Genomic DNA, 56,074 nt, shown 5'->3' with positions numbered 1-56,074 from the left:
CCCCGCCGCCTGATGCACCGCCGCTCCGTCGAATGTCTCGGCTATCTCCGTGACGACGGATTGTGGGAAGTCGAGGCGCAGCTGGTCGACACCAAACCCTATGCCCGACAGGACAAGCATCGCGGGCTGCAGCAGCCCGACGATCCCGTGCACGACATCCGCCTGCGGCTCGCGGTCGACGACAGTTTTACGATCCGCGAGACCGGCACCACGATGGCCTCAACGCCCTACCCGTCCTGCCTCGACGTCGAGGGCATCTTGCAGCGCCTGGTCGGCGAACGCATCGGCAAGGGCTGGCGCGAACTGGTCCGTCGCAAGATTGGCAAGCTCGAAACCTGCACCCATCTCGCCGAGCTGCTGGGTCCGGCGGTGACGACGCTGTTCCAGACCGCAACCTCCGGCAAGGACCCGCAGGGCCGCGGCGCGCTCGATCACCAGCGCGATGTCACCGAGCCGCCATTCTTCGTCGGCGGCTGCTATTCATGGCGGCTGGATGGGCCTGTCGTGGCCGAGACCTTTCCGCAGTTCGCGCAGAAGCCTGTCGAGGCGAAGCACAGTTCGTGAGCGGTGCCCCGCCGCTGGCCAAGGCGAGTGCATGGTGCGCCGCTGCTGGAGCTCAAATGCAGCTCCTCGTCGCAGCTCTATCCCATTCACGCAGATGATCGAACGCGGCACTAGCTCTCCGGCACGCCGGCCATGCGCATTCCCTCATAAAAGCGCTTACGCTTGGCGAGCCATACCGGATTGTCGGACAGGAAGACGACATTGACGTCGTATCGACGAATGCTGAAGTTGGGATCGAGTGCCAGTCCGGCTTTGGCACTGGATCGTGCTTCCTCGAGGTCTCCCATCATGGCCAACGCGCCAGCCAAGTGAAAGTGAGCGAGCGCAAAATTGGGATTAGCCTCAATGCTCCGGCGAAGCCAGTCCAGCGCCTCGAGGTCTGCGTTGGTGCAGGACATCAACTTGGCCATCCCGACAACCATGATCCAGAGAAAGGCACGCGTATCGCGAGGGGACAGTCGTAACGCCTCTTGAATATGCCCCTCGACTTCCTCACCACGCCCCAGCGCATGCTTCCCGAGGCCAATGAACCCATGCGCATCGGCCAAATTCCGATCGAGCGCCAGCGCCTGGCGACATTCAGCGATACCCTTTGCAGCGCGGTGCGTCCGAATTTGAACCGCGCCGAGCAACATGTGGGCTCTGGGGTGATTGGGCGCACGCAACAACACGCCATTCAGCGCCTTCTCCGCGGCCCTGAAATATGCCGGTCCGTCATCGGCCATGGAGGAAGAACCGATCGCAAAATCGACCTGAGCCGCGGCAACCGCTGCTTCAATATTGTCGGGATCAAGCGCGAGGGCGCGCATGAAGAAATCCCTTGCTCGCGCCATAACCGCAGGCGCTATTCCTTTGTTCAGGACAGCCCTGCCCTGAAAATAGAGATCCATCGCGTCCGGCTGGGGCAACCGTTCTGCCCGTCGTGCTTCGGCCTTGATAAGCTCGGCGTTCAATGTATTGGCGAGCCGGGATACGATCTCATCCTGCATGTCCAGCAAGTCGGCAGCGGGCTTGTCGAAGCGCTCGGCCCACACATGGGCTCCGGTTTCCGTGTCAGTCAACTGAACGTTCAGGCGAAAGCGGTTGCCGCCGCGTTGCACCGCCCCTTCCAGCGCGTAACGGACATTCAATTCGTGACCGATCTCCCTCACGTCCACCGCCTTTCCCTTGAAGGTGAACGCGGTGCCCCGGCCGATGACGAACGCGCCGGCGATCCGCGACAGGTCGGTAGTCAGACTGTGAGTCACGCCATCGACAAAATATTCCTGCTCCAGATCGCCGCCAATATTTGTGAATGGTAGAACAACAATGGACAGGTGTGGGATCGAAGATGAACCCGCTGGCCTTCCGGCGTTGTCCGGCATCGACGAGGTCGTGACACTGGCAGAAGCCGGGCGGTCGGCCTGCTCGCCATCCACGACCAGCATGTAGCCGCGGCGAGGCAAGGTTCTCAGGGCCAATCGGCCCGCCCCTCCCAAGGCGTGCCTGATGTCGCCGATGGCCTGGACAAGCGAGTCTTCCGTGACCTCGCAGTCCGACCAGACCTCATCCAATATCTCGTCCTTATGCACCAGGCGCCCGACGCGTTGCGCGAGGAGCCGCAGCACCGCCCAGGCTTGAGGACGCAACGGCACGATGTCGCCGCGCCCGTCGAGCAGCAATTCGCGGGCCAGGTCCAAGGTCCGGTCGCCGATCACAATCGAAGGCTGCGATGACTTAAGCAAGAACGCCTCGTTGGGCCATTTCGGAAAATATCGGCAGAATATCGGCGAGGTTTCGGGACCTGGCGGCAATTGTACAGCATCATCTTGCGGCGCGGGATAGCAAAACCGTCCCGAGCAGCGATCCACCAAAAGCGGTCAGCGCCAGGCAGGCCTCCATGATCAGTTCTGTCATCCATACTGCGCTAAGTATTTCAGGTTTCAACCCTTCCCCAGTTGCGGGGACGGACCGGCGATGCGGTCCCGGCGTCACCGACACCGAGATCAGGATCGGCCAATCAATGCCGCGCAGCGCGCCGCTTTCGAGCCTGAGCAGGTTTGCCCGGGAGCGCTGGACCAGCACCAACGAGCAACATGAGGGGGAATGATCGATGGCCTCTGTCCAAGCATCCGCAAGATTGCTGCACCTTATTCAGTCGCAGCGCGTGACCGCGGTCATCTACGTCGCCGCGAAGCTGGGGATCGCCGAGCTCCTGCGCGATGGATCGCGGCCCCTTGGCGAACTCGTCGAGGCGACCGGTGCGAACAAGCAGGCGCTCCGCCGCCTGCTGACCGCGCTTTCGACCATAGGCATTTGCACGGTCGCTGAAGAGCGATACGCATTGACCGAACTGGGGGCTTGCCTTGACGGGGCCGCAACCCAGTCCCTCAAGAACTGGACGATCTTTGAAGGCCAATTTCTGACCGAATCGTGGACCGGGTTGCTGGACTCGATCATGACCGGCAAGACCGCCGCGCAACTGCTTGACCATGAAAACAGCTTTGATCTGATGGCGCGCGATCCGGAGATGGTCAGCATATTTAATGCGGCTATGACGGAGGGGACCCGTCTGGCGATTCCGGATATCCTGGGGGCCTACGACTTCGGTGCGTTCGCTCATCTCATGGATGTCGGCGGCGGCTCCGGCGAACTCGTTGGCGCCATAGCCGGGCAGCATCCGCATATCCGAGGGACTATTTTCGACCTTCCGCGCTGCGCCGAATCCGCGACTGGCCACCTGAGGCGCAGCGGGCTCAGTGATCGCATCGAATTCATGGCCGGCGATTTCTTCCAGACGATTCCATCGATCGCGGATGCCATCGTCATGAAGAACATTATTCACGATTGGAGCGATGAGCGCAGTATGGTCATCCTCGCAAACTGTCGAAGGGCGTTCCCCGGAGGGGGCGTGCTCCTGCTTGTCGAACGGATCATGCCGGAATTCCCGAGCGTAAGCGATGCGCACAGGGAACAGACGCTGACCGATCTGCTCATGCTTCGCGGGCCTGGCGGTCTCGAAAGAACGGAAAAGCAGTACGCTTGGCTGTTTCGCGAATCCGGCTTTACTCACACCGCGACCTATCCGGCCGGGCGTCTCAGCGTCATCGAGGCAAAGGTCACCTGAGCTTTCGAGGTCAGACCATTACTCCCGCGCAATGGAGCAGCGACTGGTTCGAAGGACATCATAGGCAAAAGCATACTTTGGAAGGAACAAGAATGCATCTGCCTGCTGCAAGCAAGTCGTCGTCGCCGATATTGGAGAACCCGGCGTACAAGGCCGTGTTCGCCAAGGTCGACTGGGCCCTTGTACCTTTGCTACTGATCGCCAGCATGGTCGCCTTTCTCGACCGCATCAACATCGGCTTCGCACAGCTTCAGATGAAGCAGACACTACCGTTTGATGATGCAGTCTACGGGCTCGGCGCTGGCATCTTCTTCGTCGGATATTTCCTGTTTGAGGTGCCCAGCAATCTTCTTCTGGAAAGGATCGGCGCGCGCAAGACCCTGTTGCGGATCATGGTGCTCTGGGGATTGGCGGCGACCGCCATGATGTTCGTATCGACGCCGCTCCAGTTCTATGCGGCGAGGTTCTTCCTTGGTGTCTTTGAGGCCGGCTTCGCCCCGGGCGTGCTGCTGTACTTGACGTACTGGTACCCGTCGGTGAGGCGCGGGCAGGTCATCGCGATCCTCGCGTCGGCGCCACCCATTGTGATGTTCATCGCTGGTCCGCTGTGTGGTTCGATCCTGAAGTATTTCGACGGCGTCAGCGGTCTTTACGGCTGGCAATGGCTGTTTCTGATCCAGGGGCTGCCCGCGCCAATCCTCGGCGTTCTCGTGTATTACCTGCTCAAGGACAAACCGTTCCAGGCCGCGTGGCTCTCGAAGGGGGAGAAGGCGCTGCTGGACGATGCTTTACAGCATGACGAAGAGAACATCGTTAAGGCGACCTCGGGGACGTTCCGGCAGCTGCTGCGAGACCCGAAGGTCTACCTGTTGTCGCTGGCCTGTTTTTGTCTGCTGGGCGCCAACTACACGATGGTATTCTGGATGCCGACCCTGATCCATAGCTGGGGAGTAAAGGATCCGCTACTGGTCGGCGTCTATCACGCAGTAGCCAACGCTGCGGGTATCGTCTGCATGATCCTGATCGGTCGTCATTCGGACAAGCGGCATGAGCGCCGCTGGCACTATGCGACCTGCGTCACGATTGCCGCCGGCGGCTTGTTCTTTCTCATGTTACTCCACGGCACTTTTGTTGGTTCGATCCTGGCTCTCTCCTTCGCCGTCATCGGGTTTGTATCAGCGCCGCCGCTCTTCTATGCATTGACCAGTGAGTATCTCTCAGCGGGCGCGGCGGCCGGCGGCCTTGCCCTCGTCACCAGCCTCGGAAATCTCGGTCCGGCGGTAAGCCCGTCGATCACCGGGTTCATCGTGCGGAACACCGGCGACAACATCTATGGCATGTACTTCGTCATGGCGCTGTACTTGCTCTCCGGCGCACTCCTGCTGCTGAGCATGCGGCCCGCAACGAATGAGTTGCTTCCGTCCAGGAGTTGACCCATTCCTGCCAAGATCAAGCCGCCGCAGCGGAATGCTCGACCACGGCCTGCGGCGGGTTGCGGAAGCCGATTGCGATGCGGTTGTAGGTATTCATCAGGCCGATCGCGATGGTCAGGTCGACCAGCTGCTTCTCGTTGAACACCTCGCGGGCCACCTGGTAATCGGCATCCGGGATCGCGGTCTCGGCCACGCGGGTGACGGTTTCGGCCCAGGCCAGCGCGGCGCGCTCCTCGGCGTCGAACAGCGCCTCGGCCTCGCGCCAGACCTGCAGCACCGCAAGCTTCTCGACCTTGACGCCCATCTTCAACAGGCTGCGGGTATGCGAGTCCAGGCAATAGGCGCAGCCGTTGATTTGCGATATCCGCAGATAGACCAGTTCGACGAGCTGCGCGGAAAGCCCGCTTTGCGTGATGTAGCCATAGACGCCGCCGAGCGCCTTGATGCCCGCTGGCGCGACCTTGTTGTAGTCGATCCGCATGCTCATTGCTTGTGTCCTTCCTTGTCGAACACAGTCAGCGCCTTGTCGTTGCTGTCGACGACGAACACCGCAAGCAGCTTCGCCGGTTCGGTCGCGCTGGCGTTGCGCCCGAGCACGTGATGCGCGCCGGGCGGCTCGAAGAAGCTGTCGCCGGCCCGATAGACATGCGCGACCTCGCCTTCCAGCTGGCTCTCGATCGCGCCCTGGAGCACGTAGACATAGAGAAACGCCGATTTGGCGTGATGATGCGGCGCCGACGGCTCGCCGGGCGGAAAGTTGACCTCGACCGCGATCAGCGACTTGCCGGGAATGTTCGTGATCATGTGCTCGAACTTCGGCGTCACCGATTGCGCCATCACCGGGGTCGCAAGCGCCGCGCAGGCCAGCAGCGTCGTCATCAAGGTCTTCATCTCGTGCCTCCATTGCTACCGGATAGATGCGGGCACGCATGGCCAAAAAGAAGCACCAAGAATGAACCGAATTGGTGTACCACGGGCCATGTCCAACCCGCTTCCCATCGCGCTCGACCGGTCGGCCAGGACGCCGCTCTCCGAGCAGATCCGCAAGGCGATCGCGGCGGCGATCGACAACGGCGTGCTGGTGCCGGGCGCCCGGCTGCCATCGTGGCTCGACCTTGCCGCGCAGCTCGGCGTTGCGCGCGGCACCGTGCGGGCGGCCTATGACAAGCTGTCGGACGCCCAGCACATCGTGTCGTCGAAGGCGGGCGGCACCACCGTCGCGAGGCGGCCCAGGAAGGCCGCCAAGCCCGATGCGCCGGTCGCTCACGGATCGGTCGTGGAGATGTTTCGCGATCTGAGCGGTCAGGGACACTTCCGGATGGGCGTCCCCGCGCAGGATAGCCTCCCCGCCAAGCTGCTGGCGCGAATCCGCGCGCGCGCCGTCCGGGCGGAATTGAGCGCGGTGATGCGCTATGTCGATCCACGCGGCGAGCTCGAATTGAGACGCGAGATCGCGGCGCATCTCGCGATCGCGCGCGGGCTCGAATGCTCGCCCGCGCAGATCGTCATCACCTCGGGATTCAGCGGAGGACTCGGCCTCGCGATGCGCGTGCTCGGCCTCGAAGGCCGCCGCGCGTGGATGGAAGACCCGGGATTTCCATTGACGCGAAAGGGCCTCGAGCTCGGCCGGCTGGAGGTCGTCCCGATCCCCGTCGATGCCAACGGCATCGATGTCGAGCACGGTCTCAAGCACGCCCCCGACGCGGCGCTCGCGGTCGTGACCCCGGGCCAGCAGGCGCCGCTCGGCCCGCCGCTGTCGCCGCAACGTCGCGCGCAGCTGCTCGACTGGGCCGCCCAAACCGGAGCCTTCATCATCGAGGACGACTATCTCGGCGAATTGCAGCTCGATGGCCGTGCCGCGCCGGCGCTCGCCTCGCTCGATCGCGCCGGCCGGGTGATCCATCTCGGCTCCTTCAGCAAGACGATCTCGCCGACGCTGCGCCTCGGCTTCCTGGTTGCGCCAGAGCCATTGGCGGCGCAGTTCGCCGATGTCGCGACGTGCCTGGTCCCCGCTCCCGGCCCAGCGGTGCAGCTGTCCACCGCGGAGTTCATGCGCGACGGTCACTACATCCGCCATCTCAGGCGAACCAAGCGGGCCTATTGCGACAACCGCGATGCGCTAACGACGGCGCTAAGGAGCTGGAGCAACGACGTGCGGATTGCCGGCCTCGCCGTCATGCTGACGCTGCCGGACAAGACCGCCGATGTCGAGATCGTCAGGGCACTGCTCGCGCACGGGCTGGCGCCCGCCCCGCTCTCGCCCTGGTATTTCTCACCGAAGCGCGCGCAGCCGGGTCTCTTGCTCGGCATTGCGACGGTGCCGGATCGCGGCGTTGCGGCCGCATGCAAGCGCCTGTTCGAGGCGATCCGCGCCCAAGGTCGCGTCCAAAGTGCGCCGGTCTCGCGCCGGATCAGGAAGCCCGCAGCCCGGTGAGCGTCAGGCTCAACGCCTTGAGCCGCTCGCGCGCCTCGGCGTCATAGGCCTGGGCATGGGCGCGCGCCTCGCGCTTGCCGTCGAAGAACAGCCCGCTCCGGCCTGCCACATCGTCGTCCTGGACCAGACGCAGGATGGCATCACCGCCCTGCTCGACGGTCGAGATCGGCGTCGCGCCGCTGGCGCGCACCATCGTGGTGTTCATGTAGGTCGCGGGGTGAAGCGAGTTGACGGTCACGCCGGAGCCTTCCAGCTCCGCGGCCAGGTCGATGGTGAACATGATCTGCGACAGCTTGCTCTGCGCATAGGCGCGCGCACCGCTGTAGTTCTTCGTGATCATCACGTCGCCGAAATCGATCGGGTGCTGGCCGAGCGACGCGACATTGACGATGCGCGCCGGCGCGCTCGCCTTGAGCCGCGGCAGCAACAGATGCGCGAGCAGGAAGCCGGCGAGATAGTTGACCGCGAAGCGCAGCTCGTGGCCGTCCTTGCTGGTCTGCCGCGCCGGCCCCTCGTTTTGCGAACCGATGCCCGCGTTGCTGACGAACACATCAAGGCGTTCCTGGTCGTCGAGCACCAGCTGGGCGAACTCGCGGACCTCGGCGAGCGAGGACAGATCGGCCTGGTAGAACATCGGCTCGCGGCCGCTGAGGCGCTTGATCTCGTCGGCGAGCGTCTGCGCCCGCTTGGTATCGCGGCCGTGGATCAGGACCCGGGCGCCAGCAGACGCCAGCTTCATCGCGACGTAGCGGCCGACGCCGTCGGTGGAACCGGTGATCAGCACCGTCTTGCCTGCCATATTCATCGAAATTGCCTTTCGATCGTTCGCCCAGCGCTGTCAGCAAAGATAAAGGCGCCGCGCGGACTTTGCCATGGCATGCCACCGCGCTGGCGGCGCCAAAATGGCGTCCAAGATCACCCCCCGGGGGCTCGGGCCTTCTCCGGAACCGCATACGTACATCTTGTCGCGCGGCCGGCGGTCGCGCGGCGCCGCGTCGCGCGTCAAAGAGATCGCGTTCTGATATCCTCGACGTGAACGACAAGTCAGGATCGGTAAAGGACCGGAATGTCCTCGATCATTCCAGACACGATGCTGCGAAAGACTCCCTCTCTGGAGCCGTTCGGCATGCTGCTGTTGTTCGGCGCGCTGACCGCGCTGCCGATCGTCCTGACGCTCCGTCTGGTTGAGCCTGCACTCGTGCTGCCCGTTCTCAGCCTGTTGTTGTTCGTCCAGGCAGCCATTGCTGCGATTGCGGCGCGCGTGATCCACGCGCGCTCAACCGTGGCGAACCTCACGCTGTGGGATTTTGCCGGCGCGTTCACCTTCATGGGGTGCGCAGCGGCGATCCTCGGCGAACCGGATCAGGCGGCGCTGTTCTTCGAGGAAGAAGCAGCAATGCGTCCGGTGTCACGACCGTAATCCCAGGCCGGGCCCCTCTGGCAGCCACAAGCTGCGATGTCGGACTGGAACTCAGTTGGAGTGGCCCTGCTTCGACCCGTGACGCGATAAGTGTCGCGGTGGATTTGCCGTCCGCATGACGGCAAGAGCCGGTTTCGTCGAAAGGGTCCGCTCCCCGACCTCAAGGGGAACATGACCCATGTCCGAACTATTTTCGCCCGAGTTGTTTTCACTCGACGCCCTCAGCGCATTGCTGCAGGTCGTCGTCATCGACCTCGTGCTGGCCGGTGACAACGCCGTCGTGATCGGCCTTGCCGCGGCCGGCCTGCCGGAGAAGCAGCGCGGCAAGGCGATCCTGATCGGCATCGGTGCCGCGACACTGCTGCGCATCCTGTTCGCCCTGGTCACCACGCAATTGATGCAGATCGTCGGCCTGCTGCTGGCCGGCGGCATCCTGCTATTGTGGGTGTGCTGGAAGATGTGGCGCGAGCTGCGCGCCGACGCCCACGAGACCACGGCCGAACACGCCGATGGCGCAAAGGGCCAGCGCAAGACGCTGTGGCAGGCCACCACGCAGATCATCGTTGCCGACGTCTCGATGTCGCTCGACAACGTGCTGGCGGTCGCGGGTGCGGCGCGGGAGCAGCCGATCGTGCTGGTGTTCGGCCTCGCGCTCTCGATCGCGATGATGGGCGCGGCGGCCTCCGTCATCGCGCGGCTGCTGCAGAACCACCGCTGGATCGCCTATGTCGGACTCGCCGTGATCCTCTATGTCGCCATCGACATGACGGTTCGCGGGGCGAACGAGATCGCGAAGGTGGCTCCGGCCTGACACCGAAAGCAAAACGGCGGGCCCTCCGGCCCGCCGCTCTGCAAATCGACAACGCGTGCTGCATCAGTGGATCTCCGCCGAACGCTTCAGCGCGTCCTTGAGCTTCTCGAGCGAAAAATCCTTGCTGCGTGCGATGTCCAGGATCGGGGTCTCGCGCCGGCCGCAGAGTTCCGCGGCCTCGGGCAGCTTCGCCGCAACCTCATAAGGGATCACGATCGCGCCGTGGCTGTCGGCGTGGATCAGATCGTCGGAACGCACGGTCATGCCGGCGACGCGGACCTCGCCGCCGAAGCTCTCCGCATGCACCCAGGCGTGCGACGGGCCGATCGAGCCGGCCAGCGCCTGGAAGCCCGGCGCCCATTGCGGAATGTCGCGGATCGAGCCGTCGGTGATGACGCCGAGGCAACCGAGCGCCTTGTGCACGTTGCTCTGCACCTCGCCCCAGAACGCGCCATAGCCGACGTCCGGGCCGTCGATGTCCTGGATGACAGAGATGCGCGGGCCGAAGCCGGTGCCGACATATTCGTAGTATTCGATGCGGCGCTTCGACTGCTCCTCGGCCGAGAGGCCGGATTTCAGCACCGAGCGGATCGTCGTGGTGCGGGCGTAGCCGACCATCGGCGGCAGCGTCGGGAACGGGCAGACCAGCGGTTTCACGGTGTAGCCGATCAGACGGCGCTCCGGCGCGACGATCTCCATCGCGTTGCAGATCGTCGGCGTATCGTAGCGCGCCAACGCTTCAAGGACGGAAGCAGGAAGCGGGGCGGAAGCGGATGTCGTCACGGCGTTTCTCTCCTGATTTTTGGCGTCAGATCATGATGCGTTTCCAGGGAAACGCATCATGATCTCATTTCTTTGTTTGAGCATGATCTTTTCGGAAAACCGGTCTCCACTTTTCCGGATCATGCTCGAGCGGGCCGTCTCAGCCTATAGCCGAGATCGCAGGCGAACCCAACCGAGGCACGCTCATGGCTGATATTTGCTGGAATGAAACCACTCTATCACCGTCACCCTGAGGTGGCCGCTTCTTCAGCGGCCCTCGAAGGGTCGACGGCCCCAATCTCGGAGCCGGGCCGTACATCCTTCGAGGCTCGCCCGGCGGCGCAATTGCGCCGCAAGGCTCGCACCTCAGGATGACGGTCGACTACCGAGGGCGCACTCAGTGCAGATGCGTCGGACGATCGTCGTGGTCACTCTCCGCGACCGGCGCCGTATAGGGAGCAGCGGCCTGCGCGGCCACCGGCGCGCTTGCAGCCTGCGTCTGCGCTGCAAGCTGGCGCTCCTGGTCGCGGTAGGACTTCCAGCCCCAGGGCAGGCTGATCAGATAGAGCACCGAGCCCGCCGACAGGATGTGCCAGGGATAGCCGATCAGCAGCGCGACGATGAACACCACCGACACGAACACCGGCAGCACCATTTCCGGCGGCACGCGCATCTTCACGGTCTTGCCGGAGAACACCGGCAGCCGCGACACCATCAGGAAGGCGATCAACAGCGTGTAGAACGCCGTCAGCGTCGCCGGCGGCATCGGCACGCCGAGGAAGGCGAGATAGATCGGCAGCAGCACGGTGATCGCACCGGCCGGCGCCGGCACGCCAGTGAAATAGTTGGCGGCAAACGCCGGCTTGTTCGGATCGTCGATCGAGGCATTGAAGCGCGCAAGCCGCAGGCCGCCGGAGATCGCGAACACCATCGCGGCGATCCAGCCGCCATTGTTCAATTCATGCAGCTGCCAGAAATACAGGATCAGGCCCGGCGCGACGCCGAAATTGACGAAGTCGGCGAGGCTGTCGAGTTCGGCGCCGAATTTCGACTGGCCCTTGATCATGCGCGCGACGCGGCCGTCGATGCCGTCGAGGATCGCGGCGAACACGATGGCGGCGACCGCCAGCTCCATCCGCCCTTCCGTCGACAGCCGGATCGCGGTGAGGCCGGCGCAGATCGCCAGCAGCGTGATCATGTTCGGCACCAGCATCCGCACTGGGATCGGGCGGAACCGGCGGCGGCGATACTCGGTGGAATTCGGATCGAATGGCGTCATGGCCTGATGAATATAGCAAGCGCCGCCCGGCTCCGCCATTGCGGCGGGAACCGGCTGATGGGGCTGGCGAAACAGAGTTAATCGGCGCGGTAGGTCCGGCCCGGATCGGCGTTGCGGAAATCCGCCAGAATCGTCTCGCCGGCAACCGCGGTCTGCCCCTCCGAGACCAGCGCCTTGGTGCCCTCGGGCAGATAGACGTCGAGCCGCGAGCCGAAGCGGATCAGGCCGAAGCGCTCGCCGGCGCCGATCGACTGGCCTTCCTTGACGAAGCAGACGATGCGCCGCGCCACGAGGCCCGCGATCTGGACCACGCCGATGCGCCCGTTGGAGGTCGAGATGACGAGCGAATTGCGCTCATTGTCCTCGCTCGCCTTATCGAGCTCGGCATTGATGAAGGCGCCGGGCCGGTAGGCGATGCGGTCGATGCGGCCGACCACCGGGCTGCGGTTCACATGGCAGTTGAACACGCTCATGAACACCGAGACCCGCGGCAGCGGCTTGTCGCCGAGCCCGAGCTCGGCCGGCGGCAGCGCCTGCACCACCATCGAGACGCGGCCGTCGGCCGGCGATACCACGATGCCGTCGCGCAGCGGCGTCACGCGAACCGGATCGCGGAAGAACAGCGCGCACCAGACGGTCAGCAGCGTCCCGATCCAGCCCAGCGGGGTCCAGATCCAGAACAGGATCAGGCTCGCCAGAGCGAAGCCGCCGATAAAGGGATAGCCCTCGGGGTGGATCGACGGGATCTGCGCGCGGATGGAGTTGGCGATCGACATCAGAGCTCGCTTGCGTTTCCCCGCCCCATTTGGCGGGAGAGGCCCTAAATCGACTATTCCGCGGCGGTCGGCAAGGGTTTCTCACCCGCATCAGGGCTGGAATCCTCCGACGTTTCGGTGACCGCCGGCGGCAGCCGATTCGGCGCGGTGCCGTCGTCATCGACCTGGGCGAGCCGTTCGCGGGCCTCCTCGGCCTCGCGTTGCCGGTTCCACATGCTGGCATAGAGGCCGTCGGCGGCCAAAAGCCGCGCGTGGGTGCCGCGCTCGGCGATCCGGCCCTGGTCCAGCACGATGATCTCGTCGGCGCCGACGATGGTCGACAGCCGGTGCGCGATCACCAGCGAGGTGCGATTGCGCGAGACCCGCTCCAGCGCGCCCTGGATCTCATGCTCGGTGTGGCTGTCGAGCGCGGAGGTCGCCTCGTCCAGCACCAGGATCGGCGGCGCCTTCAGCACCGTGCGCGCGATCGCGACGCGCTGCTTCTCGCCGCCGGAGAGTTTCAGGCCGCGCTCGCCGACCTGCGTCTCATAGCCCTGCGGCGACATCCGGATGAAGCCGTCGATCTGCGCAAGGCGCGCCGCCTCCTCCACCTCGTCGTCGCCGGCGTCCCAGCGGCCGTAGCGGATGTTGTAGCGGATGGTGTCGTTGAACAGCACGGTGTCCTGCGGCACCATGCCGATCGCCGAGCGCAGCGAGGCTTGCGTCACGGTCTTGATGTCCTGGCCGTCGATCAGGATGCGGCCGCTCGAGACGTCGTAGAGACGGAACAGCAGCCGCGAGATCGTCGACTTGCCGGCGCCGGAGGGGCCGACGATCGCAACCGTCTTGCCGGCCGGCACCTCGAAGCTCAGGCCCTTGAGGATCGGCCGGTCCGCCTCGTAGGAGAAGCGGACATCCTCGAACCGCACGCTGCCGGACGACACCGCAAGCGGCTCGGCACCCGGAATGTCCTTCACCTCGGGATCGCGCGCCAGCACGTCGAACATCTTCTCGATGTCGATGATCGCCTGCTTGATCTCGCGATAGACCATGCCCATGAAATTCAGCGGCTGGTAGAGCTGGATCATCATCGAATTGATCAGCACGAAATCGCCGACGGTGTGGGTGCCGTTGCGGATGCCGAACGCGCACATCAGCATGGTCGCGGTCAGGCCCGCGGTGAAGATGATCGCCTGCCCGGTGTTGAGCACCGCAAGCGAGGTGTAGGTCTTCACGCTGGCCTGCTCGTAGCGCTCCATCGAACGGTCGTAGCGCCGCGCCTCGCGCTCCTCGGCGCCGAAATATTTCACTGTCTCGTAGTTGAGCAGCGAGTCGATCGCCTTGGTGTTCGCCTCGGTGTCGGAATCGTTCATCCTGCGGCGGATCTCAATCCGCCACTCGGTCGCGATATAGGTGAAGTACATGAACACGACGACCGTGAGCAGCACCGCGAGCACGTAGCGCCAGTCGAACTGCCAGAGCAGCACCGCCGCCAGCAGCGCGACCTCGACGATGGTCGGGATCAGCTGCAGGATCACCATCCGCACGATGGTCTCGATGCCGGAGCGGCCGCGCTCCAGCACGCGGGTCAGGCCGCCGGTCTTGCGCTCGAGATGGAAGCGCAGCGACAGCTCGTGCATGTGCACGAAAGTGATGTAGGCGAGCCGCCGCACCGCATGCATGGCGACGCGGGCGAAGATGCCGTCGCGCCACTGCGTCAGCACCGCCATGATGATGCGCACCGCGCCGTAGCTGATCGTCATCAGCACCGGCGAGGCGATCAGCCAGACCACCCAGTTCGAGGCCGCAACCGGCGCAGAGCCGGTGCCGTTCAGCGCATCGATCGCCCATTTGAAGGTGAACGGCACCGACAGCGTGGCAAGCTTGGCGAACAGCAGCAGCACCACCGACCAGATCACGCGCGTCTTCAAATCGGCGCGATCGCCGGGCCAGATATAGGGCCAGAGATGAACGAGGGTGCCGAGCAGCGTCCCCTTCTCGGCGGCCGGCGACGTGGCCGTGGGCTGTGCGGCGCCGGTCACACTCTGTTGCGGCGGCACCATCAGGCGCCCGCCCGCGCGGTCACGGCGCGGCGGTCCGCTGCCACATCTTTTCCACGGTTTGCCATTGTGCCCGTCATATAGATCGTTTGAACGCGGCGTACAGGCTTATGACGAAAATTGTTCGCGATTCGCGGGAATTTACGGGATTTTTTGGCTCTCCATCCCCATATGGGAGTCTTGACCCTGTTTACGCTGCAGTGCCACAAGGAACGTATGAACCAAATCAAGACTGTCTGTGTTTATTGCGGCTCCGGCCCCGGTAACAATCCCCGTTTCGTTGAAGCTGCCGTCGCACTCGGCAAGAGCTTTGCCGAAAGCAACGTGCGCCTGGTCTATGGCGGCGGCTCGATCGGCCTGATGGGTGCAGTCGCGAAATCGACGCTCGATCATGGCGGCTCCGTCACCGGCATCATTCCCGAATTCCTGCGCGCGCGCGAGAACGCGCTGACCTCGGTTCAGGAGATGATCGTCACGCCCGATATGCATGAGCGCAAGCGCCTGATGTTCGAGCGCTCGGATGCGTTCGTCGCGCTGCCCGGCGGCATCGGCACGCTCGAAGAGCTGGTCGAGCAATTGACCTGGCAGCAGCTCGGCCGTCACCACAAGCCGATCCTGCTCGCCAACATCGACAATTTCTGGGAGCCCCTGCTCTCGCTGCTCAACCACATGCGCATGACCGAGTTCATCCGCCCGACGCTGCCGATCAACGTCCTGATGGCCGATCGCGTCGATGAGATCCTGCCACGGCTGCGTTCGGCGGTGGCACGCATGCCCGAGGCCGCGAAGGAACTCGCGCCCGAAGTGGCGCGGCGGCTGTAACTGTTCGCCGCACTTTCGGCTCCATGACCGTCATGCTGAGGAGGCCGCAGAGCGGCCGTCTCGAAGCACGACGGCCCCGCTGGTGGCCGTCGATCCTTCGAGGCTCGCTTCGCGAGCGCCTCAGGATGACGGGTCTAACCAAGCGTCCGTTTGAAGTCACCCTACTCGCTCGGAAACGTCACGGCCTCGATGCGGTTGCCGTCGGGATCGAGGACGAAGGCCGCATAGTAGCGCACGCGGTCGTGCGGGCGCAGGCCCGGAGGGCCATCGGAGAGGCCGCCGGACGCCAGCGCGGCGACGTGAAAGGCATCGACCTCCGCGGTGGTCTTCGCGCGCAGGCAGATATGGGTGCCGCTCGCATGCGGCACCTGCGCCATCATGGCGCGCAGATTGATCCAGAATTCGGGATAGGCCTTGCCGAAGCCGATCGTCGCCGGCCGCGTGACGAGGCGGCTCAGGCCAAGCGCGGCCAGCGTCGGCTCGTAAAACCGCGCGGCCCGTTCCAGATCGCGGACGCTGACGGAGACGTGGTCGATCATGGATACTCCCTCCCCGTTGTCATTCCGGGATGGTCCGAAGGACCAGACCCGGAATCTCGAGATTCCGGGTTCGCTGCTTCGCATCGCCCCGGAATGACGGCTCAATCACTCACGCCTGCGCGCCTGACTTCACCAGCTTATAGAACACCGAATCCATCAGCGCCTGGAACGAGGCGTCGATGATGTTGGGCGAGACGCCGACCGTGGTCCAGCTCTCGCCGGTCTCGTCCTCGCTTTCGATCAAGACGCGCGTGACCGCCTCGGTGCCGCCATTGAGGATACGCACGCGGTAGTCGATCAGCTTCAGGCCATCAATATATTTCTGGTACTTGCCGAGGTCCTTGCGCAGCGCGACGTCGAGCGCGTTGACCGGGCCGTTGCCTTCGGCGGCCGAGATCAGCCGCTCGCCGTCGACATCGACCTTCACCACCGCGAGCGCCACGGTGACGCGCTGGCCGTTAGCGTTGTAGCGCTGCTCGACATTAACGTCGAACTGCTCGACCTTGAAATATTCCGGCACCTTGCCGAGCGTGCGGCGCGCCAAGAGATCGAACGACGCGTTGGCTGATTCATAGGCGAAGCCCGCGGCCTCGCGCTCCTTCAATTCCTCGACCAGCCGCGTCAGCCGCGGATCGCTCTTGTCATAGGCGATGCCGGCACGGTCGAGCTCGGCCATCACGTTGGAGCGGCCGGCCTGATCGGACACCAGCACCTTGCGGTGGTTGCCGACGGAATCCGGCAGCACGTGCTCATAGGTCTGCGGATCCTTCATGACAGCCGAGGCATGGATGCCGGTCTTGGTGACGAATGCGCTTTCGCCGACATAGGCCGCATGGCGGTTGGGCGCGCGGTTCAGCATGTCGTCGAGCGTGCGCGACACCTTCATCAGCGTCGCCAGCTTCTCCGTGGTGACGCCGATCTCGAACTTGTCGGCAAACTCCTGCTTCAGCTTCAAGGTCGGGATCAGTGAGCAGAGGTTGGCGTTGCCGCAGCGCTCGCCGAGGCCGTTGAGCGTGCCCTGGATCTGCCGCGCGCCGGCCCGCACCGCGGCGAGCGAATTCGCCACCGCCTGCTCGGTGTCGTTATGGGCGTGGATGCCGAGATGGGCGCCGGGCACCTGCTTGATGACTTCGCCGACGATGGTCTCGATCTCATGCGGCATGGTGCCGCCATTGGTGTCGCACAGCACCACCCAGCGGGCGCCGGCCTGATAGGCCGCCTTGGCGCAGGCGAGCGCGTAGTCGCGGTTCTCCTTGTAGCCGTCGAAGAAATGCTCGCAGTCGACCATCACCTCGCGGCCGAGCGCCTTCGCGGCCGCGACGCTATCGCGGATCGAGGCGAGGTTCTCCTCATTCGTGGTCTCGAGCGCGACGCGGACCTGGTAGGCGGAGGATTTCGCGACGAAGCAGATCGCGTCCGCCTTGGCCTCGAGGATGCCGGCAAGCCCGGGATCGTTCGACGCCGAGCGGCCCGGCCGCCGCGTCATGCCGAAGGCGGTGAAGCGTGCGTGGTCGAACGCAGGCTTCTTGCTGAAGAACTCGGTGTCGGTCGGATTGGCGCCGGGATAGCCGCCCTCGACATAGTCGATGCCGAGCGCGTCGAGCATGCCTGATATCACCTGCTTGTCCTGCAAGGTGAAGTCGACGCCGTTGGTCTGCGCGCCATCGCGCAGCGTGGTGTCGAACAGATAGATGCGCTCGCGGCTCACGCGTGGCCTCCCGGGGTCGCTACACCATCGAGCTGCTTCTGCATCGTGGTGTTGGCGAGCCACTCATCGTTGATAGTGACAGAGTTGCGCTGCTGAGCGACGTAGCCGCGCTTGCGGAAGAATTCCAGCGCGGTGTCGCTGGCATCGACCTTCAGGGTCTTGGTGCCGCGGGCACTCGCGATCTTCTCAAGCGCATCGCACAGCGCGCTGCCGACACCCTGCCCGACCGCGCTCGGATGCACATAGAGCATGTCGATGAGATCGGCGCCCTTCAGCGAGGCGAAACCGACCGGGGCGCCCTGCAAGGTCGCGATCAGCGTGAGCTGGCCGGCGAGCTTCTTGCCGAAGGCCGCCTCGTCGTCGGCGGCCATCGCCCAGGCTTCCTGCTGCGCCTCGCTGTAGTCGTCGCCGGTCAGGTCCATGATCGAGGCCGCGAAGATCGCCGCCAGCAGCGGCGCGTCGTCGGGCAGATACGGGCGCAAGGCGGGCGCGGAGCGGCTCATCGCGCGACCTCCCAGGTGGTGATCGGCTTTCCTTCGGCATCCTTTCCGTCCTTGATCGCCACGCCCATCGCGGCGAGCTGATCGCGGATCCGATCCGACTCCTTGAAGTCCTTGCGGGCCCGCGCCGCGGTGCGCTCGGTGATCAGTGCTTCCACCGCGGCGGCATCGACACCGCTCGCCTGCTGCTTGCGGGCCTCCCACGCGGCCGCGCTCTCCGACAGGAAGCCGAGCAGCCGGAGCGAGCCGGCAAACTCCCTGCGGCTCTGTTCGCTGCTCGACGCAGCACCGCGCAGGCCGTGCAGCACGGCCATCGCCTGCGCCGTATTGAGGTCGTCGTAGAGCGCCTCGACCATCGCCGGCGACGGCGCGCCGGGATCGGCGTCGGCCGCGACCGCGTACCAGTCGTCGAGTGTCTTCGCGGCCTCCTCGGTGGCCTTGGCGGTCCAGTCGAGCGGCGAACGATAATGCGTCTTCAGCATGGCAAGCCGCAGCACCTCGCCGGGCCAATCGGCCAACAGATCGCGGATCGTGAAGAAGTTGCCGAGCGACTTCGACATCTTCTCGCTTTCGATCTGCAGGAAACCGTTGTGCATCCAGACATTGGCCATGCGGTCGGAGTGGAACGCGCAGCAGGTCTGGGCGAGCTCGTTCTCATGGTGCGGGAACACCAGGTCGATGCCGCCGCCATGAATGTCGAACTTCTCGCCGAGATGCTTCCAAGCCATTGCCGAGCACTCGATGTGCCAGCCGGGGCGGCCCTCGACCTTGATGCCTGCGGGCGACGGCCATGACGGCTCGCCCGGCTTCGACGGCTTCCACAGCACGAAATCGGTGTTGTCGCGCTTGTAGGGCGCGACATCGACGCGGGCGCCGGCGATCATCTCGTCGAGCGAACGCTTCGACAGCGCGCCGTAACGCGGCAACATCGAATTGGCCGCGTTCATCGCCTGCGGCGAGAACAGCACGTGATCCTCGGCGACATAGGCAAAGCCGCCGGCAACCAGCTTCTCGATGATGGCGCGCATCTCCGGGATGTGCTCGGTCGCGCGCGGCTGCACGGTCGGCGGCAAGCAGCCGAGCGCCGTGACGTCGTCCTGATACTGCTGATAGGTCTGCTCGGTGACCTTGCGGATCGCCTCGTTCAGCGGCACGCCGGGATAATCCCGCGCGGCGCGGACGTTGATCTTGTCGTCGACGTCGGTGACGTTGCGGACATAGGTCACGTGATCGGCGCCATAGCGATGGCGCAGCACGCGAAACAGCACGTCGAAAACGATGGCGGCGCGGCCGTTGCCGATATGGGCGAAGTCGTAGACCGTCGGTCCGCAGGCATACATGCGGACGTTGTCGGCATCGAGCGGCACAAACGGCCGCTTCTCCCGGGTCAGCGTATCGTAGAGGCGCAAATCCATGGAAACCGTTCCCTTGCGGCCGGGCGGTCCAATGCTCTCATGTGTTGAGAAAAGACGGCCTCAGCCAGCGAATCGCTAGCTCATAATCTCGCGGCAAATGCTGCAGATGGCGAGGTGGCCGTTCATGGTTCCACCATGTCTCACGGCCCCATTATTGCGTCAAGGGGCTGTTTTCGGGCGGTTAGCCACCCGCTTCGCACCGAAATCACGTCAACGCCCTCATGGTTAATCATTATTAAGGATTTGGGCGTATCCGGTCGCTTGCGGATTCCCCGCCATTTTCACTGGTGCACCATGCGGCCTGTTTCAGCATTGATTGCCTGCACGCTCTTTGTTGCTCCGTCCTTCCTTGTTTCCTCGGCCGCGCTGGCCGACAGCCGCGTCTTCATCGTCGCCAACCAGGCCGACGGCTACGGCATCGACCAGTGCCTCGCCCGCGGCGATCGCTGCGGTGCCTCCGCCGCCCGCGCCTATTGCCGGTCACGCGATTTTGCGCAGGCCACCAATTACCGCCGCGTCGATCCCGACGAGATCACCGGTGCGGTTCCGCACGCCGCGAATGAAAAATGCAACGGCAACAGCTGTGGTGAATTCGTCGCCATCACCTGCCAGCGCTGAGCCAAGCCGCTGGCCAGACGGGGTTATTGCCACACCGGCGCCCCGGAAACGACGTGACGCTGCCCCGAGAAACGGCTATTGCAGCGGCCTTGCCCGCGCGCTTTGGCGTTGATCGCCGCGCGGCGTCGTTTTAATGGCCGGATATGCCCAATAGCTCCCGTTCTCGCTTCTCCCGCTGGTTTCTGAGTTGCGCCGTGCTGGCCGGCATGTCCCTGCCCGCCATGCATGCCCTGGCGCAAGTGCCGCCCGGCCCGCCCGGTCCGGCTCCGCAAGGCGCGCCACAGCCCAATCCGCAGGCCAATCCGATGTGCGGCCGGCTCGAAGGCCAGCTGGCGGCGATCGACCGCGGCGGCGGCTCCGGCGACCCGGCCAAGGACGAGCAGATCCGCCGCTATCAGGACGCGGCAACCCGCCAGCAGGGCGAGCTCGATCGCGTGACGGCGCAGGCCCGGCGCATGGGCTGCGACAGCTCCGGATTCTTCTCGCTCTTCAACAACAATTCGGCGCAGTGCGGTCCGGTCAACACCCAGATCCAGCAGATGCGCGCCAATCTCGACCAGATCACCGCCAATCTCGAGCGGCTGCGCTCGGGCGGGCTCGGCGGCGCCGACCGCGAGAACCAGCGCCGTTCGGTCCTGACCGCTCTGGCGCAGAATAATTGCGGCCCGCAATATGCCGCGGCCGCGCGTGGCCCCGGCAACTTCCTCGAGAACCTGTTCGGCGGCGGTGGCGGCGGCAATCCCAACAATCCGCTGCCCCCGCCCGATGCGCAGTATGGCGCCCAGTCCGGCACCTTCCGCACCGTCTGCGTCCGCACCTGCGACGGCGCCTATTTCCCGATCTCGTTCGCGACCGTGCAGGCGCGCTTCGCCGCCGACGAGCAGATCTGCAAGGCGCAGTGCCCTGCCGCGGATGCCAGCCTGTTCACCTACCGAAATCCCGGCGAGGACATCAACCAGGCGGTCTCGATCAGCGGCGTGTCCTACTCGTCGCTGCCGAACGCCTTCAAGTACCGCACCGAGTTCAATCCGTCCTGCTCCTGCAAGCCGGCCGGCCAGAGCTGGGCCGAGGCGCTGAAGGCGGTCGACGACAAGGCGTCCGCCGAGCAGCAGGGTGACATCATCGTCACCGAGGAGAGCGCGCGGAAGATGCAGCAGCGCGCCCAGACCAAGGCCGCCGCCGGCAAGAAGGGCGCGCCCGCAGCCGCAGCTCAACAGCAGCCCGCCGCCGCTGACGCCGCGGCACCGGCCGCGCCGGCGAGCGACGGCCAGATCCGCACCGTCGGCCCGACCTTCATTCCCAAGCGGTAAGAAGAGTTCAGCCCTCGAACGCTTCCGCCGACGCGCGCGAGGTGCGCGCCACCAGCGTCTCGTCGGGCGCCGGCAGCGCCTTGCCGAAATCGCGGAAGCGGTTGGTGATGGGATAGCGGCGGTCGCGGCCGAAGTTCTTCCGCGTCACCTTCACCCCCGGCGCCGCCTGCCGCCGCTTGTATTCGGCGATGTTGAGCAGGCGATCGACCCGGGCCACCACGTCGCGGTCGAAGCCGGCTTCGATGATGGTCGCCAGCGGCTCCTCGCGCTCCACCAGCCGCTCGAGGATCGCGTCCAGCACGTCGTAGGGCGGCAGCGAATCCTGGTCGGTCTGGTTCTCGCGCAACTCGGCGGTCGGCGGCCGGATGATGATGTTGACCGGGATCACCTCGCCTGACGGCCCGAGCGCGCCGTCCGGCTTCCAGCCGTTGCGCAGGCTCGACAGGCGAAACACCTCGGTCTTGTAGATGTCCTTGATCGGATTGAAGCCGCCGTTCATGTCGCCGTACAGCGTGGCGTAGCCGACCGACATCTCCGACTTGTTGCCGGTGGTCACCACCATGGCGCCGGTCTTGTTGGAGATCGCCATCAACAGCGTGCCGCGGGCGCGCGCCTGCAAATTCTCCTCGGTGATGTCGCGCTCCAGCTCCTTAAACACCGGCGCCAGAATCGTCTCGAAGCCGTTCACGGCATCGGCGATCGGCAGGATCTCGTAGCGGATGCCGAGCGCCGCGGCGAGCTTGGCGGCATCGTCGAGCGACACCTGCGCGGTGTAGCGGAACGGCAGCATCACGCCGCGCACCTTGTCGGCGCCGAGCGCATCGACCGCGATCGCCGCGCACAGCGCCGAGTCGATGCCGCCGGAGACGCCGAGCAGCACGCCGGGAAAACCGTTCTTGCGGACATAGTCGCGCAGACCGAGCACGCAGGCCGCGTAATCGGCCTTGTCGCCCTCGAGCTGCGCCGTGATCGGCCCGTTGCAGCGCCAGCCGTCGGCGGTCTTGCGCCAGGTCAGCGTCGTGATGTTCTCCTCGAACGCCGGAAGCTGCGCCGCGACGGAAAGATCGGCATTCAGCGCGAACGAGGCGCCGTCGAAGATCAGCTCGTCCTGGCCGCCGACCTCGTTGAGATAGACCAGCGGCAGCCCGCTCTCGGTGACGCGCGCCACGACGATCGACAGCCTGAGGTCGGCCTTGTCGCGGGCATAGGGCGAGCCGTTCGGCACCACGAGAATCTCGGCGCCGGTCTCGGCGAGACATTCGACGACGTTCTCGTATTCTTCGGACTCCTCGAGCCAGATGTCCTCGCAGATCGGCACGCCGATACGCACGCCGCGCACCGTCACCGGGCCCGGCGCCGGGCCGCGCGCGAACAGCCGCTTCTCGTCGAACACGCCGTAATTCGGCAGATTGGCCTTGAAGCGCAGCGCGGCGATGCGGCCGCCGTCGAGCAGCGCGCAGGCATTGTAGAGCTTGCCGTCCTCGACCCACGGCGTGCCGATCAGCATCGCTGGGCCACCATCCCTGGTCTCGCGCGCCAGTTCCTCGATCGCGGCGCGGCAGGCCGACTGGAACGCCGGCTTGAGCACCAGATCCTCCGGCGGGTAGCCGGCGATGAACAGTTCCGACAGCACCACGAGGTCGGCGCCGTCGGCCTTGGCTTTCTCGCGCGCGGCGCGCGCCCTCGCGGCGTTGCCGGTGACGTCACCGACCGTCGGATTGAGTTGCGCCAGGGTAATCTTGATCTGTTGTTCGCTCATACGCTTAAGTTGTCCTGCACAACAGCAAACTTCAATCACCTTCCAGTCATGGTGCGATTGCAGAAATCGCGCCATGACCGGCGGGAGCTTCTTTTGAGCATGATCTGATCGGAAAACCGGTCCCACGTTTCCGGATCATGCTCGGGAATCAGAACGCGCCCATGCGTTCAGCGAGGGCGAACAGCCAGAACAGCCCGGCCATGACGAGCGCGACGCCGACCGCGGCCGAGCCCATGTCCTTGACCCGCCCGATCTGCGGATCGTGATCCATGGTCAGGCGATCGGCTAGCTTCTCGATCGCGGTGTTGAGCAGCTCGATGACGAGCACCAGCACCACGGTCGCGACCAATTCGACCCGGCGCATCACGGTGGCGCCGACCAGCCAGGCCAGCGGCAGCGACAGCGCCAGCGCCACCACCTCCTCGCGAATCGCCTGCTCCGAGCGAATGGCGAATGCCAGCCCGTTGCGCGAGTTGATGGTGGCTCGCCAGAACCTCAACAAGTCACGGCCCCCAAGTCCAAGTCACTGCCTGCCCAAGCCACAGCCCCAATCACAACCCCGCAGCGGCCGGCATCGGCTTGACCTTGCCGGCGCGCTCCTGCTTCAGGAGTTCGGCGATCAGGAAGGCCATGTCGATCGACTGTTCGGCATTAAGACGGGGATCGCAGACCGTGTGGTAGCGGTCGTTGAGGTCCTCATCGGTGATGGCGCGCGCGCCGCCGATGCATTCGGTGACGTCCTGTCCGGTCATCTCCAGGTGCACGCCGCCGGCATGGGTGCCTTCAGCAGCGTGGATCTGGAAGAACGACCTCACCTCCGATAGCACGCGGTCGAACGGCCGCGTCTTGTAGCCCGAGGTCGAGGTGATGGTGTTGCCGTGCATCGGATCGCACGACCACACCACCTTGCGCCCTTCCCGCTGCACGGCGCGGATCAGGCCTGGCAGATGGTCGCCGACCTTGTCGGCGCCGAACCGGTTGATCAGGGTGAGGCGCCCCGGCTCATCGTCGGGATTGAGGATGTCGATCAGCTTCAACAGTTCGTCCGGCTTCAGCGACGGGCCGCATTTCAGGCCGATCGGGTTCTTGATGCCGCGGAAATATTCGACATGGCCGTGATCGAGCTGACGGGTTCGGTCGCCGATCCAGATCATGTGGCCGGAGGTCGCGTACCAGTCGCCGGTGGTGGAATCGACCCGCGTCATCGCCTGCTCGTAGCCGAGCAGCAGCGCCTCGTGGCTGGTGTAGAAATCGGTGGCGCGCAGCTCGGGATGGCTCTCGAGATCGAGGCCGCAGGCGCGCATGAAGTTCAGCGCATCCGAGATGCGGTCGGCCAGCTCCTTGTAGCGGCGTGATTGCGGCGAATCCTTCAGGAAGCCGAGCATCCACTGGTGCACGCTGCCGAGATTGGCGAAACCACCGGTGGCGAACGCGCGCAGCAGGTTCAGCGTCGCGGCGGATTGCCGATAAGCCATCAGCTGGCGCTGCGGATCGGGAATGCGCGCTTCCGGGGTGAAGGCGATGTCGTTGACGATGTCGCCGCGATAGCTCGGCAGCTCGACGTCGCCCTGCTTCTCGGTCGGCGACGAGCGCGGCTTGGCGAACTGGCCGGCGATCCGGCCGACCTTCACCACCGGCAGCGCGCCGGCATAGGTCAGCACGACCGCCATCTGCAACAGGACGCGGAAGAAGTCGCGGATGTTGTTGGCGCCGTGCTCGGCAAAGCTCTCGGCGCAGTCGCCGCCCTGCAGCAGGAAGGCCTCGCCGGCGGCGACCCGCCCCAGCGCCTTCTTCAGGCTGCGCGCCTCGCCCGCGAACACCAGCGGCGGAAAAGTCGCCAGCTGGGCCTCGACATCGGCCAATGCCTTGGCATCGGGATAATCGGGCACCTGCAGCACCTTCTTGGCGCGCCAGCTATCGGGTGTCCACCGCTCGGACATGAGGTCAACTCCTGAGCAAAAACCGCGACTTAATCACGGCATGAGGAAAGCCCGGCTTATACACAGGCCCCCGCTTTCCCGCTAGAAGGATTCCTGCAATCTGGTCAAGCCCTTGCAGGGAAATCCGAATTCGCATTTGGTAGAGCATAGCATGAATGCCGGGGAAATCGCCGTGGCCTCCGCCGCGCTGGACGACGTTTTTAGCGACGACATCGTCGTGCCGGCCGCGGACGGCTATCCGCTCGCCGCGACGTTGTTCCTGCCCGCGCGGCACGCGGCGCCAGGCCGTGCTAATCAATTCGGCGACCGCCGTGCCCCGCAAGGTCTATCGTGGTTTCGCCGGCTACCTCGCCCGCCGCGGCGCCGCGGTACTGACCTACGACTACCGCGGCACCGGCGATAGCCGGCCGATGGCGGCGACCGGCCTCAACAAGCCGAAATCGCTGGCCGGCTTCAAGGCCACCATGGCCGACTGGGCCTCGCTCGATGCCACCGCGGCGGTGAGCTGGATGCGCGAGCGATACCGCAACCTCCCCTTCGCCTATGTCGGCCACTCCTTCGGCGGCCAGGCGCTCGGGCTGCTTGCCAACAATGCCGAGATCCCGCGCGCGCTCCTGATCGCATCGCAGGCTGCCTATTGGAAGCTGATGGCCTCGCCCGAACGCTACCGCGTCATCGCCTTCATGAACGGCGTCGGCCTGCCGCTGGCGCGCACGCTCGGCTACCTCCCCGCCTGGGCCGGCGTCGGCATGGACCTGCCGAGGGGCGCGTTCGAGCAATGGCGGAGCTGGGTGATGCGGGAGCGCTATCTGCTCGATGATGCCACGCTGACAGCGCGCGAGAATTTTCCGAAGTTCAAGGGCAAGCTCCGCGCGCTTGTCATGACCGACGACACCTGGGCAACGCGGCCGGCGGTCGAATTGCTGTGCTCCGCCTTCACGTCGATCACGCCGGAGATCATCTCGATCCGTCCCGCCGACGCCGGCGCAAAAGCGATCGGCCATCTCGGCTTCTTCCGCAGCGACCACCGCGATGCGCTGTGGCGCGGCGCCGCGGAGTGGATTGAGGTGGAGGGGTAAGCACAGCACTCTCCGGCGTCGTCCCTGCTTTCGAAAGCAGGGACCCATACGCCGCGGCCTTTGTTGTCGTCGGGACTCGTCGTTCCAGCGCCGCGCAACAATTGAGATTTGGGGTAATGGGTCCTGGCCTGCGCCAGGACGACGATGAGGATGGTTCTCGCGCGATGCGATGCACCGCTGATGCGTAGCTCATCTTGAACCGAGAAGCCGCGGCGTACTGGATCGTCCGCATGCGCGGGCGATGACACAATGAGAGGTCGCTGCTCTTTCCACACGTCGTCCCTGCGAAAGCAAGGGACCCATAACCACAGGGCTGCGTTGTTGAAACAGGTTGTGGCTCCAGCGCTGCAAGCCAACTGACGTCGGCGGCTATGGGTCCCTGCTTTCGCAGGGACGACACCGCATGTATTGCGCTGCCGGTGAGTCATACATTCGCATTCTCGCGACATGAATCGCCCGAGCTTTGCTCTTCAACTCGGATTCGCGGTCAAGATGATGGGTATCGCTTCGCTCCACCCATCCTGCCAGTCTCACACCACCTTCCGCGGCGCAGCCGTCGCAGCGTCACCCGTGTTCGGCGTCCCGGTCGGTTCGATCAGCAGCAGATGCACCTCTTCCCTTGCGACAGGCCGATGCTCGACGCCCTTCGGCACGATGTACATCTGGCCGGGCGTTAGCGTCACGGTGCGGTCGCGCAGCTCGATGTCGAGGATGCCTTTCAGCACGAGGAAGAAGTCGTCGGTGTCGTCATGCTTGTGCCAGACGAACTCGCCCTGCACCTTCACGACCATGACGTCGCAGGCGTTGAATTGCGCCACGGTGCGCGGCGACCAGTGATCGGAGAATGTCGACAGTTTCTGCGAAAGATCGATCGCGCCGCTCATGATGCCTCCGGGTCCGGGCCAGCCTGCCGGACTCGTTAGCTCAGCCGTGCGACGCACTCAATGCACGCCCCTCAGCCTCTCCGGATATGTACTCGGCCCATTGTGCCCGTTGATGTCGCAAGGCGCTTCGCCGTTGGTGGCCCGCCGCGCCAGCAGTTCCTTTTCGGCCTGATACCAGAGCTGATCCATCTTGCCCGGCGGCTCGCCGGCGTCCTTCCACAATTCGTAGGCGCGGGTCCGGATCTCCTGCTCGGTTGGGCCTCTCATGCGCGGCTCCCTCAATTTGAGACGTCAAACTGTTTGAGAGTGGAACGGACAGCATAGCGCAAGGTTCCAGGGTGCGCGAGACGGCCGCGCGCCGGTGTTGTGTCGCCTGTGCACAAGCGCCGCTGCGCGAAGCCGCGTTCGATTTGAGGGCACGAAGCGGCCCTGAGGAAAAGTCCCGGGCGGATGTGCACGTCAACAAGGGTGCCCTAATTCCCGGGCACGAAGCGCGGCCGTCGGCGCCGGTCTTGCGGAGGCGCGCTACCCCTTCTGAGGTATGCAACCTTTGCCCGCTTCCGCAGACAAATACTCATCAGGATTTTGCCAACCTTCCTGGGGCTAGAGACAACGCCGTCCGCATGTATTTTAAGCGGGCGGCGTTGGGCTGTCAGGCAGGGCTCATTCCCCGTTCCCCATCGCCAGGAGAACACCAGGACGGCAGCGCCGGCCTGCGGGCTACCGCTACTCCGCCGCCTGGCGCACGTAGCGCGCGGTGGGCGTGCGCATCGTCACCAATTCTTCGGAAGCGGTCGGATGCAGCGCGATGGTGGCGTCGAAATCGGCCTTGGTCGCCTTCATCTTGACGGCGATCGCGACGGCCTGGGTGATTTCGGCGGCGCCATCGCCGACGATGTGGCAGCCGAGCACGCGGTCGCTCGCGCCGTCGACCACGAGCTTCATCAGCACGCGGGTGTCGCGGCCAGACATCGTCGCCTTGATCGGGCGGAAATCGGTCTTGTAGATGTCGACGTGGCTGAACTGCGCCCGCGCCTCCTCTTCCGTGAGTCCGACGGTGCCCACCTCCGGCTGCGAGAACACGGCGGTCGGGATCGTGGCGTGGTCGACCTCGACCGCGCGCTTGCCGAACACCGTGTCGGCGAAGGCATGGCCCTCGCGGATCGCAACCGGCGTCAGATTGGTGCGGTGGGTGACGTCGCCGACTGCGTAGATGTTGTCGACCGAGGTCTTCGACCAGCCGTCGACCTGGATGCCGCCATTGGCGGGATTGATGGCGACGCCGGCGGTCTCGAGCCCGAGATTGGCGACATTGGGATGCCGGCCGATCGCGAACATCACCTGGTCGGAGGCGATGCTCGAGCCGCTCGACAGGTGCGTGGTGAAGTCACGGCCGTGCTTCTCGATCTTCGCCACCGTGCAGCCGGTGATGATGGTGATGCCGCGCTTCTCCATCTCGGCGCGGACATGCTTGCGCACGTCCTCGTCGAAGCCGCGCAGGATGTTGTCGCCGCGATAGATCACCGTGACGTCGGAGCCGAAGCCGGCGAAGATGCCGGCGAATTCCAGCGCGATGTAGCCGCCGCCCTGGATCACGATCCGCTTCGGCAGCTCCTTGAGGTGAAACGCCTCGTTGGAGGAGATCACGTGCTCGATGCCGGGCACGATCGGCCCGTGATTGGGCGCGCCGCCGGTGGCGATCAGGATATACTTCGCCGTCACCTTCTCGCCGGTGGCGAGTCTGATGGTGTGGGCATCCTCCAGCACCGCGCGGGTCTTCGCGATCCGTGCGCCCGACTTCTCGACATTGGTGGTGTAGGCGCCCTCGAGCCGGGCGATCTCCTTGTCCTTGTTGGCGACCAGCGTGGCCCAGTCGAACGAGACCTGCCCGATACTCCAGCCGAAGCCGGCCGCGTCCTCGATCTCGTCGTGGACATGGCTGCCGATCACGAACAGCTTCTTCGGCACGCAGCCGCGGATCACGCAGGTGCCGCCCATCCGGTACTCTTCGGCGACCATGACCTTCGCGCCGTAACCCGCGGCGATGCGGGCGGCACGAACGCCGCCCGAACCACCACCGATGACAAACAGGTCGACGTCAAACTCGGCCATGGTAAATCTCAGCTCTAATCGCCGGAATTCGGCTTGATCAACTGCTTTCCCTCATCTTGAGGGCATCTAGTCTTTCACCGCCGTCATTGCGAGGAGCGATAGCGACGAAGCAATCCATCTCTCCGCTTGTGGGACAATGGATTGCTTCGCTTCGCTCGCAATGACGTAGATAGTGCGGCGCACTCAACTTGACGCCCGTCATGCTGAGGCGTCGCTTAGATATCCTTGCCGCGCTTCTTCATCTCGGCCTTGAACTGGGCGTTGACGATCACGCCAAACTGCTGCGCCCACTGCTGCATATATTGCAGCGAATCGTTGATTGCCTTGGGCTCGGAGGTCAGAAGCTTCTGACCGAGCGGCGTCTTGTAGAAGATCACGAGATCCTTCAGCTCCTGCTCGGTGAACTCGGCGGCGTAGAGCTGCGCCATGCCTTCGCCGATTTCCTTCTCACTGCCACCCAGGTTCTTGGCGATGACGAGCGCGACCTCGTTGAGGTCCTTCTGGTAGTTGAGGTATTGCTGGAGCAGGCCGGTCTTGGTCTTCTCGATGATTCCAGGAACGGCGCCGGCATACATCACCTGCACGTTCTTCATCTGAAGGATTTCCTTGGCGTAGCCAATCGCCGCGGGGGTCGACTGCTTGACCTGGGGCATGGGAGGCAGCTGCGGCTGCTGCGCCATCGCCGGTGCGAGCGCCAGTCCAGCCGCCAGGGCCGCAGCCGACAAAAGTCCCGAAAAACGATTCATTCCAAGTCTCCTTGCTTGCGGCCGCATGGCCGTTCAACAACCCGAATTCCCTGCGCGCCGGCCAGCACGGCGACGCTGCCAAGCCCGATGAACAGGCCGTGTTCGACCACGCCCGGAATCACGCTGAGCAAACCGGCAAGACGCGGCGGATCGCCGATCCGGCCGAGATGGGCATCGATGATCCAGTGGCCGCCATCGGTGACAAAAACGTGACCGTCCTTGCCTTTCCGGATCAGCATTTCGCCTGACACGCCGGCCTCGGCGAATGCCCGCGCCATCGCGGCCTGCGTTGCGGCGAGCCCAAACGGGATCACCTCGACCGGCAGCGGAAAGCGGCCGAGCACATCGACCCATTTGCTGTCGTCGGCGATCACGATCATGCGATCACTGGCGGCCGCGACGATCTTCTCGCGCAGCAGCGCACCGCCGCCGCCCTTGATCAGGTTGAGCGCCGGGTCGATCTCGTCGGCGCCGTCGATGGTGAGGTCGAGATGGTCGATCTCGTCCAGCGTGGTCAGCGGAACGCCGCAGCGGATCGCATCCGCGCGGGTCGCTTCCGAGGTCGGCACGCCGATCACCTTCATGCCCGACCGGACCTTCTCGCCGAGCAGCTCGACGAAATGCTTCGCGGTCGATCCGGTGCCGAGCCCGAGCTTCATGCCGTCGCGCACCTCTTCGAGCGCGCGCGCCGCCGCCTGGCGTTTCAGTGCGTCCATGTCCACGTGCCGATAGCCCCTCGGTTGTCCGTTACGGGCCGCCATCGGGTGGCCCGGCGGGCGCATATCTAGCGTCGTTTTGCAGGCAGGAATAGCGGCAAGCGGGCCAGTCTTTAGGCCGAAACGGCGTCCATCGCGGCCAAAATCGCCGAAAAACGCTGTTCGACCTCGGCCCGCATCCCGGGGTGGGTGAAAATGTAGAACTGGTCGTCGCGGATCGCGGCCAGCACATGTCCTGCAACCGACGCCGGATCGAGACCGGCCTCCAGGCGTCGCGCGATCTCGGCGACGACAGCGGCCATCGGGCTTGCCGGATCGAGCGGACGGGTCGGGCCGTACTGCTCGCCGCGGTTGCGCCCGCTCTCGCCGATCCGGGTCCGCACAAAGCTCGGACAGAGCACGCTGACGCCGATCCCGAGCGGCCTGAGCTGCATGGCGAGCCCTTCGGACAGGCTGACGACGGCGAACTTGGTCGCCGAATACGGGCTCAAGCCAAGCCCGGCATTCATCCCGGCCATCGAAGCCGTATTGACGATATGGCCACCCTCGCCGTGCCCGCGGATGTGCGGCAGGAAGCTCCTGATGCCGTGCACGACGCCCATCAGATTGACGTCGATCACCCAGCGCCAGTCGTCGACCGAGATCGGGTCAATGCCGCCGCCGGCCGCGACGTCGGCATTGTTGCAGAGGACATGAACCTTGCCGAAGGCGCGGAACGACGCCTCCGCCGCGCGATCGACGCTTAGGGGATCGGCAACGTCGCAGACCACGCCGTGAACATCCGCACCGCCTGCGCGCAGCGCATCGACGGCCTTGTCCAGCGGACCGGTTTCAATGTCGGCGAGCATCACCTTCATGCCCTCGCGAGCAAAGGCGGTTGCCATCGCAAGTCCGATTCCGCTGGCCGCGCCGGTGACAAAAGCGGCTTTTCCGGCAAGTTCCCGCATCTCAGCCTCCCCTACCTCATGACGTGCCCACATCTACTCTTGCATCGCAGCGCCTGGCCCGATAGCCAAAAGCATCATGTCCGCCGCCTCTCCCCCCATCGTCGTATTCGATCTCGACGGCACGCTGGTCGACACCGCGCCCGATCTGATCGGCGCGCTGAACCATGTGCTCGACCGCGAGGGCCTGCGGCCGGTGCCGCTGGCGGCCGCGCGCAGCATGATCGGCGCCGGCGCCCGCAAGCTGCTGGAACGCGGGCTCGAGGTGGAAGGACGCGCGGTCAGCGTCGGTGACCTTGACCGCTTAACCGCGGATTTCGTCGACTATTATGCCGAGCATATCGCCGACGGCTCGCGCCCGTTCGACGGGCTCGAGGCCGCGCTAGACCGGCTCGAGGCAAAGGGCCATCGCTTTGCGGTGTGCACCAACAAGCTGGAATGGCTGTCGAAGCTGCTGCTCGACCGGCTCGGCCTGACCAAGCGCTTCGCCGCGATCTGCGGCGCCGATACGTTCGGTATTGCAAAACCCGATCCGACGTTCCTGCGCGAGACGGTGGCCCGCGCCGGCGGCCGGCTGCCCGGCGCCATCATGGTCGGCGATGCCGGCCCCGATGTCGGGGTCGCAAGGCGCGCCCAGGTCCCGGTGATCGGCGTCGATTTTGGCTATACGGACGTTCCGATGACCGAGCTGAAGCCGGACCGGCTGATCAGCCATATGCGCGATCTGCCGGACGCCGTCGCCAGCCTGAGCGCGGCATAAACTTTCCGCAACGCACTGATATCGCTAGGCAATATTCAGCCATGCGATTCTGCCATTAACCATCCGCTAACGAACAGGGCCCCCGCTGTTGCGCCTCTGTTCCGACGCACCTATGGTCCGCTCCGGGGATTGTGGCTGATTGCCGCAGTAGAGTGTGGATCATGCGTCGTATCATCGTAATTGCGGCCGCCGGGCTGAGCCTGGCCGGCTGCTCCTCCTTCTCGTTGGATTCGTTCAAGTCGGCGCCACCGCCGATGCCGGTGCAGCTGGATTCGAACCCGCCGGGCGCCGACGCCGTGACCTCGCTCGGACCGGGCTGCAAGACGCCCTGCACCGTGTCGATCCCGGCGCCGGAGACCAACTTCTCCGTCACCTTCAACATGCCGAAGTTCCAGCCGGCGACGGTTCCGGTCACCGTGACCCGCGTTCCCGGCGACTTCACCACGCCGGCGACCACGACGCTGGATCCGAGTCCGGTGTTCGCCGAGCTGCAGCCGGCCGGACCGCCGCCGCGCGCGGCGAAGAAGCCGATACGGAAGAAGAAGCCGAAACCGGCTGCCGCTGCGGCGCCTGCCGCCGCCGCTCCGGACTCCGCGTTCCCCGCCCCGAGCGCGGCTGCGCCGGCGCCGGCCGCCGCGCCGTCGCGCTAGCGCGGGCGGCCGAACCGCATTTGCACTGCACAAGAGCCCGACCCAAAGCCGGGTTTTTGTATTTGGCCGAGACACATCCGCGATTGCGATCATGCATCGCGCGATATGCCTCGCCTATCGCTTTGCATGTTGCGAATCATCCATACGATCATCCATTGGGACGCATTGTGACAACGCGCCAACATGCATAGATTGCGGATGCCGGAGCCGATCACGGCGCGGCAGGCAGGAAACAGATTGCAAGGCCCGAACTGAATGAACGGATCCACGCAAGCACATTCCGACACGCTGTTTCGTCCGATGACCGATCCGTTCGGCCGGACCATCCGTTATTTGCGCGTCTCCGTCACCGACCGCTGCGACCTGCGCTGCTTCTACTGCATGTCGGAAGACATGACCTTCCTGCCGAAGGCCGATCTGCTAACACTGGAAGAGCTCGACCGGCTCTGCTCTGCGTTCGTCGCCAAGGGCGTGCGCAAGATCCGCCTCACCGGCGGCGAGCCGCTGGTCCGCCGCAACGTGATGGGCCTGGTGCGCTCGCTGTCGCGCCATCTGACCACGGGCGCACTCGACGAATTGACGCTGACCACCAACGGTTCGCAGCTGGCGCGCTTCGCCCAGGAACTGGCCGATTGCGGCGTGCGCCGCGTCAACGTCTCGCTCGACACCCTCGACCCCGTAAAATTCCGGGCCATCACCCGCTGGGGCGACATCGACAAGGTGCTGTCGGGCATCGAGGCGGCGCGGTCGGCGGGACTCGCGGTCAAGATCAACGCGGTCGCGCTGAAGAACCTGAACGAGGACGAGATACCGGCGCTGATGGAATGGGCGCACGGCAAGGGCATGGGCCTCACCTTGATCGAGGTGATGCCGATGGGCGACATCGGCGAAGGCCGGATCGATCAGTACGTGCCGCTGTCCTTGATGCGCGCGCGGCTCGAGAAACACTACACGCTGACCGATCTGTCCGACGACACCGGCGGCCCCGCCCGCTACGTCCGGGTCGCCGAGACCGGCGGCAAGCTCGGCTTCATCACGCCGATGACCCATAATTTCTGCGAATCCTGCAACCGGGTGCGGATCACCTGCACCGGCACGCTGCACACCTGCCTCGGCCACGAGGACGCCTCCGACCTGCGCCGGCCGCTGCGTGCCTCCGCCGACAACGATTTGCTGGCGGCGGCCATCGACCGGGCCATCGGACTGAAGCCGAAGGGGCACGATTTCATCATCGACCGCCGCCACAACCGTCCGAGCGTCAGCCGCCACATGAGCGTGACCGGCGGCTAGTCTTCAAGCTCCCTCCCGACGCGCGGCCTGTCCCCCGATTACCAAGGCGGGACAACAGTTTGCCGCGGCGTCAATTTGTCCATTTTCCGATTGACGGCGTTCCACGGCGCTGATTTGGTGAATCAGCTTTCACGCTAGTCTGGCCAGCATAGGCCGCTGCCCTCCGTCGGCTCCTGCCGACGATCCCCGGCAGCCAAGAACGGCTGAAGCGGATTTCGGGGGAGGACGAACGTTTGCAACTGCTCCTGAAAGTGAGCCGTGGCTCCGTGCGCATGCGCGCGGCGGCCAGATGATGCTTGAAGAGATATTCGGCGCGCGGATGGCGCGACCGTGGAGATCGTGATGCGCCCATTGTTGGCATTAAGTCAGGCCATCGACCAACTCAACGAGAAGATCGGCTACATCTGCAACCTGCTGGTGCTGATCTCGTGCCTGGTCAGCGCCGGCAACGCCATGATCCGCTACGCGTTCAGCTACTCGTCGAACGGCTGGCTCGAGGCGCAGTGGTACATGTTCGCGATCCTCGTGATGTTCGGCGCCTCCTACACCTTCAAGCGCAACGAGCATGTCCGCGTCGAGATCATGTATCTGATGCTGTCCGAACGCGGCCAGCTCTGGCTCGACCTGATCGGAACGCTGTTCTTCCTGATCCCGGCCTGCCTCCTGCTCGCATATCTGTCGTGGCCGTTCTTCTACCAGGCCTATGCGGTCGGCGAGATGAGCGGCAACGCCGGCGGCCTGCTGCGCTGGCCAATCAAGTTCGTTATCCCGTCCGGCTTCGTGATGCTTGCGCTGCAAGGCGTCTCAGAGGTGATCAAGCGGATCGCCGCGCTGCAGGGCTACGTGACCATCGACGCGAAGTATGAGAGGCCGACTCAATGATCACGCTGGAGATGATGCCGCCACTGATGTTCGGCGGCCTGATCGTAGCGATGCTGATCGGTTATCCGGTGGCGTTCACGCTCGCCGCGGTCGGCCTGTCGTTCGGGTTCCTCTCGATCTATCTCGGCTTCTTCGACCTCAACTTCCTGCAGGCGATCCCGGGCCGCATCTTCGGCAGCGTGCTGTCCAACGAGCTGCTGCTGGCGATCCCGTTCTTCACCTTCATGGGCGCGATATTGGAGAGATGCGGGCTCGCCGAGGACATGCTGGATTCGATGGGCCAGCTGTTCGGCCCGATCCGCGGCGGCCTCGGCTATTCCGTGATCATCGTCGGCTTCATCCTCGGCGCCATCACCGGCACGGTGGCGGCGCAGGTGATCGCGATGGCGCTGATCTCGATGCCGGTGATGATCCGCTACGGCTACAACATCCGCTACATCACGGGCGTGCTCGCCGCCTCCGGCACCATCACACAACTTGTCCCTCCCTCTCTCGTCCTGATCGTGCTCGCCGACCAGCTCGGCAAGTCGGTCGGCGACATGTATCTCGGCGCCTGGGGCCCATCGGTGTTCCAGATCCTGCTGTTCGCCGGCTACACCTTCCTGCTCGGCATCTTCAAGCCAAGCCATGTCCCCGCGGTGCCGATCGAGGCGCGCACGCTGACCGGGTGGGCGCTGTGGAAGAAGTGCCTGCTCGGCATCATCCCCTCGGCGGTACTGATCTTCGTCGTGCTCGGCACCATGATGATGGGCCTTGCGACCCCGACGGAGGCCGGCGCCATGGGCGCGGTCGGCGCCATCGTGCTCGCCGCCATCCACCACAAGGATTTCAGCGCCACCGGCAACAAGGTGCTGATAACAGGCGTGATCGCCGGCGGCATCGGCACCATCATCGCGATGCTCTACAGCGAGAACCTGATCTTCAAGCTCGCCTTCGCGATCACCTACGCCGCGGTGGTCTGGATCTGCCTCGAGGCCGTCAAGATCCCGGACCTGCGCGACCTGATCAAGCAGGGCTACGAGACCACCATGCGGATCACTTGCATGGTCACCTTCATCCTGATCGGCTCGACCTGCTTCTCGGTCGTGTTCCTCGGCGTATCCGGCGGCACCTGGCTGGAGCACCATCTGACCTCGCTGCCCGGCGGCGTCTGGGGCTTCCTGATCTTCATCAACCTGTTCATCTTCTTCCTGGCGTTCTTCCTCGACTTCTTCGAGATCGCCTTCATCATCCTGCCGATGGTCGCGCCGATCGCGCAGAAGGTGCTGGCGCCGGTGGTCGGCCCCGACGCCGCGCTGATCTGGTTCGGCGTGATGCTCTGCGTCAACATGCAGACCTCGTTCCTGCATCCGCCGTTCGGCTTCGCGCTGTTCTATCTGCGCGGCGTGGCGCCCAAGGAAGTGAAGAGCTCGGACATCTACTGGGGCGCAATGCCGTGGATCGGCCTGCAGGCGATCATGGTGGCGCTGGTGATCGCGTTCCCGGTCGTCGTCACCGGACTGCTCGACAAGCCGCTCGATGTCGACCTCAACAAGGTCAAGATCGAGGTGCCGCAGATCGACCTGCCGCCGCTCGACTTCGGACAACCGAAGCAGTAGCCGGCATCAGCGCATTCGGCGTGCCCAGAGCATTTTCGGTTCTGATTGAATCAGAACCGAAGCTCTGGATTGTTGTTCTAACGCGATTTCTTCACGCGAACCGGCGTCCACTTCGCTCGAAAGCGCTCTTGCGGGCGCGAGGCACGCCGCTGTTGACGGCACCGGCGAGGCCTGTGAAGACGGGGATACGGATCGTCCTCCAACTCACAGATCGCCGCCATGCCCCAAATGCGTCCCGCCCGCTCGTTCATTCGCCCGCTGATGCTGTCGTTTGGTTTGGCGCTCGCCGCGCCCGCAGCGCATGCAGCCGACCTTCGCGCGCTGGCGCAACAGGAACAGCAGCAGCCGCTGCTCGACACCCTGCGCGACCTCGTGCAGATCGAATCCGGCAGCAAGGACATCGAGGGCCTGAACCAGCTCGCCGAGCGCGTCGCCGGCCAGCTCAAGCAGCTCGGCGGCACGGTCGATATCCTGCAGACCACCGATATCTACCGCCTCGACGACACGCCGGAGAAGATCGGTCCCGCCGTGCAGGCCGTCTTCAAGGGCACGGGCAGCGCGAAGATCATGCTGATCGCGCACATGGATACGGTGTATCTCAAGGGCATGCTGAAGGACCAACCCTTCCGCATCGATGGCGACAAGGCCTATGGGCTCGGCATTGCCGACGACAAGCAGGGCGTCGCCACCATCCTCCATGCCGTGGCGTTGCTGCAGAAGCTGAACTTCAAAAATTACGGTACGCTCACCGTGCTGATCAATGGCGACGAGGAGATCTCTTCGCCCGGCTGGCGCAGCACCATCACCCGCATCGCCGCGGAACAGGATGCCGTGTTCTCGTTCGAGGGCGGCGGCACGGACGGCACGCTGCGCCTCGCCACCAGCGGCATCGGCTCGGCCTATCTCACGGTGCACGGCAAGTCGTCGCATGCGGGCGCCAGGCCCGAAGGCGGCGTGAATGCGCTCTATGAGCTGTCACACCAGGTGCTGCAGATGAAGGACCTGTCCAAGCCGGAGCAGGGCCTGAAGCTGAACTGGACGGTGTCCAAGTCCGGCACCAATCGCAACGTGATCCCAGCCGAAGCCACCGCCCAGGCCGACGCGCGCGCGCTCAAGGTGGCGGATTTCGACGAGCTCGAGAAAGCCCTGCAGGACAAGATCAAGAATCGCCTGCTGCCGGACTCCAGGGTGGACGTGAAGTTCGAGGTGCGCCGCCCGCCGCTCGAAGCGAGCGACGCCTCGCGCCGCGTGGCCGGCCACGGCAAGACGATTTATCAGGAGCTGGGCATGTCGCTGAACGTCGCCGAGCGGGCCACCGGCGGCGGCACCGACGCCGCATTTGCCGCCCTCAAGACCAAGGGCGCCGTGGTGGAAGGCATGGGCCTGTCGGGCTTCGGCGCGCACTCCAACGATGCCGAATACGTGCAGATCAACAGCATCGTGCCGCGCCTGGTGCTGACCACACGCATGATCATGGACCTGTCCGACGGCAAGGTGAAGTAGACCGGCAAGGCCGCGGCACGTTCGCGGGCCGGCTCAGGACGCCGCCGGCTCCGCCTTCGCGAGGCGGAAGCGCAGCGTGAACTGGGCGCCGCCGGACGGCAGGTTCTCCACCCTCACCGTCGCATCGTGATCGTCGACGACGCCGCGCACGATCGAGAGCCCGAGCCCCGCGCCGTCGGTGCGCTGGCGATCGCTGCGCCAGAAGCGCTGGAAGATCAGCCCCTGCTCGGCGGGCGCAATCCCCGGCCCGCAGTCGCGCACCTGCACCGAACCGTTGTCGTGCACCTCGACATCGACCGAGGTCCTCTCGGCGGTGTACTTGATGGCGTTCTCCGCCAGATTGAAGATCGCCCGCTGCAGCATCTCCGCATTGCCCCTGACCTGCACCGGACTGTCGGTGCCGCGCAACGCGATGTCCTTTTGCTGCGCCAGCGCGTAGGGCGCGATCGAGCCGACCACCTCGGCGCACACCGCGCGCAAATCCGCGGTCTCGCCGGGATCCAGCACCAGCGTGTCGAGCTCGGCGATCTCGAGCAGCTGGCTGACGATGCGGCTCATGCTCTCGATGTCGGCATGCAGCTCCCTGGTTCCCTTGGCCGCATCGAGCGTCTCGATCCGGGTCCTGAGGATCGCAAGCGGCGTGCGCAGCTGATGCGCTGCATCGGCCGTGAACTGGCGCTGCACGTGAAAGCCTTCCTCAAGGCGATCGAACGCCTGGTTGACGGCGGTCACCAGCGGCAGGATCTCGCTCGGAATCCCCTCCGTCGGAAGGCGGATATCGGTCCTTGCCGGTCCGATGCTCCTCGCCTCCTCCGAGGCCCGCAACAGTGGAATCACCGCGCGGCGGAAGATCAGGATATCGGTGGCAAGCAGGATCAGAAGGATCGGGATGGTGATCCAGCCAACCCGCCGGAAGAAATTGGAGACGATGTCGTCGATGATGACGTCGCGATGCGACAGGTCCTCGGCGACCAGGATGCGCAGCGTCTGGCCGCCGAGCAGCTTGGTGACACTGGCACCGGAAATCCGGTTGGCGGACGCCGGAAGTCGCGGCGCCTCGCGATGCGACGAAAACAGCAGATGACCGTCGGCATCGTAGATGTCGTAGCGATAGCGGCCATAGGCGTCGGAATAGAGCCCCCTCAGGCTGTCCGGCAGGTTGAGCTGCACCTTGCCCGCGGCATCGACCGAGAGGTTCTGGCCGAGATCGGCGGCCTGGTCGCGCATCGCTTCGCGATGCAGCTGATTGATCTCCGAATTCAACAGCCACAGCAGCAGCAGCGGCAGGAAGATCGCCGCGACCGCGACCGCCACGATGTGCAGGAACACGATCCGCGACGTCAGCGACTTGAAGCGGAACACGCCTACTTCTCCTCCGCCATCAGATAACCGACGCCCCGAATGGTATGGATGATGACCCTGGCGCGGTGCTCGGCGAGCAGCTTGCGCAGCCGCGACACGTAAACCTCGACCGCGTTCGAGGCGACCTCGCCGGCGAGGCCGAAGATGTGGTCCTCGACATTCTTCTTCGGCACCACCCGCCCCTGCCGTCGCAACAGGATCTCCAGCACCGACGTCTCGCGCGCCGAGAACACGTGTGGAGCGCCGTCGACGAACACCTGCTTGCTCTCGGTGTCGTAGACCAGATTGGCGAGCTTCAGCGAGGAGCCGAGCAGCTGGCCGGGCCGGCGCAGGATGGCTTCGAGCCGCGCCACCAGCTCCTCCAGCGCGAACGGCTTCGCCAGATAGTCGTCCGCGCCGCTGCGCAGGCCGCTGACCCGATCCTGCAGGCCGCCCCGCGCGGTCAGCACCAGCACCGGCAGCGGATCGGTCTTGCGGCGAAGCTCCGACAGCACCGACAAGCCATCGCCGTCGGGCAGACCGAGATCGAGAATCATGGCGGCATAACTGACGCTGCGCAGCGCATCGCGCGCCTCGGCAACGCTGTTGACGACATCGGACTCATATCCCGCCGCCATCAGCCCGCTGGCCAGCAGCCGCGAGAGCTCGACATTGTCCTCGACGATCAGAAGGCGCATCGCAGCAATCCTGACTTCATTCAATCGATCTTCTGCTTGCTGTCGTCAAAACAAGACGCATGCGAAGGTGACGTCTCGATGGCGACACAAGCGCATGTTGCTCCAGCTCGTGTTACTGCCCTGAAAACAGATACCGCCTCCCCGCTGCAATCAAAATCTACGCCAGGCGCCTTTGATTGCGCCCGTGTAAGGCTGACGTCAGCTAGCCATGATAACATAACGGATTGCGCGTTCGCGCCCGGAGATCGAGAACTGGCAGCTGCCGCCACGGCCAGCGACCGGCGGTCATGCGTCTTCGCAAGTCGCGCCGCGGCCGCGATCGCGGCATGGAAAAGCCCCGGCGCTTTCGCTCCGAGGCTGATTTCCTGTCCAACTCGCAGCGGTCACGCCTGCGAGTGGCGCGCCATGAAATTGTCGTAGCCGACCTCGGCGACCTGGAACCATTGATAGCCGTTGTTGGAGAACGAGGTCAGCGAGTCATAGACCTTCTTGAAGTTGGCATTGGTCGCGGAAACCTCGGCATGCAGCTCCTTGGCGGCCTTGAAGGAAGCTTCCATCACCGCAGTCGGGAACGGGCGCAGCTTGGTGCCGACCGCGAGCAGCTTCTTCAGCGCGATCGGATTGGCCTGGTCGTAGCGCGCCATCATCCAGTTGTTGGCGAGATGGCCGGCCTGCTCAAGCACGAACTGATAATGCTTCGGCAGCGCGTTCCACTTGTCGAGATTGATCATCGCCACCAGCATGGGGCCGCCCTCCCACCAGCCGGGGAAGTAATAGTTCGGCGCGACCTTGTAGAAGCCGAGCTTCTCGTCGTCGTAGGGACCGACCCACTCGGCCGCATCGATCGTGCCCTTCTCCAGCGCCGGATAGATGTCGCCGCCGGCGAGTTGCTGCGGCACCGCGCCGAGCTTCTGCATCACCTTGCCGGCAAAGCCGCCGATGCGGAATTTGAGGCCCTTGAGATCGTCGACGCTGTTGATCTCCTTGCGGAACCAGCCACCCATCTGGCAGCCGGTGTTGCCGGCGAGCAGCGAGGTGACGTTGTAGCTCTTGTAGAACTCGTTGAGCAGGTCCTTGCCGCCGCCCAGCATGAACCAGGCCTGGTTGAGGCGCATGTTGGGCCCGAACGGCACCGCCGAGCCGAAGGTGAAGGTCGGGTCCTTGCCGAAATAATAATAAGGCGCGGTGTGCCCCATCTCGACGGTGCCGTTCTGCACGGCGTCGAGCACCTGCAGGCCCGGCACGATCTCGCCCGCGGCAAAGGTCTGGATCTGGAATTTGTTGTCGGTGGCTTCACCGACCGCCTTCGCCATCAGCTCGGCGCCGCCGTGCAGCGTGTCGAGCGACTTCGGCCAGCTCGTCGTCAAGCGCCACTTGAGCTCCGGCATCGACTGCGCGATCGCGGGAGCTGCGACCGTGGCGGCGCCGGCGACGCCCAGACCCGTGACCTTGATGAAATCTCTTCGCTTCATTTGAATCCTGCCCTGTTCGATTGTGTTGTCCGAGCGTCGACTGCTTTCGATCGTCGCGCCGCTTTTCTTTTTGCCGTCATGACCGGTGACCGATCACACGCCGCCTTCGTGCCGAGGCTTCGGATGCGAGCATGGAACATCCCCTTCACGAATGCCAGACGCAAAAAAACCCGGCCTCCTTGCGGAGGCCGGGCAATGCGTTCGCGTCGCGCGAACGCTCGTCCAAAAGGCTAGAGCGTTTTCGAGCGAAGTGGATACCGGTTCGCGTGAAGAAAACGCGTCAAAACAAGAATCTAGAGCCCCGTTCCGATTCCATCGGAACGGGAAAAGCTCTAGACGCCGATCAGCCGCGGGTGCGCGAGCGGATCATGAAGCTGTCGAAGGTGTATTCGGCGACCTGCCACCACAGATACTGGTCGGAGCGGTACGCCTGCATGGCCTCGATCGACTTCTTGAAGTCGGCATTCTTGGCCGAGATTTCACCCCACAGCTCGTTGGTCGCCTTGAGGCAGGCCTCAAGCACCTCGTTGGTGAACGGACGCAGCTGCGTGCCGCCGGCAACCAGCCGCTTCAGCGCGGAGGGGTTCTGCATGTCGTAGCGCGCGGCCATCCAGCTGTTGGCGTTGGCGGCGCCGTTGGCCAGGATCGCCTGGTAGTTCTTCGGCAGCGCGTTCCACTTCTCCAGGTTGACGAAGGAGTGCACGGTCGGACCGCCTTCCCAGAAGCCCGGATAGTAGTAGTACTTGGCGACCTTCTGGAAGCCGAGCTTCTCGTCGTCATAGGGACCGACCCACTCGGCCGCGTCGATGGTGCCCTTTTCGAGCGCCGGATAGATGTCGCCGCCGGCGAGTTGCTGCGGCACCACGCCGACCTTCTGCAGCACCTGGCCGGCAATGCCGCCGATCCGCATCTTCAGGCCCGACATGTCGGCGACGGTCTTGATCTCCTTGCGGAACCAGCCGCCCATCTGGGTGCCGGTGTTGCCGGTCGGGAAACCGATCACGCCGAACTTCTTGAAGAACTCGTTGCCGAGCTCCTGACCACCGCCCTGATACCACCAGGAGTTCTGCATGCGGGCATTGAGACCGAACGGCACCGACGCGTAGATCGCGAAGGTCGGGTCCTTACCGACATAGTAGTAGGCGACGGTGTGCGACATCTCGACCGTGCCGTTGGAGGTCGCGTCCAGCGCCTGCAGGCCGGGGACGACTTCGCCCGCCGCGAACACCTGGATCTGGAACTTGTTGTCGGTCATTTCGGCGACGTACTTCGACAGCTCGACGGCACCGCCATAGATGGTGTCGAGCGACTTCGGGAAGCTCGAGGTCAGGCGCCACTTGATTTCAGGCGATGACTGCGCGATCGCCGGCGCGGCAACCGCCGTCGCGGCAGCACCGGCCGCAGAAACTTTCAAAAAATCACGACGCTTCATCGTAAGACTTCTCCTTCAGGGGCGTTTCCCAGTGACCGCAAGCAGTTCTCCGGCAGGCGCATGAAGGCTTGCCGAGGCGCTCTGGGTCGGCCCTTTAACACGGAAGGTGGCTTCACGGAAACGCGACAATGGCATGACCGCGCCAATTAAACGAAAGTCTGATGAGGCTGGAAATCAGCCGGAAAATGCGCCTTCAAGCAGCGACGATGACGCCTGGCAGGTGGCCGCGGAGCTGCCGCCGACCGCGCGGTAAATCGCCGCGTGCGGCCGTCCGGTCCGCTCTCAACCACCGGGTTACGGGAGCAATCAGCGCCGCGTCGTCGCCCGCGCCTTCTTGGCTTGATCAGCCAAATACCGCCCGCGCCGGATCCAGCTTTGCGCGGTTGTCTTGCTGACACCATACGTCTTGGCGATCACCTCGGCGGCCTCGCCGATCGAGTCGGATTTCTTGGCCATGTTGAACGCCAGCCGGGAGGCCTCTGCGCGCTTCTCCCGCGTCAGATGTTTGCGGTGCTGCTTGTTTGCTTCGCGTGATGCTGCCATGTCGATGGTCGCCTCACGGCCCCTTCCCGCAGTTTTGGCTTCACCCGTGGCCGCCTTCCGCTGATCGAAGGGTGGTACGATTCGGCCACTCCTGCATAAACATACAGGCCGGAACCGATTCAGCAATCGTCCAAAGGCCACGAGCCTGTGAAGAAAGCCCGCCGGGCTCCCGACGCTTCGCGACCAATCGGCCCAGCAGCGCAGGCTCAGGCTGCCGCGATGACGCCTTGCAGCTGCTCGCGGACCTTGCCGCCGATCGCGCGGTAGATCGCCGCGTGCGGGCCGTCCGGTTCGCTCTCGACCACCGGGTTGCCGGCATCGGAGGCGGTGCGGATCGCGATGTGCAGGGGGATTTCGCCGAGGAACGGCACCCCCAGCTTCTCGGCTTCGTGGCGGGCGCCGCCATGGCCGAAGATATCCGAGCGGGTGCCGCAATGCGGGCACTGGAAATAGCTCATGTTCTCGACGATGCCGAGCACCGGCACGTTGACCTTCTTGAACATCGCAAGCCCGCGCCGGGCGTCGATCAGCGAGAGGTCCTGCGGGGTCGAGACGATGACGGCGCCCTTGAGCGGGACATTCTGCGCCAGCGTGAGCTGGGCATCGCCGGTGCCGGGCGGCATGTCGACCACGAGCACGTCGAGCGTGCCCCAGGCGACGTCGCGCAGCATCTGGGTGATCGCCGACATCACCATCGGCCCGCGCCAGATCATCGCGGTGTCTTCCTCGACCAGGAAGCCGATCGACATGATCGACAGGCCGAAGCGCTGTAGCGGGACCATCTTCTTGTCGTCATTGAGCTGCGGCTTCTCGCGGATGCCGGTCAGCCGCGGCACCGACGGGCCGTAGATGTCGGCGTCAAGCAGCCCGACGCGCAGGCCGAGGTCGCGCAGACCGAGCGCGAGGTTGAGCGCCGTGGTCGATTTGCCGACGCCGCCCTTACCGGAGGCGACGGCGATGACGGCGGAGATGCCGGGGATCTCGGCCTGCCGGGCCATCGGCGATTGCCCGCCGGGCGGATGCGGATGACGATGGGCGGACGCCGGCGGGACGCCGCCGGCCGGCCGCGGCGCGGGCGCCGCACCGCCCGCCTTGCGCTCGGCGGTCAGCGCGATCATCGCGACGCTGACGCCGGGAATGGCGCGTACGGCGTTCTCGGCCTGCGCACGCACGCTCTCCCAGGCGCGCGCCTCCGCGGCGTCGACATTGATCGAGAAGAACACCTTGCCGTCGGTGACCGTGATCGCCGACAGCACATTGGCGTTGGTCAAGGCCGTGCCGCGTGGCGACATCACCTTGGCAAGGCAATCGAGAACCTGTTGCTGCGTCACGCTCACCGCGCATCTCCTGGAAAGTTCAAGAGACCGACCCATAGAGCGTTGCAGCGCAAAAGGCTACCTCGCTCCGACGTCGTCCCGCCGCTCGGCCGGCGCAGCCGAGCCGCCTTCCTTGGCGGCCTCGTAGTTCAGCTCGATCATGACCCCGTTCGGGTCGTTGACGAAGATCTGCCAGAGATCGCCGCCGGGAACCTGGCGCGAGTCGAATTCCATCCCCTTGGACTGAAGCCGCTGCCGCATCCCATCGAAGCCCTGGCTGGCAAAGGCGACGTGATGGACGACGCCCGAGTCAGGCTTTTGTGCCTCGTCGGTCGCCGAAATATCGACCAGATGCACGACCGCCTTGCCCTCGCTGTACATCCACGCACCGGGGAACGCGAAGTTCGGCCGCGCGCCCTTTTCCAGGCCCAGAATGTCCTCATAGAACCGCACCGTGGCGGAGAGATTCCGGGTCCGGATATTGAAATGATCGAGCACACCGACGCTCATGCCCATGCGAGACACTCCCTTTTTTGTGAAGTTCGTTGGTGGGCCGATCCTAGCACAAAACCGCCTTCTGCCATCCCACCAAGGCCGTTGCCCTCCGCTGCACAGGGGGTATGGTGCGGCTCCTTCCATGGACGGAATGCCCTGCCCGCCGCGAATTTGCCGGCAGGCGAAGGGCGATCACCACGGCAAATCACAAGGTAACAGATATGGCTAAAGTCGCTTTTCTCGGTCTCGGCGTGATGGGTTTCCCGATGGCGGGACACCTCGTGAAAAAAGGCGGCCATGAGGTCACCGTGTACAACCGGACCGCGGCGAAGGCGAAGGAATGGGCCGACAAGTTCGGCGGCAAGACGGCGCCGACCCCGAAGGCCGCCGCCGAAGGCCAGGATTTCGTGATGTGCTGCGTCGGCAACGACAACGACCTGCGCGCGGTCACGATCGGCCCCGACGGCGCCTTCGCCGGGATCCGGAAGGGCGCGACCTTCGTCGATCACACCACCGCCTCCGCCGAGGTCGCCCGCGAGCTCGATGCCGCCGCGACCAAGGCCGGCTTCAAATTCGTCGACGCGCCGGTGTCGGGCGGCCAGGCCGGCGCCGAGAACGGCGTGCTGACGGTGATGTGCGGCGGCACCGAAGACGCCTATGCGGGCGCCGAGCCGATCATCACCGGCGCTTACGCGCGGATGTGCAAATTGCTCGGCCCGGCCGGCGCCGGCCAGCTCACCAAGATGGTCAACCAGATCTGCATCGCAGGTCTGGTTCAGGGCCTGTCCGAGGGCATCCACTTCGCCAAGAAGAGCGGCCTCGACGTCGCCGCCGTGATCGAAACCATCTCCAAGGGCGCGGCGCAGTCCTGGCAGATGGAGAACCGCTACAAGACCATGAACGAGGGCAAGTACGATTTCGGCTTCGCGGTCGAGTGGATGCGCAAGGACCTCTCGATTGCGCTGGCGGAGGCCCGCCGCAACGGCGCCACCCTGCCCGCCACCGCGCTGGTCGACCAGTTCTATGCCGAGGTCGAGAAGATGGGCGGCAAGCGTTGGGACACGTCGAGCCTGCTGGCCCGTCTGCAGCGCTAGTTCCTCCTCGCATACGGCCATGGTGATCCGCGCCGGCGGGTCACCTGCCACGTGACCTCGTCGCCTATGTTTGCGGACGCCGGGGCGCGACCGGTGGCGATTGCGAGCCTCCATTCGCAACGGCGCGGCGCCCGTGCGCAAAAGTTAATTTAACTTCCCGTTTACGCTTTTCCTTAGCTCTTTAAGGCAACGCTTAATGATTTAGCGTCACAGATAGACAATGCAAAAAGCCCGCGCGGTTCGTGGGCAGGATTTGTGTTGTTGATGAGTAATCCCGCAGAAAAGCCTGAAGTTGTAGCGCTTCCGGCAGGACCTCAGGTGACGGCGCCGGTGAACAGCCGGCGCGTCGCCGCGCAGCGGGTGCGCGAGGCGCGGGATCGGTTAACGTCAACCAGTGGAACCCGCCCGGCGTTCGACGCCGAACTGCTCCGTCAATACGCCCAGACCCGGATCTCGGCGTCCTACGTCGTGATGCTGCTCGTGGTGGCAACCGGCGTGCTGTTTGGCCTCTGGATGAGGCCGATCGTGGCCGGCGCCTGGACGGTCGGCATCCTCTGCGTCCATCTCGCGATCATCCGCAGCTGCGCCCGCTTCCTCGCCGAGCCGACCTCGGTCGCGGTGACCCGCAAATGGCGGACCCGCTTCGTGCTGCTCGACCTGCTCTACGGGCTGTGCTGGACCGCGATCCTGATCCACCCCGCCGGGCGCGATCTCGCCTCCAACACGCTGATGATGTTTTTGATGCTGCTGGTGATCGCAGTCTCCAGCATGCTGGCCGCGAGCCTGCCGATCGCAGCCCTTGCGGCGACCGTTCCGGTAACAGTCGGGATCGCGCTCGACCTCGTGCTCAACGGCGCGTTCGACAATTACGTGCTGGCGCTGCTGGCGCTTGCGGCCGAAGGCTATTTTGCCCTGCTCGCGCACCGCCTGCATTCGACCACGCTGGCGACGCTGGAGGCCCGCGCCGAAAAGGATGCGCTGATCGGTGAGCTGGAACAGGCCAAGGCGATCTCCGACGAGGCGCGACACCGCGCCGAGTCCGCCAACGTCGCCAAGTCGCGCTTCCTCGCCCAGATGAGCCACGAACTGCGCACACCGCTCAATGCGATCCTCGGCTTCTCCGAGGTGATGAAGAGCGAGATTTTCGGCGCGCATACCGTGCCCGTGTACAAGGAATATTCCGCCGACATCCATAATTCCGGCGTGCACCTGCTCAATCTCATCAACGAGATACTCGACCTGTCGCGGATCGAGGCCGGCCGCTACGAGCTGAACGAAGAGGCCGTAGCGCTGGTGCATGTCGTTGCCGACTGCCACCATCTCCTGAAGCTGCGCGCCTCCAGCCGCGGCATCACCATCCACGAGGTGTTCGAGCACGGCATGCCCAGGATCTGGGGCGACGAGCGCGCCATCCGCCAGGTCGTGCTCAACCTGCTCTCCAACTCGATCAAGTTCACGCCGCAGGGCGGCGAAATCTGGCTGAAGGTCGGCTGGACGGCGTCGGGCGGGCAATATCTGAGCGTCAAGGACACCGGCAGCGGCATCGCCGAGGACGAGATCCCGGTCGTGCTGGCCTCCTTCGGCCAGGGCTCCAACTCGATCAAGTCGGCGGAACAGGGCGCGGGCCTTGGCCTGCCGATCGCGAAAAGCCTGATCGACATGCATGGCGGCACCTTCACGCTGAAGTCGAAGCTGCGCATCGGCACCGAGGTGATCGTCACCTTGCCACCGGAACGGGTGATGAGCGCGCTGGCGCCAATGACTGAAGAAGCGCCGCCGATGCAGCCGCCGGAGCCCGTCGAGCCCGCGATGGGCGCCGACCGGAAACGCGTGCGCCGCAAGTCGATCATGAGTGCCGGCACCGGATTGTAGAGCATGTCGCGGAAGATCGTGACGCGGTTATCGCCAGAGCCCTTTCCGTTTCGATGGATTCGGAACGGGGCTCCAGATTTTGGTTCTGACGCGTTCTCTTTACGCGAACCGGTATCCACTTCGCTCGAAAACGCTTTGGCAACAAACCCAAGGCGTTCGCGCCAGGACCATGCTCGCGACAAAATGCCGAGGCGTGATGCTGCATCCCATGTCAACCGGCTTGCACCGGCCGCCGAAACCGTTCAACACTTGAACAATGAGCTCAGAGACGCCGTGTATCGCAGTCTGCATGATGGACCCCAGGACGAAGCTCTGCTTCGGCTGTGGCCGCACGCTCCCGGAGATCGCGCGCTGGCACAGGATGGACCGCACGGAGCGGCTGTCGGTGATGGCGACGCTGCCGGCCCGCATGGCCGAGGCTGGGCTCGAGCGCATGGAGCCGCGTCCGAAGCGCGCGTGATCGCGGCGGGAGTTGCGCCGTGACCCGTATCCTCCTCGTCATCGTGCTGCTGATGGCAACCGCCGGCGCCGTCGTTGCCTATGGCGACCCCGAGCAGATCGCCCGCGCCAGGGAGAATCTGACCCAGATCTTCGGCCGCAGCATCACCGCCGCAGCCTCCAGCTCCGCCCCCGCGGTGCAGATCGCGCGCGGCCAGGGCGGCGAGTTCGCGTTCCGCGCCAAGATCAACGGCGTCAGCGCCCCGATGGTGATCGACACCGGCGCGACCTCGGTCGTGCTGACCTGGGAAACCGCGAAAGCGATCGGGCTGCCGATCGATATGCTCGAATACAATGTCGACCTCGAGACCGCCGGCGGTCACACCAAGGCGGCTCGGCTGACGCTCGACCGGCTAGCGGTCGGCAAGCTGGTCGAGAAATCGGTGCCGGCGCTGGTGGTGCAGCGCGGGCAGATGAAGACCAACCTGCTCGGCATGAGCTTCCTCGACCGGCTCGAGAGCTGGGGCGTTCGCGCCGACACGCTGAGCCTGACCGGCTACCCCGACGTCACCGGCAGCATCAACACCTCAAGTCGCCACCGGCGCCCGCGTACGGCCGTCGACTAGCGCGACGGCGCCTACTCCACCGCTACCGATCGTCGTCGTGAATCGACGACGGGTGCCGGCACAGCGGCGTGACCTGGATCTCCATGAACGGAAACAGCGGCAGGCTCGACAGGATGTCGTGCAATTCCTGCGCGCCGGACACGTCGAAGATACTGACATTGGCGTAGCGCCCCGCCACCCGCCACAGATGGCGCCAGGCCCCCGTACGCTGCAGCTCCATGGCGCGGACGCGTTCCGCCTGTTTCAGCGCGTCGACCTTCTCGACCGGGAGATCGTGCGGAATCCGCACATCCATTTCGACGTGGAACAGCATGACAAGTGAACCCCTTCTGCGACAAGATGGAACAGCGTGGAGCCGCCACGCAACTGTGGCGGCTCCATTGATCCGTCTAACAGATCGTCAGCCCTGCACCAGACCGCGGCTGACGAGGTTGATGTCGTCGGGGTTGACGAGGTCCTTCGCCGTCCAACCGGAGACGTCGTAGTCGCTCATGCAATTGCGGACGAAATCCTGCATGGCGCCAAGGTCGCCGGTGGCGCTCGCGGCCATCAGCGTCTCGACGCGCAGGTTCTCGTAATTGCCCGCATAGTTGCGCTCGTAGAGCTCATGCCGGCCGCCAAACTCGGAGCCGACCGCGTCCCAGAGCAGCTTCAGCAGCTTGATCCGGTCGATCGCGGCATAGCCGTTGGAACCGCGCACGAAGCGGTCGAGATAGGGCCGGATCGCCTCGCTCTCCAGATCGGCCGAACTCGACGGCAGATAGATCAGGCCGCTCGCGACATGGCTCTCGATCAACTCCTTGATCCGCGGATAGGCCATCGGTGCGAAGACGCGATAGGCCAGCCCGTAGTTCAGGTTCGGCAGATTGTAGCCCTCGGTCCCCTGCCAGGCGATCGGCGACTTCACCATCGCATCCGCAATGCCGTGGAACAGATTGCGCCAGGCGATCACCTCGCCCACCGCCGTCTGCACGCCGCGGAAGTCCTTCGACCCGGTCGCCTCGACCGCCATCGAGAACAGGCCGGCGATGAAGTCGAGCTTGACGGCAAGTCGCGTCACGCCGTGCAGCGTGAATCGCGGGATGAAGCCCGAGGCCGGGAAGAACTGATTGATCTTGTCGACATCGCCATAGATGAAGACGTTCTCCCAGGGCACCAGCACCTTGTCGAACACGAGGATCGAGTCGTTCTCGTCGAAGCGGCTGGACAGCGGATAGTCGAACGGCGAGCCGGTCGCCGCCGCCGTGAATTCGTAGGACGAGCGGGCAATCAGCTTGATGCCCTTGGCATCCATCGGCGCCGTGAAGATCAGCGCGAACGACTTATCCTTGATCGGAATACCGTAGTGGGCGATGAAGTTGTAGTGCGTCAGCGCCGAGCCGGTCGCGACCACCTTCGCGCCCGAAACGATCAGGCCGGCGTCTGTCTCCTTCTCGACATGCATGAAGACGTCGCGCACCTCCTCGATGGCGCGGTCGCGATCGATCGGCGGATTGACGATGGCATGATTCCAGAAGTCCAGACGCTCCTGGGTCCGGGCATACCACTTCTTCGCATTGCCGGCGTAATCGCCATAGAAGCTTGAATTCGCCCCCAGCGTGCCGAGGAACGACGCCTTGTAGTCCGGCGAGCGGCCCATCCAGCCGAACGCAACCTTCTGCAATTCGGCAATCGCATCGCGGCCCTTGACGAGGTCGTCGGCCGTCTTCGAGCCGAGGAAGAACGGATGGGTCAGCTGTCCCGAGCCGGTATCGGTCAGGACGCCGATCTGATCCTTCTTCTCATGGAAACGGTCGTACCAGCGCGCCACCATCCGCGCCGAATTGCGGAAGGCGGGATGCTGGGTGACGTTCTTGACGCGCTCGCCGTAGATGTAGATTTCCCGGCCGTCCTGGATGCTGTCCAGGAATTCCGCACCGGTATAGACGCTGGTGGTTGACGCTGGCACGTCGGCCCGCAGGGCTGCTGCTGTAGTCATGGGTTTCTCCTCCGCTTGTGTCGCTGGACCGGCGGCGTTGCCACACCGGCCTTAAGACCATCTCGTCACGCTCTTGGACGGCGTGACATCGGAGGAAACGCTACGCGCTCACCCGGAGCGGGCGAAAGGTATCACACCATACCGCGCAGACCGGCCCGGCTCGGGCTATGACTCGATGGCACGGACCGGACGGCAGGGATCTTTCGGCCGGCGCAAGCCGCAGCTGATGCAGCACGGCAAGGGAGCGAACCATGGGCAAGGGTTTTGACAGCAGCGCTGTCGCTTTCCATCGCGATGGGGAATTGGCCCTCGACGCCTGCGTCGTGACCATCGGCGCATTTGACGGCGTCCACTGCGGCCATCAGGAACTGCTGCGGCAGACCATCGCGGCAGCGCGGCGCCGCGGCATTGCAGCCGTGGTCTACACCTTCGATCCGCCGCCAAAAGTGTATTTCGGCCAGGCCGAGCCGCTGATTTCGCTTCGCGAAAAACTCGAGCGCATCGCAACATTCGCGCCTGACCACGTCGTCGTCGCCGATTTCAACCAGATCTACGTCCGGCGCACCGCGCTCGATTTCCTCGCCGAATTGCAGCTTCTGCGACCACGCGAAGTCATCGTTGGCGAGGATTTCCGCTTCGGGTCCTGCAAGGGCGGCACCGCGCTGCTGTTGCGGCAGCACTTCAACACCCGCATCCTGCCGCCAGTGCGCTGCGGCAATGGCGAGATCGTCTCCAGCAGCCGGATTCGCGCCTTGCGACGATCCGGCCTTGCCGCCACCGCGGCGACGCTGGAAAACTGGCGGGATATCGTGACCGCGCCACCGGCCAACCGATCCGGTTTGGCCCAACTCGAGGTCGCAAGCCAATGACCGCCATCGATCCGCGAGAGTTGCGCAACGCCTGTGGCCAGTTCGGCACCGGCGTCACCATCATCACCACGCATTGCCAGGGCCGCGATCACGGCATGACGGCCAACGCCTTCATGTCGGTCTCGCTCGATCCGCCGCTGGTCGCGATCTCGATCGCGAAGAGCGCGAAGATGCTGTGCAACATCCAGAACACCGGCCGCTTTGCGGTCAGCATCCTCGCCGAGGGCATGGAGGATTTCGCCTGGCATTTCGCCGGCAAGCCAAGGCTCGACCTCTGCAACGTCTTCGAACGCCGCAACGACCTGCCTGTGATCGCCAACGCGGCGGCATACTTCGTGACCGATCTCGCCGATGAGATCGTCGCTGGAGACCACACGATCTTCCTTGGCCACGTCCGCGAGATGTCGCTGGAGCCCAGCAAGAAGCCGCTGCTGTTCTTCCGCGGCCGCTTCGGCGGCCTTGCCGATCCGCACCCCGCGCCCGCGACGCTGGAGAATGCCGCTTACGAATTTGTCTGGTGAGACCAGCAACCGATATTCCCGAAAAAACGGGGATGCAAGTTTGAGCAAACTGCAAGAAAAGGAGGAACGACCATGCTGAACGTCAACAAGGACACCATCACCGACCACGTGATCGCCGCGCTCTCCAAGGACATTCCGGATCGCAACCGGCAGATCATGACGAGCCTGATCCGCCACATGCACGACTTCTGCAAGGAGGTGGACCTGACCTTCGCCGAGTGGTTCGCCGCATGCGAATTCCTGCGCCGTGCCGGCGACATCTCGGACGAGAAGCGCAACGAGTTCATCCTGATCGCCGACATCCTCGGCGTCGAGGTGCTGGTCGACATGCTCGATCACCGGGTCACCGACGGCGAGAGCGAGTCGACCGTGCTCGGACCGTTCTACCGGGAAAACCCGCCGGTGCTGCCCAAGGGCGCCTCCATCATCAAGAAGACGTTCGACAACGCGCAGACCGTCAAGGTCTCAGGGCGCATCAGCGACACCGCGGGGCGGCTGATCGAGGGCGTCACGATCGACGTCTGGGAAGACGCGCCGAACGGCCTCTACGACCTGCAGGATCCGGAACAGCCGGCCTACAATCTGCGCGGACGCTTCACGACCGACGCCAACGGCGAGTATGCCTTCGTGGCGCTCCGCCCCGAGCCCTATCCGATCCCCTATGACGGCGCCGGCGGCGAGCTGCTGAAATATATGGGCCACCATCCCTGGCGTCCGGGCCACATCCACTTCATGCTTTCGAAGGACGGCTATCAATCGCTGATCTCGCAGATCTACGATTCCGAGACCAAGTATCTCGACAACGACTCGGTGTTCGCCGTGAAGCAGAGCCTGATCGGCAGGTTCGCCAAGGCCCCCGCCGGCGCCGACACCGATCTGGTTCTCAACTTCGACTTCAAGCTCAAGAAAGCCGCCGCCGAACGGCTCGTCGCGGCCGAGTAAGACCCGTTACGTCCTGCCAGGCCCATCAGCCTGGCAGGGCTCACTCTGAACTGACCTGCGAGGACATATGAGTCGTGCCGTGATCGAAATCGCCGAGCCCGTGGAGCGCGTGCAGGCTCACGCAAAGGACACTGCAATCCGCAGCATCCGCGCGACCATCGTGGAGGCACCGACCCGCCGCCGGCACAAGCTCTCGAACACGGAAGTCACCCATCAGGGCTACGTGCTGGTGCGCGTCCTGCTCGATAACGGCGTGACGGGCATCGGCGAAGCCTCGACGCTCGGCGGGCCGCGCTGGGCCGAGGAGAGCGTGGAGTCGATCAAGGCCGCGGTCACGAATTATCTGGCGCCGGCGCTGCTTGGACAGCCTGCCCTCGCCTTCGAAGCCAATGCCTTGCGCATGAGCAAGGCCGCCACCCGCAATTTCGCCGCCAAGGGCGCCATCGAGTCCGCCCTGCTTGACGCCGCAGGCAAGACGCTGGGCCTGCCCGCCAGCGCGCTGCTCGGCGGCGCGGTGCGCGAACGCATGGAGGTGATCTGGGCGCTGGCGTCGGGCGACAGCGGCCAGGAGGTGGAAGAAGCGAAAGAGAAGCTGCGACGCCGCGAACACCGCCAGTTCAAGATCAAGTTCGGCTTCAACCGGCCGCAGGTCGATCTGAAGCGGCTGCAAGCGCTGCGCGCCGGCCTCGGCGACGAGGTGCGCCTGATCGTCGATGTCAACCAGGGCTGGACCGAGGCCGAATGCATCCGCTTCATGCCCGCGCTGGAGGAGCTGGATGTTGCCCTGATCGAACAACCGGTGTCGGCGCTGCAACTGGAAGCGATGGCGCGGGTCGCGGCCCGCACTTCGATCCCGTTGCTGGTGGACGAAGCGGCTTTCACCAAGGAGGAAATCGCGCGCGCGGGCGCGATGGGCTGCGGCAGCGTCTACTCGCTGAAGCTCGTCAAGAGCGGCGGCCTGTTCGAGATGAAGCGCGCCGCTGCGGTCGCGGCCGCGCACGGGCTCGAGCTCTATGGCGGCTGCCTGCTGGAGAGCAGCATCGGCGCGGCGGCGCATCTCGCCGCCTTCGCCACCCTGCCCAGGCTCGAATGGGGCACCGAACATTTCGGTCCGCGAATCCTGGTGGAGGATCTGGTCGTCAACCCGATCAGATTCGACGAGTTCGAGATCTGCGTCCCTGATGGCCCCGGTCTCGGCGTAGAGGTCGACGAGGACAAGATCCGCACCTTCGCCCGGAAGGACTAGCCGGATGGCGTCGTTCCCGCGGACAATTGACAATCCACGGACCCACGCCCAGTCTTCGCGTCGGAACCATCGTCTCGATCGTGCGCACATGACCACGCGATATCAAACCCGGCAGGATTTTTCCGCCGCTTCCGCGGAAGCGCGCGAGCAAGCGTTCGGCTAGCCGTGACCGATCGCGACGATGTCATGGATCTCAGGCGGCTGGTCTATTTCGTCGCCGTCGCCGAAGAACTGCATTTCGGCCGTGCCGCATCGCGGCTCGCGATCGCGCAGCCGCCGCTCAGCCGGCAGATTGCGCAACTCGAGAGCGATCTCGGCGTCATGCTGATCGACCGGAGCCGCAGCCAGATCCGGCTGACCCAGGCCGGCAGCGTTCTTCTGGAACGTGCGCGCGACGTGCTGGAGCGGCTCGACCGCACGCACCGCGAGATCAAGCGGATCGGCGAAGGCTTTTCCGGGCACCTGCGCGTCGCCTTCGTCGGATCGGCGACCTATGGCGTGCTGCCGAGCGTGATCCAGGCGTTTCGTTCGGCCTATCCTGACGTCGAGCTCGCGCTGTCGGCGATGAACAACGCCGAGCAGAAGCGCGCGGTAATCCAGCGCGAGATCGATATCGCCATCGCCCGCCCCTCGCTCGACGACGAGGAGCTGAAGTCCGAGCCGCTGCTGCAGGAGCCGCTGATTCTCGCGCTCTCAGACACTTCGCCCTTGCTCGATCAAAAGGTCCCGCGGCTGGCGGCGCTGAAGGCCGAGACGTTCGTCCTCTACCCGCGCAAGCCGCGCCCGAGCTTC

General features: G+C 64.7%; 55 protein-coding genes and 1 pseudogene (2 of these 56 running past the window's edge). 25 read left to right on the top strand and 31 right to left on the bottom strand.

Annotation, left to right across the window (positions count from 1 at the left end; genetic code table 11):
- Positions 1-564: the 3' portion of a DUF2889 domain-containing protein gene (locus ACVIHF_RS10490; protein ID WP_456792015.1), read on the top strand. Its footprint begins 33 nt before the window's first position; 564 of the gene's 597 nt are visible here — the last part of the coding sequence; its start codon lies off the left edge, out of view; its stop codon occupies positions 562-564.
- 110 nt (positions 565-674) lie between these two features.
- Here the strand turns inward: ACVIHF_RS10490 and ACVIHF_RS10485 are convergent, their stop codons facing one another.
- Positions 675-2,288, bottom strand: coding sequence for a winged helix-turn-helix domain-containing tetratricopeptide repeat protein (locus ACVIHF_RS10485; RefSeq protein ID WP_456792014.1), 1,614 nt, complete (start codon positions 2,286-2,288; stop codon positions 675-677).
- A 79-nt stretch (positions 2,289-2,367) separates the two neighbouring features.
- Positions 2,368-2,631 (bottom strand): hypothetical protein, encoded by a 264-nt coding sequence (locus tag ACVIHF_RS10480; protein WP_456792013.1) that lies wholly within the window; start codon positions 2,629-2,631, stop codon positions 2,368-2,370.
- 25 nt (positions 2,632-2,656) lie between these two features.
- Here ACVIHF_RS10480 and ACVIHF_RS10475 point away from each other — a divergent pair, with 25 nt between their 5' ends.
- Both ACVIHF_RS10475 and ACVIHF_RS10470 read left to right on the top strand, forming a co-directional pair.
- Positions 2,657-3,670 (top strand): methyltransferase, encoded by a 1,014-nt coding sequence (locus tag ACVIHF_RS10475; RefSeq protein ID WP_456792011.1) that lies wholly within the window; start codon positions 2,657-2,659, stop codon positions 3,668-3,670.
- A gap of 92 nt (positions 3,671-3,762) precedes the next feature.
- Entirely contained in the window at positions 3,763-5,103 is a 1,341-nt protein-coding gene (locus ACVIHF_RS10470) for an MFS transporter (protein ID WP_456792010.1), read from the top strand.
- Positions 5,104-5,119: 16 nt separating this feature from the next.
- On the opposite strand, the gene ACVIHF_RS10465 is transcribed toward ACVIHF_RS10470, so the two are convergent.
- Positions 5,120-5,590: a carboxymuconolactone decarboxylase family protein gene (locus ACVIHF_RS10465; protein ID WP_092085596.1), complete on the bottom strand. Its 471-nt coding sequence runs from the start codon at positions 5,588-5,590 to the stop codon at positions 5,120-5,122.
- Positions 5,587-5,994: a cupin domain-containing protein gene (locus tag ACVIHF_RS10460; protein ID WP_253609167.1), complete on the bottom strand. Its 408-nt coding sequence runs from the start codon at positions 5,992-5,994 to the stop codon at positions 5,587-5,589. Before ACVIHF_RS10460 ends, ACVIHF_RS10465 begins: the two co-directional genes overlap by 4 nt.
- Positions 5,995-6,082: 88 nt before the next feature.
- Between ACVIHF_RS10460 and pdxR the strand changes: the two genes are divergently transcribed.
- Complete coding sequence (gene pdxR / locus ACVIHF_RS10455) at positions 6,083-7,537, top strand: MocR-like pyridoxine biosynthesis transcription factor PdxR (RefSeq protein WP_456792009.1); 1,455 nt, start codon at positions 6,083-6,085, stop codon at positions 7,535-7,537.
- Here the strand turns inward: pdxR and ACVIHF_RS10450 are convergent.
- Entirely contained in the window at positions 7,515-8,342 is an 828-nt protein-coding gene (locus ACVIHF_RS10450) for an SDR family NAD(P)-dependent oxidoreductase (RefSeq protein WP_456792008.1), read from the bottom strand. The genes pdxR and ACVIHF_RS10450 overlap by 23 nt on opposite strands.
- Positions 8,343-8,603: 261 nt before the next feature.
- Between ACVIHF_RS10450 and ACVIHF_RS10445 the strand changes: the two genes are divergently transcribed.
- Together ACVIHF_RS10445 and ACVIHF_RS10440 are read left to right on the top strand one after the other, a co-directional pair.
- Positions 8,604-8,957, top strand: coding sequence for a hypothetical protein (locus ACVIHF_RS10445; RefSeq protein WP_082653787.1), 354 nt, complete (start codon positions 8,604-8,606; stop codon positions 8,955-8,957).
- Positions 8,958-9,135: 178 nt separating this feature from the next.
- Positions 9,136-9,768 (top strand): TerC family protein, encoded by a 633-nt coding sequence (locus tag ACVIHF_RS10440; RefSeq protein ID WP_141340549.1) that lies wholly within the window; start codon positions 9,136-9,138, stop codon positions 9,766-9,768.
- Positions 9,769-9,831: 63 nt separating this feature from the next.
- Here the strand turns inward: ACVIHF_RS10440 and ACVIHF_RS10435 are convergent, their stop codons facing one another.
- From ACVIHF_RS10435 to ACVIHF_RS10420, 4 genes are all read right to left on the bottom strand, one after another.
- The gene (locus ACVIHF_RS10435; RefSeq protein ID WP_028344569.1) at positions 9,832-10,551 is read right to left on the bottom strand and encodes an RraA family protein; all 720 of its coding nucleotides are present in this window, start codon (positions 10,549-10,551) and stop codon (positions 9,832-9,834) included.
- Positions 10,552-10,927: 376 nt separating this feature from the next.
- Entirely contained in the window at positions 10,928-11,809 is an 882-nt protein-coding gene (gene pssA / locus ACVIHF_RS10430; RefSeq protein ID WP_253587153.1) for a CDP-diacylglycerol--serine O-phosphatidyltransferase, read from the bottom strand.
- A gap of 77 nt (positions 11,810-11,886) precedes the next feature.
- Entirely contained in the window at positions 11,887-12,585 is a 699-nt protein-coding gene (locus tag ACVIHF_RS10425) for a phosphatidylserine decarboxylase (RefSeq protein ID WP_456792007.1), read from the bottom strand.
- A 53-nt stretch (positions 12,586-12,638) separates the two neighbouring features.
- On the bottom strand, positions 12,639-14,627 hold the full coding sequence (locus ACVIHF_RS10420) for an ABCB family ABC transporter ATP-binding protein/permease (RefSeq protein ID WP_456792005.1): 1,989 nt from the start codon (positions 14,625-14,627) through the stop codon (positions 12,639-12,641).
- Between the two features lie 213 nt (positions 14,628-14,840).
- On the opposite strand from ACVIHF_RS10420, the gene ACVIHF_RS10415 reads away from it, so the two are divergent.
- Complete coding sequence (locus ACVIHF_RS10415) at positions 14,841-15,446, top strand: LOG family protein (protein WP_092085612.1); 606 nt, start codon at positions 14,841-14,843, stop codon at positions 15,444-15,446.
- A 161-nt stretch (positions 15,447-15,607) separates the two neighbouring features.
- Here ACVIHF_RS10415 and ACVIHF_RS10410 read toward each other — a convergent pair whose 3' ends face one another.
- From ACVIHF_RS10410 to cysS, 4 genes are all read right to left on the bottom strand, one after another.
- Entirely contained in the window at positions 15,608-15,985 is a 378-nt protein-coding gene (locus ACVIHF_RS10410; RefSeq protein ID WP_456792004.1) for a VOC family protein, read from the bottom strand.
- A 109-nt stretch (positions 15,986-16,094) separates the two neighbouring features.
- Complete coding sequence (gene cimA, locus ACVIHF_RS10405) at positions 16,095-17,693, bottom strand: citramalate synthase (protein ID WP_310880398.1); 1,599 nt, start codon at positions 17,691-17,693, stop codon at positions 16,095-16,097.
- On the bottom strand, positions 17,690-18,196 hold the full coding sequence (locus tag ACVIHF_RS10400) for a GNAT family N-acetyltransferase (RefSeq protein ID WP_141340545.1): 507 nt from the start codon (positions 18,194-18,196) through the stop codon (positions 17,690-17,692). The genes cimA and ACVIHF_RS10400 overlap by 4 nt, the downstream gene beginning before the upstream one ends.
- Positions 18,193-19,608, bottom strand: a complete 1,416-nt coding sequence (cysS, locus tag ACVIHF_RS10395; RefSeq protein ID WP_057017267.1) for a cysteine--tRNA ligase — start codon at positions 19,606-19,608, stop codon at positions 18,193-18,195. The genes ACVIHF_RS10400 and cysS overlap by 4 nt, the downstream gene beginning before the upstream one ends.
- A 294-nt stretch (positions 19,609-19,902) precedes the next feature.
- On the opposite strand from cysS, the gene ACVIHF_RS10390 reads away from it, so the two are divergent.
- On the top strand, positions 19,903-20,226 hold the full coding sequence (locus tag ACVIHF_RS10390) for a hypothetical protein (protein WP_057017266.1): 324 nt from the start codon (positions 19,903-19,905) through the stop codon (positions 20,224-20,226).
- A gap of 143 nt (positions 20,227-20,369) precedes the next feature.
- A complete protein-coding gene (locus ACVIHF_RS10385) occupies positions 20,370-21,536 on the top strand; it encodes a DUF2865 domain-containing protein (protein ID WP_375167093.1) in 1,167 nt (388 codons plus the stop codon).
- Between the two features lie 7 nt (positions 21,537-21,543).
- Here ACVIHF_RS10385 and ACVIHF_RS10380 read toward each other — a convergent pair whose 3' ends face one another.
- The 3 genes from ACVIHF_RS10380 to ACVIHF_RS10370 form a co-directional block, all read right to left on the bottom strand.
- Positions 21,544-23,295: an NAD+ synthase gene (locus ACVIHF_RS10380; protein ID WP_456792003.1), complete on the bottom strand. Its 1,752-nt coding sequence runs from the start codon at positions 23,293-23,295 to the stop codon at positions 21,544-21,546.
- Between the two features lie 148 nt (positions 23,296-23,443).
- Entirely contained in the window at positions 23,444-23,797 is a 354-nt protein-coding gene (locus ACVIHF_RS10375) for a diacylglycerol kinase (RefSeq protein WP_028334253.1), read from the bottom strand.
- 49 nt (positions 23,798-23,846) lie between these two features.
- Positions 23,847-25,235, bottom strand: a complete 1,389-nt coding sequence (locus tag ACVIHF_RS10370) for a class II 3-deoxy-7-phosphoheptulonate synthase (RefSeq protein WP_028334252.1) — start codon at positions 25,233-25,235, stop codon at positions 23,847-23,849.
- 151 nt (positions 25,236-25,386) lie between these two features.
- On the opposite strand from ACVIHF_RS10370, the pseudogene ACVIHF_RS10365 reads away from it, so the two are divergent.
- Positions 25,387-26,314 (top strand): annotated as a pseudogene (locus ACVIHF_RS10365) (alpha/beta hydrolase family protein).
- Between the two features lie 530 nt (positions 26,315-26,844).
- Here ACVIHF_RS10365 and ACVIHF_RS10360 read toward each other — a convergent pair.
- The 6 genes from ACVIHF_RS10360 to ACVIHF_RS10335 all read right to left on the bottom strand — a co-directional run bounded on the left by ACVIHF_RS10360 (position 26,845) and on the right by ACVIHF_RS10335 (position 31,719).
- On the bottom strand, positions 26,845-27,198 hold the full coding sequence (locus tag ACVIHF_RS10360; protein WP_057017263.1) for a cupin domain-containing protein: 354 nt from the start codon (positions 27,196-27,198) through the stop codon (positions 26,845-26,847).
- Between the two features lie 57 nt (positions 27,199-27,255).
- Complete coding sequence (locus tag ACVIHF_RS10355) at positions 27,256-27,465, bottom strand: DUF2934 domain-containing protein (protein WP_057017262.1); 210 nt, start codon at positions 27,463-27,465, stop codon at positions 27,256-27,258.
- Positions 27,466-27,924: 459 nt separating this feature from the next.
- On the bottom strand, positions 27,925-29,310 hold the full coding sequence (gene gor / locus ACVIHF_RS10350) for a glutathione-disulfide reductase (RefSeq protein ID WP_456792002.1): 1,386 nt from the start codon (positions 29,308-29,310) through the stop codon (positions 27,925-27,927).
- Positions 29,311-29,525: 215 nt separating this feature from the next.
- Complete coding sequence (locus ACVIHF_RS10345) at positions 29,526-30,056, bottom strand: DUF2059 domain-containing protein (protein ID WP_057017260.1); 531 nt, start codon at positions 30,054-30,056, stop codon at positions 29,526-29,528.
- The gene (gene rpiA / locus ACVIHF_RS10340) at positions 30,053-30,772 is read right to left on the bottom strand and encodes a ribose-5-phosphate isomerase RpiA (protein WP_456792001.1); all 720 of its coding nucleotides are present in this window, start codon (positions 30,770-30,772) and stop codon (positions 30,053-30,055) included. Before rpiA ends, ACVIHF_RS10345 begins: the two co-directional genes overlap by 4 nt.
- 113 nt (positions 30,773-30,885) lie before the next feature.
- Positions 30,886-31,719: an SDR family NAD(P)-dependent oxidoreductase gene (locus ACVIHF_RS10335; RefSeq protein WP_456792000.1), complete on the bottom strand. Its 834-nt coding sequence runs from the start codon at positions 31,717-31,719 to the stop codon at positions 30,886-30,888.
- Positions 31,720-31,795: 76 nt separating this feature from the next.
- Between ACVIHF_RS10335 and ACVIHF_RS10330 the strand changes: the two genes are divergently transcribed.
- From ACVIHF_RS10330 to ACVIHF_RS10305, 6 genes are all read left to right on the top strand, one after another.
- On the top strand, positions 31,796-32,476 hold the full coding sequence (locus ACVIHF_RS10330) for an HAD hydrolase-like protein (protein WP_076826449.1): 681 nt from the start codon (positions 31,796-31,798) through the stop codon (positions 32,474-32,476).
- A gap of 161 nt (positions 32,477-32,637) precedes the next feature.
- Positions 32,638-33,126, top strand: coding sequence for a PEGA domain-containing protein (locus ACVIHF_RS10325; protein WP_253609180.1), 489 nt, complete (start codon positions 32,638-32,640; stop codon positions 33,124-33,126).
- A gap of 255 nt (positions 33,127-33,381) precedes the next feature.
- Positions 33,382-34,416, top strand: coding sequence for a GTP 3',8-cyclase MoaA (gene moaA / locus ACVIHF_RS10320; RefSeq protein WP_456780879.1), 1,035 nt, complete (start codon positions 33,382-33,384; stop codon positions 34,414-34,416).
- A gap of 342 nt (positions 34,417-34,758) precedes the next feature.
- Positions 34,759-35,298: a TRAP transporter small permease subunit gene (locus ACVIHF_RS10315; protein WP_028334243.1), complete on the top strand. Its 540-nt coding sequence runs from the start codon at positions 34,759-34,761 to the stop codon at positions 35,296-35,298.
- Positions 35,295-36,896 carry a TRAP transporter large permease gene (locus tag ACVIHF_RS10310; RefSeq protein ID WP_253609181.1) on the top strand — a complete coding sequence of 534 codons (1,602 nt, stop codon included), beginning with the start codon at positions 35,295-35,297 and terminating at the stop codon, positions 36,894-36,896. Before ACVIHF_RS10315 ends, ACVIHF_RS10310 begins: the two co-directional genes overlap by 4 nt.
- A 219-nt stretch (positions 36,897-37,115) precedes the next feature.
- Positions 37,116-38,399 (top strand): M20/M25/M40 family metallo-hydrolase, encoded by a 1,284-nt coding sequence (locus ACVIHF_RS10305; RefSeq protein ID WP_456791998.1) that lies wholly within the window; start codon positions 37,116-37,118, stop codon positions 38,397-38,399.
- Positions 38,400-38,432: 33 nt separating this feature from the next.
- Here ACVIHF_RS10305 and ACVIHF_RS10300 read toward each other — a convergent pair whose 3' ends face one another.
- The 7 genes from ACVIHF_RS10300 to ACVIHF_RS10270 all read right to left on the bottom strand — a co-directional run bounded on the left by ACVIHF_RS10300 (position 38,433) and on the right by ACVIHF_RS10270 (position 45,717).
- Positions 38,433-39,761 carry a sensor histidine kinase gene (locus tag ACVIHF_RS10300; protein ID WP_310880389.1) on the bottom strand — a complete coding sequence of 443 codons (1,329 nt, stop codon included), beginning with the start codon at positions 39,759-39,761 and terminating at the stop codon, positions 38,433-38,435.
- Positions 39,762-39,763: 2 nt separating this feature from the next.
- Positions 39,764-40,438 (bottom strand): response regulator transcription factor, encoded by a 675-nt coding sequence (locus ACVIHF_RS10295; protein WP_225641498.1) that lies wholly within the window; start codon positions 40,436-40,438, stop codon positions 39,764-39,766.
- Between the two features lie 383 nt (positions 40,439-40,821).
- Positions 40,822-41,910 (bottom strand): TRAP transporter substrate-binding protein, encoded by a 1,089-nt coding sequence (locus ACVIHF_RS10290; protein ID WP_456791997.1) that lies wholly within the window; start codon positions 41,908-41,910, stop codon positions 40,822-40,824.
- A gap of 343 nt (positions 41,911-42,253) precedes the next feature.
- Positions 42,254-43,342 carry a TRAP transporter substrate-binding protein gene (locus ACVIHF_RS10285; protein WP_092084399.1) on the bottom strand — a complete coding sequence of 363 codons (1,089 nt, stop codon included), beginning with the start codon at positions 43,340-43,342 and terminating at the stop codon, positions 42,254-42,256.
- 306 nt (positions 43,343-43,648) lie between these two features.
- Entirely contained in the window at positions 43,649-43,798 is a 150-nt protein-coding gene (locus ACVIHF_RS10280) for a hypothetical protein (protein WP_229160782.1), read from the bottom strand.
- 293 nt (positions 43,799-44,091) lie between these two features.
- A complete protein-coding gene (locus ACVIHF_RS10275; protein ID WP_456780882.1) occupies positions 44,092-45,222 on the bottom strand; it encodes an Mrp/NBP35 family ATP-binding protein in 1,131 nt (376 codons plus the stop codon).
- 57 nt (positions 45,223-45,279) lie between these two features.
- Positions 45,280-45,717 (bottom strand): VOC family protein, encoded by a 438-nt coding sequence (locus tag ACVIHF_RS10270; protein ID WP_016843272.1) that lies wholly within the window; start codon positions 45,715-45,717, stop codon positions 45,280-45,282.
- A 200-nt stretch (positions 45,718-45,917) separates the two neighbouring features.
- Here ACVIHF_RS10270 and ACVIHF_RS10265 point away from each other — a divergent pair, with 200 nt between their 5' ends.
- The 4 genes from ACVIHF_RS10265 (at position 45,918) to ACVIHF_RS10250 (ending at position 49,726) form a co-directional block, all read left to right on the top strand.
- Positions 45,918-46,790 carry an NAD(P)-dependent oxidoreductase gene (locus ACVIHF_RS10265; RefSeq protein WP_253609185.1) on the top strand — a complete coding sequence of 291 codons (873 nt, stop codon included), beginning with the start codon at positions 45,918-45,920 and terminating at the stop codon, positions 46,788-46,790.
- Between the two features lie 264 nt (positions 46,791-47,054).
- Positions 47,055-48,662, top strand: a complete 1,608-nt coding sequence (locus ACVIHF_RS10260; protein WP_253609186.1) for a sensor histidine kinase — start codon at positions 47,055-47,057, stop codon at positions 48,660-48,662.
- 256 nt (positions 48,663-48,918) lie between these two features.
- Positions 48,919-49,122, top strand: coding sequence for a DUF1289 domain-containing protein (locus tag ACVIHF_RS10255; RefSeq protein ID WP_253609187.1), 204 nt, complete (start codon positions 48,919-48,921; stop codon positions 49,120-49,122).
- 19 nt (positions 49,123-49,141) lie between these two features.
- Positions 49,142-49,726 carry a TIGR02281 family clan AA aspartic protease gene (locus tag ACVIHF_RS10250; protein ID WP_456791996.1) on the top strand — a complete coding sequence of 195 codons (585 nt, stop codon included), beginning with the start codon at positions 49,142-49,144 and terminating at the stop codon, positions 49,724-49,726.
- Positions 49,727-49,748: 22 nt separating this feature from the next.
- Here ACVIHF_RS10250 and catC read toward each other — a convergent pair whose 3' ends face one another.
- Together catC and ACVIHF_RS10240 are read right to left on the bottom strand one after the other, a co-directional pair.
- Complete coding sequence (gene catC, locus ACVIHF_RS10245; RefSeq protein ID WP_253587165.1) at positions 49,749-50,039, bottom strand: muconolactone Delta-isomerase; 291 nt, start codon at positions 50,037-50,039, stop codon at positions 49,749-49,751.
- 87 nt (positions 50,040-50,126) lie between these two features.
- Positions 50,127-51,704 carry a 4-hydroxyphenylacetate 3-hydroxylase N-terminal domain-containing protein gene (locus ACVIHF_RS10240; protein WP_456780883.1) on the bottom strand — a complete coding sequence of 526 codons (1,578 nt, stop codon included), beginning with the start codon at positions 51,702-51,704 and terminating at the stop codon, positions 50,127-50,129.
- A 251-nt stretch (positions 51,705-51,955) separates the two neighbouring features.
- Between ACVIHF_RS10240 and ACVIHF_RS10235 the strand changes: the two genes are divergently transcribed.
- The 5 genes from ACVIHF_RS10235 to ACVIHF_RS10215 all read left to right on the top strand — a co-directional run.
- Entirely contained in the window at positions 51,956-52,573 is a 618-nt protein-coding gene (locus ACVIHF_RS10235) for an FAD synthetase family protein (protein WP_253609190.1), read from the top strand.
- Positions 52,570-53,094: a flavin reductase family protein gene (locus tag ACVIHF_RS10230; RefSeq protein ID WP_076826430.1), complete on the top strand. Its 525-nt coding sequence runs from the start codon at positions 52,570-52,572 to the stop codon at positions 53,092-53,094. Before ACVIHF_RS10235 ends, ACVIHF_RS10230 begins: the two co-directional genes overlap by 4 nt.
- A 72-nt stretch (positions 53,095-53,166) precedes the next feature.
- Positions 53,167-54,036, top strand: coding sequence for a dioxygenase family protein (locus tag ACVIHF_RS10225; RefSeq protein WP_456791995.1), 870 nt, complete (start codon positions 53,167-53,169; stop codon positions 54,034-54,036).
- Positions 54,037-54,103: 67 nt separating this feature from the next.
- Positions 54,104-55,282 carry a muconate/chloromuconate family cycloisomerase gene (locus ACVIHF_RS10220; RefSeq protein WP_456791994.1) on the top strand — a complete coding sequence of 393 codons (1,179 nt, stop codon included), beginning with the start codon at positions 54,104-54,106 and terminating at the stop codon, positions 55,280-55,282.
- Between the two features lie 165 nt (positions 55,283-55,447).
- Positions 55,448-56,074 carry the 5' portion of a LysR family transcriptional regulator gene (locus tag ACVIHF_RS10215; RefSeq protein WP_225162295.1) on the top strand. It continues 291 nt past the right edge of the window, so 627 of the gene's 918 nt are visible here — the first part of the coding sequence; the start codon lies at positions 55,448-55,450; the stop codon falls past the right edge of the window.

Source organism: Bradyrhizobium sp. USDA 4506 (assembly GCF_054058795.1).
The sequence above is the reverse complement of the archived record's forward strand: the minus strand, read 5'-3'. Positions and strand labels throughout refer to the sequence as shown.

Excerpts from the sequence above, each read along its gene's own strand:
- ACVIHF_RS10475 (WP_456792011.1), top strand. The coding sequence starts at position 2,657 with ATGGCCTCTGTCCAAGCATCCGCAAGATTGCTGCACCTTATTCAGTCG.
- ACVIHF_RS10470 (WP_456792010.1), top strand. The coding sequence starts at position 3,763 with ATGCATCTGCCTGCTGCAAGCAAGTCGTCGTCGCCGATATTGGAGAAC.
- ACVIHF_RS10465 (WP_092085596.1), bottom strand. The coding sequence starts at position 5,590 with ATGAGCATGCGGATCGACTACAACAAGGTCGCGCCAGCGGGCATCAAG.
- ACVIHF_RS10460 (WP_253609167.1), bottom strand. The coding sequence starts at position 5,994 with ATGAAGACCTTGATGACGACGCTGCTGGCCTGCGCGGCGCTTGCGACC.
- pdxR (WP_456792009.1), top strand. The coding sequence starts at position 6,083 with ATGTCCAACCCGCTTCCCATCGCGCTCGACCGGTCGGCCAGGACGCCG.
- ACVIHF_RS10450 (WP_456792008.1), bottom strand. The coding sequence starts at position 8,342 with ATGAATATGGCAGGCAAGACGGTGCTGATCACCGGTTCCACCGACGGC.
- ACVIHF_RS10445 (WP_082653787.1), top strand. The coding sequence starts at position 8,604 with ATGTCCTCGATCATTCCAGACACGATGCTGCGAAAGACTCCCTCTCTG.
- ACVIHF_RS10440 (WP_141340549.1), top strand. The coding sequence starts at position 9,136 with ATGTCCGAACTATTTTCGCCCGAGTTGTTTTCACTCGACGCCCTCAGC.
- pssA (WP_253587153.1), bottom strand. The coding sequence starts at position 11,809 with ATGACGCCATTCGATCCGAATTCCACCGAGTATCGCCGCCGCCGGTTC.
- ACVIHF_RS10425 (WP_456792007.1), bottom strand. The coding sequence starts at position 12,585 with ATGTCGATCGCCAACTCCATCCGCGCGCAGATCCCGTCGATCCACCCC.
- ACVIHF_RS10420 (WP_456792005.1), bottom strand. The coding sequence starts at position 14,627 with ATGGTGCCGCCGCAACAGAGTGTGACCGGCGCCGCACAGCCCACGGCC.
- ACVIHF_RS10415 (WP_092085612.1), top strand. The coding sequence starts at position 14,841 with ATGAACCAAATCAAGACTGTCTGTGTTTATTGCGGCTCCGGCCCCGGT.
- ACVIHF_RS10410 (WP_456792004.1), bottom strand. The coding sequence starts at position 15,985 with ATGATCGACCACGTCTCCGTCAGCGTCCGCGATCTGGAACGGGCCGCG.
- ACVIHF_RS10400 (WP_141340545.1), bottom strand. The coding sequence starts at position 18,196 with ATGAGCCGCTCCGCGCCCGCCTTGCGCCCGTATCTGCCCGACGACGCG.
- cysS (WP_057017267.1), bottom strand. The coding sequence starts at position 19,608 with ATGGATTTGCGCCTCTACGATACGCTGACCCGGGAGAAGCGGCCGTTT.
- ACVIHF_RS10390 (WP_057017266.1), top strand. The coding sequence starts at position 19,903 with ATGCGGCCTGTTTCAGCATTGATTGCCTGCACGCTCTTTGTTGCTCCG.
- ACVIHF_RS10385 (WP_375167093.1), top strand. The coding sequence starts at position 20,370 with ATGCCCAATAGCTCCCGTTCTCGCTTCTCCCGCTGGTTTCTGAGTTGC.
- ACVIHF_RS10380 (WP_456792003.1), bottom strand. The coding sequence starts at position 23,295 with ATGAGCGAACAACAGATCAAGATTACCCTGGCGCAACTCAATCCGACG.
- ACVIHF_RS10370 (WP_028334252.1), bottom strand. The coding sequence starts at position 25,235 with ATGTCCGAGCGGTGGACACCCGATAGCTGGCGCGCCAAGAAGGTGCTG.
- ACVIHF_RS10360 (WP_057017263.1), bottom strand. The coding sequence starts at position 27,198 with ATGAGCGGCGCGATCGATCTTTCGCAGAAACTGTCGACATTCTCCGAT.
- ACVIHF_RS10355 (WP_057017262.1), bottom strand. The coding sequence starts at position 27,465 with ATGAGAGGCCCAACCGAGCAGGAGATCCGGACCCGCGCCTACGAATTG.
- gor (WP_456792002.1), bottom strand. The coding sequence starts at position 29,310 with ATGGCCGAGTTTGACGTCGACCTGTTTGTCATCGGTGGTGGTTCGGGC.
- ACVIHF_RS10345 (WP_057017260.1), bottom strand. The coding sequence starts at position 30,056 with ATGAATCGTTTTTCGGGACTTTTGTCGGCTGCGGCCCTGGCGGCTGGA.
- rpiA (WP_456792001.1), bottom strand. The coding sequence starts at position 30,772 with ATGGACGCACTGAAACGCCAGGCGGCGGCGCGCGCGCTCGAAGAGGTG.
- ACVIHF_RS10335 (WP_456792000.1), bottom strand. The coding sequence starts at position 31,719 with ATGCGGGAACTTGCCGGAAAAGCCGCTTTTGTCACCGGCGCGGCCAGC.
- ACVIHF_RS10330 (WP_076826449.1), top strand. The coding sequence starts at position 31,796 with ATGTCCGCCGCCTCTCCCCCCATCGTCGTATTCGATCTCGACGGCACG.
- ACVIHF_RS10325 (WP_253609180.1), top strand. The coding sequence starts at position 32,638 with ATGCGTCGTATCATCGTAATTGCGGCCGCCGGGCTGAGCCTGGCCGGC.
- moaA (WP_456780879.1), top strand. The coding sequence starts at position 33,382 with ATGAACGGATCCACGCAAGCACATTCCGACACGCTGTTTCGTCCGATG.
- ACVIHF_RS10315 (WP_028334243.1), top strand. The coding sequence starts at position 34,759 with ATGCGCCCATTGTTGGCATTAAGTCAGGCCATCGACCAACTCAACGAG.
- ACVIHF_RS10310 (WP_253609181.1), top strand. The coding sequence starts at position 35,295 with ATGATCACGCTGGAGATGATGCCGCCACTGATGTTCGGCGGCCTGATC.
- ACVIHF_RS10305 (WP_456791998.1), top strand. The coding sequence starts at position 37,116 with ATGCCCCAAATGCGTCCCGCCCGCTCGTTCATTCGCCCGCTGATGCTG.
- ACVIHF_RS10295 (WP_225641498.1), bottom strand. The coding sequence starts at position 40,438 with ATGCGCCTTCTGATCGTCGAGGACAATGTCGAGCTCTCGCGGCTGCTG.
- ACVIHF_RS10290 (WP_456791997.1), bottom strand. The coding sequence starts at position 41,910 with ATGAAGCGAAGAGATTTCATCAAGGTCACGGGTCTGGGCGTCGCCGGC.
- ACVIHF_RS10285 (WP_092084399.1), bottom strand. The coding sequence starts at position 43,342 with ATGAAGCGTCGTGATTTTTTGAAAGTTTCTGCGGCCGGTGCTGCCGCG.
- ACVIHF_RS10280 (WP_229160782.1), bottom strand. The coding sequence starts at position 43,798 with ATGGCCAAGAAATCCGACTCGATCGGCGAGGCCGCCGAGGTGATCGCC.
- ACVIHF_RS10270 (WP_016843272.1), bottom strand. The coding sequence starts at position 45,717 with ATGGGCATGAGCGTCGGTGTGCTCGATCATTTCAATATCCGGACCCGG.
- ACVIHF_RS10265 (WP_253609185.1), top strand. The coding sequence starts at position 45,918 with ATGGCTAAAGTCGCTTTTCTCGGTCTCGGCGTGATGGGTTTCCCGATG.
- ACVIHF_RS10260 (WP_253609186.1), top strand. The coding sequence starts at position 47,055 with ATGAGTAATCCCGCAGAAAAGCCTGAAGTTGTAGCGCTTCCGGCAGGA.
- ACVIHF_RS10255 (WP_253609187.1), top strand. The coding sequence starts at position 48,919 with ATGAGCTCAGAGACGCCGTGTATCGCAGTCTGCATGATGGACCCCAGG.
- catC (WP_253587165.1), bottom strand. The coding sequence starts at position 50,039 with ATGCTGTTCCACGTCGAAATGGATGTGCGGATTCCGCACGATCTCCCG.
- ACVIHF_RS10240 (WP_456780883.1), bottom strand. The coding sequence starts at position 51,704 with ATGACTACAGCAGCAGCCCTGCGGGCCGACGTGCCAGCGTCAACCACC.
- ACVIHF_RS10235 (WP_253609190.1), top strand. The coding sequence starts at position 51,956 with ATGGGCAAGGGTTTTGACAGCAGCGCTGTCGCTTTCCATCGCGATGGG.
- ACVIHF_RS10230 (WP_076826430.1), top strand. The coding sequence starts at position 52,570 with ATGACCGCCATCGATCCGCGAGAGTTGCGCAACGCCTGTGGCCAGTTC.
- ACVIHF_RS10225 (WP_456791995.1), top strand. The coding sequence starts at position 53,167 with ATGCTGAACGTCAACAAGGACACCATCACCGACCACGTGATCGCCGCG.
- ACVIHF_RS10220 (WP_456791994.1), top strand. The coding sequence starts at position 54,104 with ATGAGTCGTGCCGTGATCGAAATCGCCGAGCCCGTGGAGCGCGTGCAG.